General features: G+C 36.3%; 40 protein-coding genes (2 of these 40 running past the window's edge). 16 read left to right on the top strand and 24 right to left on the bottom strand.

Features of this window, described 5'->3' with window-relative positions; translation table 11 throughout:
* Together B8967_RS09090 and guaB are read left to right on the top strand one after the other, a co-directional pair.
* Nucleotides 1–488: the 3' portion of a hypothetical protein gene (locus tag B8967_RS09090; protein ID WP_228406094.1), read on the top strand. The gene continues 238 nt to the left of window position 1, outside the view; only the last 488 of its 726 coding nucleotides appear in the window; the start codon falls outside the window, past its left edge; its stop codon occupies nucleotides 486–488.
* 193 nt (nucleotides 489–681) lie between these two features.
* Nucleotides 682–2,142, top strand: coding sequence for an IMP dehydrogenase (guaB, locus tag B8967_RS09085; protein WP_047488614.1), 1,461 nt, complete (start codon nucleotides 682–684; stop codon nucleotides 2,140–2,142).
* 66 nt (nucleotides 2,143–2,208) lie between these two features.
* Here the strand turns inward: guaB and B8967_RS09080 are convergent, their stop codons facing one another.
* The 3 genes from B8967_RS09080 to B8967_RS09070 all read right to left on the bottom strand — a co-directional run bounded on the left by B8967_RS09080 (nucleotide 2,209) and on the right by B8967_RS09070 (nucleotide 5,441).
* Nucleotides 2,209–2,406, bottom strand: coding sequence for a KTSC domain-containing protein (locus B8967_RS09080; RefSeq protein ID WP_084085818.1), 198 nt, complete (start codon nucleotides 2,404–2,406; stop codon nucleotides 2,209–2,211).
* A gap of 87 nt (nucleotides 2,407–2,493) precedes the next feature.
* A complete protein-coding gene (locus B8967_RS09075) occupies nucleotides 2,494–4,356 on the bottom strand; it encodes an AAA family ATPase (protein ID WP_084085886.1) in 1,863 nt (620 codons plus the stop codon).
* Nucleotides 4,357–4,370: 14 nt separating this feature from the next.
* On the bottom strand, nucleotides 4,371–5,441 hold the full coding sequence (locus B8967_RS09070; RefSeq protein ID WP_047488620.1) for a DUF4407 domain-containing protein: 1,071 nt from the start codon (nucleotides 5,439–5,441) through the stop codon (nucleotides 4,371–4,373).
* 369 nt (nucleotides 5,442–5,810) lie between these two features.
* Between B8967_RS09070 and B8967_RS09065 the strand changes: the two genes are divergently transcribed.
* Genes B8967_RS09065 through B8967_RS09050 form a run of 4 tightly spaced genes read left to right on the top strand, consistent with a single transcriptional unit; the run spans nucleotide 5,811 to nucleotide 15,139 of the window.
* On the top strand, nucleotides 5,811–7,442 hold the full coding sequence (locus B8967_RS09065) for a T9SS type A sorting domain-containing protein (RefSeq protein WP_084085816.1): 1,632 nt from the start codon (nucleotides 5,811–5,813) through the stop codon (nucleotides 7,440–7,442).
* A complete protein-coding gene (locus B8967_RS09060) occupies nucleotides 7,439–10,828 on the top strand; it encodes an RHS repeat domain-containing protein (RefSeq protein WP_084085814.1) in 3,390 nt (1,129 codons plus the stop codon). Before B8967_RS09065 ends, B8967_RS09060 begins: the two co-directional genes overlap by 4 nt.
* 5 nt (nucleotides 10,829–10,833) lie before the next feature.
* Complete coding sequence (locus B8967_RS09055) at nucleotides 10,834–14,352, top strand: DUF6443 domain-containing protein (protein ID WP_179140048.1); 3,519 nt, start codon at nucleotides 10,834–10,836, stop codon at nucleotides 14,350–14,352.
* A 1-nt stretch (nucleotide 14,353) separates the two neighbouring features.
* Nucleotides 14,354–15,139 (top strand): ankyrin repeat domain-containing protein, encoded by a 786-nt coding sequence (locus B8967_RS09050; protein WP_084085810.1) that lies wholly within the window; start codon nucleotides 14,354–14,356, stop codon nucleotides 15,137–15,139.
* Between the two features lie 818 nt (nucleotides 15,140–15,957).
* On the opposite strand, the gene ruvC is transcribed toward B8967_RS09050, so the two are convergent.
* Entirely contained in the window at nucleotides 15,958–16,512 is a 555-nt protein-coding gene (gene ruvC / locus B8967_RS09045) for a crossover junction endodeoxyribonuclease RuvC (protein WP_047488636.1), read from the bottom strand.
* A 102-nt stretch (nucleotides 16,513–16,614) separates the two neighbouring features.
* Between ruvC and B8967_RS09040 the strand changes: the two genes are divergently transcribed.
* The gene (locus tag B8967_RS09040) at nucleotides 16,615–17,106 is read left to right on the top strand and encodes a hypothetical protein (RefSeq protein WP_084085808.1); all 492 of its coding nucleotides are present in this window, start codon (nucleotides 16,615–16,617) and stop codon (nucleotides 17,104–17,106) included.
* 2 nt (nucleotides 17,107–17,108) lie between these two features.
* Nucleotides 17,109–18,470, top strand: coding sequence for a T9SS type A sorting domain-containing protein (locus B8967_RS09035; protein WP_084085806.1), 1,362 nt, complete (start codon nucleotides 17,109–17,111; stop codon nucleotides 18,468–18,470).
* A gap of 39 nt (nucleotides 18,471–18,509) precedes the next feature.
* On the opposite strand, the gene B8967_RS09030 is transcribed toward B8967_RS09035, so the two are convergent.
* A complete protein-coding gene (locus B8967_RS09030) occupies nucleotides 18,510–19,037 on the bottom strand; it encodes a 2'-5' RNA ligase family protein (protein WP_084085804.1) in 528 nt (175 codons plus the stop codon).
* Between the two features lie 20 nt (nucleotides 19,038–19,057).
* Nucleotides 19,058–20,173 carry a serine hydrolase domain-containing protein gene (locus tag B8967_RS09025; RefSeq protein ID WP_084085802.1) on the bottom strand — a complete coding sequence of 372 codons (1,116 nt, stop codon included), beginning with the start codon at nucleotides 20,171–20,173 and terminating at the stop codon, nucleotides 19,058–19,060.
* Between the two features lie 264 nt (nucleotides 20,174–20,437).
* Here B8967_RS09025 and B8967_RS09020 point away from each other — a divergent pair, with 264 nt between their 5' ends.
* A complete protein-coding gene (locus tag B8967_RS09020; RefSeq protein ID WP_084085800.1) occupies nucleotides 20,438–21,847 on the top strand; it encodes a pyridoxal phosphate-dependent decarboxylase family protein in 1,410 nt (469 codons plus the stop codon).
* Nucleotides 21,848–21,882: 35 nt separating this feature from the next.
* On the opposite strand, the gene B8967_RS09015 is transcribed toward B8967_RS09020, so the two are convergent.
* The 3 genes from B8967_RS09015 to B8967_RS09005 all read right to left on the bottom strand — a co-directional run bounded on the left by B8967_RS09015 (nucleotide 21,883) and on the right by B8967_RS09005 (nucleotide 27,125).
* On the bottom strand, nucleotides 21,883–22,593 hold the full coding sequence (locus tag B8967_RS09015; RefSeq protein WP_084085798.1) for a Dph6-related ATP pyrophosphatase: 711 nt from the start codon (nucleotides 22,591–22,593) through the stop codon (nucleotides 21,883–21,885).
* Between the two features lie 41 nt (nucleotides 22,594–22,634).
* The gene (locus B8967_RS09010) at nucleotides 22,635–23,693 is read right to left on the bottom strand and encodes a hypothetical protein (RefSeq protein ID WP_143330491.1); all 1,059 of its coding nucleotides are present in this window, start codon (nucleotides 23,691–23,693) and stop codon (nucleotides 22,635–22,637) included.
* Nucleotides 23,694–23,777: 84 nt separating this feature from the next.
* Nucleotides 23,778–27,125 carry a methylmalonyl-CoA mutase family protein gene (locus B8967_RS09005; RefSeq protein ID WP_047488660.1) on the bottom strand — a complete coding sequence of 1,116 codons (3,348 nt, stop codon included), beginning with the start codon at nucleotides 27,123–27,125 and terminating at the stop codon, nucleotides 23,778–23,780.
* Nucleotides 27,126–27,374: 249 nt separating this feature from the next.
* On the opposite strand from B8967_RS09005, the gene B8967_RS09000 reads away from it, so the two are divergent.
* Nucleotides 27,375–27,707 carry a hypothetical protein gene (locus tag B8967_RS09000; RefSeq protein ID WP_084085794.1) on the top strand — a complete coding sequence of 111 codons (333 nt, stop codon included), beginning with the start codon at nucleotides 27,375–27,377 and terminating at the stop codon, nucleotides 27,705–27,707.
* 17 nt (nucleotides 27,708–27,724) lie between these two features.
* Here B8967_RS09000 and B8967_RS08995 read toward each other — a convergent pair whose 3' ends face one another.
* Nucleotides 27,725–28,831 (bottom strand): DUF3667 domain-containing protein, encoded by a 1,107-nt coding sequence (locus B8967_RS08995; protein ID WP_084085792.1) that lies wholly within the window; start codon nucleotides 28,829–28,831, stop codon nucleotides 27,725–27,727.
* A 344-nt stretch (nucleotides 28,832–29,175) separates the two neighbouring features.
* Between B8967_RS08995 and rplM the strand changes: the two genes are divergently transcribed.
* From rplM to rpsB, 3 genes are all read left to right on the top strand, one after another.
* Nucleotides 29,176–29,631, top strand: a complete 456-nt coding sequence (gene rplM / locus B8967_RS08990; RefSeq protein WP_047488670.1) for a 50S ribosomal protein L13 — start codon at nucleotides 29,176–29,178, stop codon at nucleotides 29,629–29,631.
* A gap of 6 nt (nucleotides 29,632–29,637) precedes the next feature.
* Nucleotides 29,638–30,024: a 30S ribosomal protein S9 gene (gene rpsI, locus B8967_RS08985; protein ID WP_034746528.1), complete on the top strand. Its 387-nt coding sequence runs from the start codon at nucleotides 29,638–29,640 to the stop codon at nucleotides 30,022–30,024.
* A 208-nt stretch (nucleotides 30,025–30,232) separates the two neighbouring features.
* Entirely contained in the window at nucleotides 30,233–30,994 is a 762-nt protein-coding gene (rpsB, locus tag B8967_RS08980) for a 30S ribosomal protein S2 (RefSeq protein ID WP_047488674.1), read from the top strand.
* 394 nt (nucleotides 30,995–31,388) lie between these two features.
* On the opposite strand, the gene B8967_RS08975 is transcribed toward rpsB, so the two are convergent.
* The 10 genes from B8967_RS08975 to tsf form a co-directional block, all read right to left on the bottom strand.
* The gene (locus B8967_RS08975; RefSeq protein WP_047488677.1) at nucleotides 31,389–31,823 is read right to left on the bottom strand and encodes a DUF6759 domain-containing protein; all 435 of its coding nucleotides are present in this window, start codon (nucleotides 31,821–31,823) and stop codon (nucleotides 31,389–31,391) included.
* A 6-nt stretch (nucleotides 31,824–31,829) separates the two neighbouring features.
* Nucleotides 31,830–32,531, bottom strand: coding sequence for a DUF6759 domain-containing protein (locus tag B8967_RS08970; RefSeq protein ID WP_084085790.1), 702 nt, complete (start codon nucleotides 32,529–32,531; stop codon nucleotides 31,830–31,832).
* A 17-nt stretch (nucleotides 32,532–32,548) separates the two neighbouring features.
* Nucleotides 32,549–33,226 carry a tRNA (guanosine(46)-N7)-methyltransferase TrmB gene (trmB, locus tag B8967_RS08965; RefSeq protein ID WP_047488683.1) on the bottom strand — a complete coding sequence of 226 codons (678 nt, stop codon included), beginning with the start codon at nucleotides 33,224–33,226 and terminating at the stop codon, nucleotides 32,549–32,551.
* A 251-nt stretch (nucleotides 33,227–33,477) separates the two neighbouring features.
* Nucleotides 33,478–34,239, bottom strand: a complete 762-nt coding sequence (locus tag B8967_RS08960) for a DUF6759 domain-containing protein (protein WP_047488686.1) — start codon at nucleotides 34,237–34,239, stop codon at nucleotides 33,478–33,480.
* 296 nt (nucleotides 34,240–34,535) lie between these two features.
* Complete coding sequence (locus B8967_RS08955; RefSeq protein ID WP_047488689.1) at nucleotides 34,536–35,327, bottom strand: hypothetical protein; 792 nt, start codon at nucleotides 35,325–35,327, stop codon at nucleotides 34,536–34,538.
* A 170-nt stretch (nucleotides 35,328–35,497) separates the two neighbouring features.
* Nucleotides 35,498–38,896 carry a T9SS type B sorting domain-containing protein gene (locus B8967_RS08950; protein ID WP_179140047.1) on the bottom strand — a complete coding sequence of 1,133 codons (3,399 nt, stop codon included), beginning with the start codon at nucleotides 38,894–38,896 and terminating at the stop codon, nucleotides 35,498–35,500.
* A gap of 113 nt (nucleotides 38,897–39,009) precedes the next feature.
* Complete coding sequence (locus B8967_RS08945) at nucleotides 39,010–41,862, bottom strand: T9SS type B sorting domain-containing protein (RefSeq protein WP_084085788.1); 2,853 nt, start codon at nucleotides 41,860–41,862, stop codon at nucleotides 39,010–39,012.
* A 282-nt stretch (nucleotides 41,863–42,144) separates the two neighbouring features.
* Nucleotides 42,145–44,982: a T9SS type B sorting domain-containing protein gene (locus B8967_RS08940; protein WP_084085786.1), complete on the bottom strand. Its 2,838-nt coding sequence runs from the start codon at nucleotides 44,980–44,982 to the stop codon at nucleotides 42,145–42,147.
* A gap of 78 nt (nucleotides 44,983–45,060) precedes the next feature.
* A complete protein-coding gene (locus B8967_RS08935) occupies nucleotides 45,061–48,408 on the bottom strand; it encodes a T9SS type B sorting domain-containing protein (RefSeq protein ID WP_084085784.1) in 3,348 nt (1,115 codons plus the stop codon).
* Between the two features lie 194 nt (nucleotides 48,409–48,602).
* Nucleotides 48,603–49,430, bottom strand: coding sequence for a translation elongation factor Ts (tsf, locus tag B8967_RS08930; protein WP_047488703.1), 828 nt, complete (start codon nucleotides 49,428–49,430; stop codon nucleotides 48,603–48,605).
* 143 nt (nucleotides 49,431–49,573) lie between these two features.
* Between tsf and B8967_RS08925 the strand changes: the two genes are divergently transcribed.
* Nucleotides 49,574–50,341: a DUF6759 domain-containing protein gene (locus B8967_RS08925; protein ID WP_084085782.1), complete on the top strand. Its 768-nt coding sequence runs from the start codon at nucleotides 49,574–49,576 to the stop codon at nucleotides 50,339–50,341.
* Between the two features lie 55 nt (nucleotides 50,342–50,396).
* Here the strand turns inward: B8967_RS08925 and B8967_RS08920 are convergent, their stop codons facing one another.
* From B8967_RS08920 to B8967_RS08910, 3 genes are all read right to left on the bottom strand, one after another.
* The gene (locus tag B8967_RS08920) at nucleotides 50,397–51,353 is read right to left on the bottom strand and encodes an acetyl-CoA carboxylase carboxyltransferase subunit alpha (RefSeq protein WP_047488710.1); all 957 of its coding nucleotides are present in this window, start codon (nucleotides 51,351–51,353) and stop codon (nucleotides 50,397–50,399) included.
* A 49-nt stretch (nucleotides 51,354–51,402) separates the two neighbouring features.
* A complete protein-coding gene (gltX, locus tag B8967_RS08915) occupies nucleotides 51,403–52,911 on the bottom strand; it encodes a glutamate--tRNA ligase (RefSeq protein WP_084085780.1) in 1,509 nt (502 codons plus the stop codon).
* Between the two features lie 147 nt (nucleotides 52,912–53,058).
* Nucleotides 53,059–53,946, bottom strand: a complete 888-nt coding sequence (locus B8967_RS08910; protein ID WP_084085778.1) for a hypothetical protein — start codon at nucleotides 53,944–53,946, stop codon at nucleotides 53,059–53,061.
* Between the two features lie 66 nt (nucleotides 53,947–54,012).
* Here B8967_RS08910 and B8967_RS08905 point away from each other — a divergent pair, with 66 nt between their 5' ends.
* Both B8967_RS08905 and B8967_RS08900 read left to right on the top strand, forming a co-directional pair.
* Nucleotides 54,013–56,088 (top strand): glycosyltransferase, encoded by a 2,076-nt coding sequence (locus tag B8967_RS08905; RefSeq protein ID WP_179140046.1) that lies wholly within the window; start codon nucleotides 54,013–54,015, stop codon nucleotides 56,086–56,088.
* 27 nt (nucleotides 56,089–56,115) lie between these two features.
* On the top strand, nucleotides 56,116–56,892 hold the full coding sequence (locus tag B8967_RS08900; RefSeq protein ID WP_084085773.1) for a class I SAM-dependent methyltransferase: 777 nt from the start codon (nucleotides 56,116–56,118) through the stop codon (nucleotides 56,890–56,892).
* A 16-nt stretch (nucleotides 56,893–56,908) separates the two neighbouring features.
* Here the strand turns inward: B8967_RS08900 and B8967_RS08895 are convergent, their stop codons facing one another.
* Nucleotides 56,909–57,671 carry the 3' portion of a glycosyltransferase family 2 protein gene (locus B8967_RS08895; protein ID WP_084085771.1) on the bottom strand. 191 nt of this gene lie beyond the right edge of the window, so 763 of the gene's 954 nt are visible here — the last part of the coding sequence; its start codon lies beyond the right edge, outside the window — the gene reads right to left on this strand; the stop codon is at nucleotides 56,909–56,911.

The following is a 57,671-nucleotide window of genomic DNA, read 5'->3' as shown; positions in this document are numbered from 1 at the left end:
ACAAAGAAATGAAACCGAGAGAAAGAGAAGCGGGTATGATCTTCTTTAATTCTTTAGGTGATGAATGTGGAGGGCTTGTATATGACGGTAATGAAAAAGGGTCGGGAATGGTGTATTCTGTGGATCAGAGAAGTACAGATCAGGTGATGCAGCTGCAATACTCTGAAGGCACAGGAAGCGATAAAAAAAGAGTATATGGTTTAAAACTTTGGGACAGACCGGACGACTTTCCGTTGGAAGCGGTTATGAAATTCGATGATTCCCTGAAAAAATTAAATGATCCTGTCGCAAGTAAAAAAGCATATGCAAAGCTCCGTGAAGAAGGGAAATTTGGTAGCGAGCGCTTTTTTGCAGGAAAAACATCCAACGGAGATGTAGGTGTTTTTATCCGTGATACAAAAGGAAAGGTTCGGCTTAGGCTTTATGTCGATAAAAATAACCAGACTCATATTGAAAATCTGGATGAAAATGGCAATCCGGTTAAATAACAGAAGTTGTGGTAACGTAAAAATAATTTGTAACAAGTAGTTTCAAACATACTAGATTTATTTTGTGATCAAACCATTCTTATTAAAGGATGGTTTTTTTGATTTAAGTTATAGATTATTAATTTTTATGTAAACTATTAAAAATGATTTTCATATCTCACTAAAATAACCTAATTTTGCAAAGAAAGTAAAGATGTCTATTCATAACAAAATTGTAGAGACAGCCATCACTTTCGATGACGTTCTTCTAGTCCCTTCTTATTCAGAAGTTTTACCTAACCAGGTATCATTAAAATCAAGACTTACCGACAAAATCACGCTGAATGTTCCGATAGTATCTGCTGCGATGGACACTGTTACTGAAGGTGATCTGGCGATTGCTTTGGCAAGAGTTGGAGGCTTAGGTTTTATTCACAAAAATATGACCATTGCTGAGCAGGCTGCACAGGTGAATCGTGTGAAACGTTCCGAAAACGGAATGATTTCGGATCCGGTAACCCTGTCTAAAGATTATACTTTAGGACAGGCCAAAGAAATGATGTCGAAATACAAAATTTCCGGGCTTCCTGTAGTAGATGCTGATAATGTTCTGATAGGAATCATTACCAACAGAGATGTGAAATATCAGGAAAATCTTGATATGAAAGTGGAAGAGATCATGACAAAAGAAAATCTGATCACTTCCGATAAAGATACCAACCTTGAAAAAGCTAAAGAAATTCTTCTTAAAAGCAGAGTAGAGAAACTTCCGATTGTAGATAAAGATAATAAGCTTGTAGGATTAATTACCATCAAGGATATCGATAATCAATTAGAATACCCTAATGCTAATAAAGATCAGGGAGGGCGTCTTATTGTAGGTGCAGGAGTTGGCGTTGGAGAAGATACATTAGATAGAATCGAGGCTTTGGTAAAAGCTGGTGTTGATATCATAGCGATTGACTCTGCACACGGACACTCGAAAGGGGTACTGGACAAGATCTCAGAAATCAGAAAAGCATATCCGGATTTAGATATCGTAGGAGGAAATATTGTAACGGCTGACGCTGCTAAAGACTTAATTGAAGCAGGAGCTAACGTTCTTAAAGTAGGAGTAGGTCCTGGATCTATCTGTACAACGAGAGTGGTTGCCGGAGTAGGTGTACCTCAGTTATCAGCTATTTATAATGTATATGAATACGCTAAATCTAAAAATGTTACTGTCATTGCAGATGGAGGGATTAAACTTTCCGGAGATATTGTAAAAGCAATTGCAAGCGGAGCAGGAGCAGTGATGCTAGGATCTCTTTTAGCAGGAACAGATGAAGCACCGGGTGAAGAGATTATCTTCCAGGGAAGAAAATTCAAATCTTACCAGGGGATGGGAAGTCTTTCTGCAATGAAGAGAGGAGGAAAAGAAAGATATTTCCAAAGTGAAGCTAAAAAATTCGTTCCGGAAGGAATTGAAGGAAGAGTACCTCACAAAGGGAAACTAGAAGATGTGATCTTCCAGTTAACCGGAGGTTTAAGAGCAGGTATGGGATATTGTGGAGCTAAAGATATTGAAGTTTTACAAAAAGATTCCAAATTAGTGATGATCACAGGAAGCGGATTAAAAGAATCCCACCCACATGATGTCATCATTACTCAGGAAGCTCCGAACTACTCTTTATAAAAAAGAAGTTAATATTGTTTAAATAGAAAGCCTTTAAAAGTGAAATACTTTTGAAGGCTTTTTTATTCAGTCTATTCTGGAATAGGTAAATCTGGGTTTAATCACTTTATTTAAGAAAATACCTTTCGACCTGGCTTTTCCAAACTTTTCAACAATATCTGGTGGTACATTAAGATAGTCATAAACAGCTCCTGACTGATATATAACGCGTAATATTTCAGTTTCAGGAAAGTAAATAAAGCTGTTGACAACACTTGATGGCATGCTATACCAGAGCAAAAAATGTTCCCGGATAAAACAGAAAAGCTTCCGGGGAGTCCGAAAGCTTTAGGTATAATGATGTAAGTCTTTTTAAAGATGGAGAAGGTTATGATAGTCTGCAATATGCAGGTAGCCTTCCTCTTTGATATTTACCTTTACATGATGTTTAATAGCAATATCATAAATTTCTTTTGGAAGCATGCTTCCTTTTTCACTCAGTATTTTGCTTATATCTTTCAACAGGTCCAGGTGGAGAATAAGATCTTCTCTGGTTATTTTGGCAAGATCCTGTATCAGTTTTTCTACCCTCTCATCAGTAATATGCTGCTGCATACGGTGAGGATAGTCTTCCAGATTATAGGTGGCCTGGAAATCCTCCTCAAAACCATATTTTCGGATATAATCTATAGCAAGAGTAGTGGCCTGTTCTCTGTCGTGGCTCCTTCCAATACTGGCATTCTTCTCACCAAAAACAATTTCTTCAGCAATACCTCCTGCAAGATAAATTTTAATTCTGTCCAGAATACTTTCCCTTGTATCATGTATCTGATGAGGGAAGGTAAAACCCGCAGCGTAGCTGCTTGCTACCTTGCTTTTCAACTGTAACGGGGCAAATCCGGTATAAAGCATATAACAAACGGCATGACCGCATTCATGGACGCTGATATTAGCTACTGCATCCTGCTCGTTAGCCTGGCGTATGCTGTCTATTCTTCCCGTATAAGGAATTTCAACCATTCTGCTGCCTATTTTTCCGGTAATGATCTTCCGGTCCATCAAATAATCAATTTCTATGGTTTTGTCCTCATTCATGATCGCTTCAAAAAGAAACTTGCTGAGGTTGGTATCCAAAATATCCACTACACTGCTGAATACGGGACGAACACCCTGTACAGGAAATACTCCGTTTCTATAAATAAGCTCGTTGATATTTTTATTAATTTTCAGGGCAACACCAAATTTTGTTTTGGTCTTATGTCTCAGGTTATTGATCTCCCGCTGAATAAGCTTATAAAAATCTTCTGTTTTTAGTGAAAAATAAATAAGATGGATATTACCAAATCGGGCAACCTGCTCAGGGCGGAATTTTCTGGCTAATGCATTCTTTATATCCACCATTGTAATTTTCTTGGTAAATGCATGGTAGATATTGGCATCTATATCAGCTTCACTGGTTTCGCGGGACATTTGAAAAGCTTCATCCAGGTTTCCACTGATAATGATCAGCATTTTGCTGTAATCCACAGGTTCATAGATTTTCTTTTCCTTTTGTTTCTTACGGATCAGCTTGATCATATCTTCCTCTTTCATATCAATGATGCTCATGACATCATCTTCCATGCTGAGGTATTTCTTAAGCTCTTTTGCATCCCAGAGATTGAGATAGGGGTTTTCTTCCAGATCTGTTTCACCGCCTTTTTTTCGTCTTTCATTTTCCTTTTTCCTCAAAAGATAGGAGAACAGATAATGTTCCAGATCTTCACGTTCCCTTTTACTAAGGCGCCCGTCGCTTAAAAGCTCCCAGAAATCTGTGTATTTAGTTTGGGATACTGGGGTTCCGTCTGGTTCAAGGGTGTTAAAGCGCTGGATCTCGTCAAAAAGAGCAATACTCGGTTTCTCATCACCGAGACCGTTCGTTTGAAATATATCTGCAACGCTTTTGCTCCATGAGGTTTCATCACTATTGCTGAGCTCTATTTCCACGAAACGGTTTTGAAAATCCAGAAACCGGACCATCTTTCTTACCAGATCTGTTTTTCCTACCCCAGTCATCCCCCAAAGGCTGATCACCACAGGGCGGGTGAGAATCTCAGGCATCAGATACCATACCTGAATGTATTCCATCAGGTTATCAATAATTTTATCTATTCCAATGAATTCTTTTTTGAGAAAAGCTTTACAGTCATCCAGCTTTTTCTTTTTTTTCCGGATCTCTTCTTTATCAATAATCATATTTGAAAAATACATTATTTTTTTAAATTATCCTTAAAATCATCAATCCGAAAATCGGTCAGCGCATTTCCTTTTTCAATTTTTTCCTTGGAATACAGTCTGAAGTCATTTTCTGTTTTTTCTAAAAGATAATCATAAGGTCCTACATGGGATATTAATTTCACCAAAACAGGAGAGATTTCAAGACAGATAAAAAGCCCCATTATGAAAGTTGCTGCCAGCCCGATGATGGCTGAATTTTTGCCAAGTTCATCCAAAGCCTGCAGTCTTGCTGCAAAACCGTTGAATTTGTCTTCAAAGGTTTCTGAAGATTTTCTTTCCGTTTCCAGGTTAGTATATACTTTGGATATTTCTTTATCCAGATATTCCAGTCTGGGAGCAGATTGTTTCTGAAAATTTTCAAGATCCAGCCTGCGCTGTTCTTTTAACTGCTGTTTACGTTTGGCATTAGGCCCGAAACCTTCTTTTCCACTGGTCAGTCCGGACTGTTTTCCCAAAATTTCTTTTTCCAGTTCTACAGACGCTGAATCATAGGATTTTTGATATTGGGCTATCTTTTCTGAAATCTGCTGCTTCTCGGTTTCAAAGGGTCCGCTTTGCTGAAGGATTCTTCCGCTCATTTCCCCCTGAAGCTGCTTTTTATTTCTTTGTATAATGGTATTCAGCTGTTTGTTGACTTCTTTTTCGAAGATTTTAAGCTCTAAAGGCTTCGAAATGATAATTCCTAAAAAGGTGGCCAAAATCAAACGCGGAATAGACATCAGGATCTGGTTCCACCATGTTCCGGTTTTCTTAATGGATGAAACAATATAACGGTCCAGGTTGAAGATCATTAATCCCCATAGAATTCCAAATCCTACAGAAGCCCAGATATTATCAAATACCGTATACATGGCATACCCTGCAGATAAAGTAGCAAATACTGCAGTGAAAAGAACGATCCCTCCAATTCCTGAAAATTTATTCCATTCACTTGGGGTTTTTCTCAAAATATGGATGTTTCCGCCGGAACATACCATCAGAAACTGCTGGAACCAATTTATTTTATGATTCCCTTGATTTATAGTTTGTTGGTTTGTTTTCATAACTGAAAATTTATACAAATGTAATACTAAAAATCATACCAATGTAAAAGATAGTATTATGTTTTACCAAGTAACCGTATTTTTATTCGTAATTTTTTGTAAAACAAACTATTATATGAATATGTTAAATTGAATGTAATTTAAAAAAATATGAAAAGTCCTTTTTTGAATTAATTACTTTTTTTGAATGATTATACGACAAGTTTTGTGGCTGTTGAGCAATATTTTTGAACGAACATAACGTAAACCTATAAAGAAGTTAATGGATGATGAATTTGTAATCGTTCATGCTAATAAATCTTTCGATAGTGAGGTAAAAAGGGTATTTTTGCAACCGAATTAATTGACAATAACTTAAAAAAACAGAGAATGAAAAAACTTTATCTCGGTGCATGGTCTCTATGCGCAGCTCTGAGTCTTTCTGCCCAGGAAGTCATCTGGCAGAAAGACATCAAATCTTCCACCCAGGATTTTCTCAATCAGGTGATCACAACCATTGACCAGCAATATCTTATCACAGGAAGCAGTATTCAGACTAAAAGCCAGTCGTTAGCTGCCAATAACCAAAAGCTCAATAACGGTTACGATTTTCATTTGGTAAAACTCAACCAGCAGGGAGAACAGGTTTGGGAGAAATATTTTGCCGGACACAACCACGACTATTTATCAGGAACTGTGACCACCCAGGACGGTGGATTTCTGGTTTCCGGTACTTCTTATTCCGGAAAAGGACTGGATAAAAAAGATGATTCCAAAGGGGGATCGGATATCTGGCTGATCAGACTGAATGAATTTGGGGATGAACTGTGGCAGAAAACCTTGGGAACTTCCTCAGATGAAGAAGCTAAAGCCGTGATTCAAACCACCGACTTAGGCTTTTTTGTGGCTGGAAATATTCAAAACTCATCCAAAGGTTACGGTTCAAAAGATGTCTGGATCACCAGACTGGATAAAGACGGAAAAGAGCTTTCTCAGCTTATTCTGGGGGGTAGAGGGTTGGACGAAGTGGAAAAAATGATACCCACGAAAGATGGCGGAGCATTGTTAGGAATCTATTCAAGGAGTTCCGGGGTTGGAAATTCTGAGACTAAACCTTCGACTGAAAGACCCGCTTCCTCAATAGCCATTAGCCAAATGCCAAAAGCCAGCAGCAATTTCGGTGAAGGCGACTACTGGATTGTAAAGCTGGATAAAACTGGAAAAGTAGAATGGGAAAAGAACTTTGGCGGAAAAGGCGATGACCATATCAGAACCCTTGCTATAACTTCAAACGGTTTTATCATCGGAGGAGAATCCAGATCCGACAGATCAGGAAACAAATCAGTAGGAATTGAAGAAGGCACAGACCTTTGGCTGATCTCACTGAATGAAAGAGGAGATGAACAATGGCAGAAATCCTACAATTTCAAGAACAGGGATGTTTTGATGGGAATGAATGTGATTCAGAGCCAAGAATCAGGATCCAGGAATCAAGATGCCACGAAAGGAATATTGCTGGGAGGGTATACCCAGGCGGAAGGACGAATAGAGAAGGACGACGAGACTTTCTGGATGTTGTATCTGGATGGCAACGGCAATGAACAGTGGAGAAAACATGTGAATGGAGATTCTAGAAAAAGAGAGGAGAGACTTTCGGATTTGAAACTTAACAGGGATGGTTCTATTATTCTGGCAGGAACCAGTGCTGAGGAATTAGGAAAAGAGAACTGGAAGATCGTTAAGCTGGGAGACAAACAGGTGGATCAGTTAATAGAAAAGCATGATATCAAGATTTATCCGAATCCTGTATCCGATTATGCTTATGTGGAAATCGGCTTTAATTTTAAAGAAGCTGATATTATGCTGTACGATATGAGCGGAAGACAGCTTCAGAGTATAAAAACTAAAAACAATGTTACCAAGTTGAGTACACAGGCTCTTGTACAAGGCGCTTACCTGGTGACCATCAAAACGGATACGAATAAAACAGCAAATGCTAAACTGATTAAAAAATCATTATGAAGAAGATTTTAATATGGGTTGGAATATCTATTTCCCAAATACTATATAGCCAGAGTAATAATATTGGAAACAAATTGTCAAATATTATTCCTCCATCCATAGATAATTATAATTTTGTTAAATATGGTAAACTCTCTGTTAGTAATAATAGTGGAGGATTTAATCATACAATCCCTTTATATACATTGAATGATGGAACGCTAAATACTAATTTATCTTTATCATATTACAATGATGGGGTTAAGGTCAACGATATAGCGGGTGTTGTTGGAATGAATTGGAATTTAAGTACAGGAGGTATGATTACTAGGATTGTCAGAGATCAGCCTGACGAATATAGCCAGGGGTATACATTTAGACCTGAATCTAATGAGATTGTAGATATTCTGAATGGTAATTACGATGATACTTATTATTTGCAAAATGTAAAAGAAAAAGCACTTTTATTATATAAGTCTGGGGTTAAAACCGATGAGATGGGGGATTATTCAAAGGTTGATAATGAGCAAGATTGGTTCAGTTTTAATTTTGATGGCTATTCGGGTACTTTTTTTATTGATAACGACAAGGTATATATTAATTCAAATGTAGAAGGAATAAAAGCAAAAGTAGAAAAAGATATTGTTTACGGGCCTAAAGTATTAAAATTCATTTTTACTATGCCAGATGGAAAAACATATAGATTTGGTGGGCACAGTGATTTTATTGAAACATCAGAAACAATTACAGCGTGTTCCAAAAATTATGGTCTACCTGTTGCCAGTACATGGTTTTTACAAGAAATTAATTATAATAATAGTTCTATTTTTTTTAAATACAAAAACCATTGGAAAGAGTATCCATATGACTATTCTGAGAGTGTTACAATTGGTAATATAATACCAATAAATACAGGTTGCCCTTCTTACCCAAAATTTAATGAATGTTTAACTTCGTTTAAATCCAGTACAGCAAAGGCCATCAGTGAAATTTACTCGGAATCTTCAAAAATACTATTTAATTATCAGGAAAATAGAGAGGATTATAATCAGGGTATATTCTTGAAAAAAATAGAGGTTTATAACTTAAATAATAAAGTGAAAACAATTAATTTTAATTATTTTTACTCTTCAAGCCCTGCTAGTCAACTTCCTGCAAAAATAGCAAACCAAGGGAATGTAAAAAAAAGATTGTTTCTCGAAGAAATAGATTTTGGAAATAATGAAAAGTATAAATTTGAGTATAACAAACCCAATTTATTACCCGCTAGACTATCTTATCAACAAGATAATTTTGGATATGCCAATGGAAACAATTTTGCCAGCCTTTTAAATATAAATGACTTTGATAATGATAATTATTTTAAAACTGTTATTAAAAACTCTTTTTCAAATGTAGATAAAGCAAATCGTTCAATAAATCCAACGATTTCCAAATACGGAAGTTTAGTGAAAATCATCTACCCTACCAAGGGATATACCCTAATCAATTATGAAAACAATATTACAACAAGAAGAGTTGAAAAAACATCATTTAGTTCAGAAGGGTTAAGTAATGAATTCCGTTGTACCGGAGTTGGAACTAATACTTCATATACCTCAGATTTTAGTTTTGTTGCAAATGGGTCTAAAATATATATAGACAATTTTTTGTCAGAAAGTGTATGTGAAGGGGTGTATGTAGATCCTAAAAGTTCTCATAACCTTAGAATTGAGAATATTTCAAAAGGGAAAGTGCTTTATACCGGAACAACAAATCAGGATACAACTTTTGAATCTAAAGAATCAACAGTTGCATGGCCCGGCACTCCAACAAAATTTGTTCCTATCAAAACCATTAATGGAGATACTTACAAAATAACATATAAATCTACTGTCAAGTATTCTGAAGGAGCACATACCTTGGGAATTGAATATAATTTCATTACTACCCCAGTAGATGAGGAGGTTAATTATAGTGGCTTGAGGGTTGCGTCTTTAGAAGATTTTGATGGAGTAAAGAGTGAGGTTAGAAATTTCAAATATAATGATCTTCCAAACATTACAGATGTTAAAACATCACTGAATCATGTATTTGAATTTAATCCGTGGGATTTTTCCTGTGTATTTTATAATTGTGGAAGTGGGGGTTCAACAAGTGTTGAGAACAACTGCAGAAATACAATTTCTTTTTCATCAACAAATTATCAAAATTCTTTAAATAGTCGTTCAAATAGAATTAGCTATGAGTATTTAACTGAACTGAGACCTTTGGGAGGAGCTATTGTTAATAAATATTGGATAGATAATGTTGATAATGCACCATTAGGAATTGTGAATGCATCTCCTAAAGGCACTGTTAATTCTAATATGGGAGCGAGTATGAGAGGAAGATTATTGGAAAGCAATTATTATGATAATAATGGTAATATTTTGAAAAAAATCGTCAATTCATATTTGTCCCAGATTAAAAATGTATTTTATAATTATAATTTTGATTTTAATATTTCGCCCTATCCTAATTTACTTAATTTGGATCTTGACCATGTATACAATAACACTACGGTTGCAAATGGCTGTACTACCCTTATATGTAACTTACAGGGTAAACTTAATGGAGACATGTATAGGAATGTTATTGAAAGCTACTTGTTGAAGAACCAACAAGAAATAAGTTATTTAAACAATATTCCCATAAAAACAGAAACCGAGTATTTTTACAATAATCCTTTGCATTATCAGGTAACTTTATCAAAAAACCTTTTCCCTGATAATACAATTCAGGAAACTGCGTATAGTTATGCTCATGAAAAAGGAAATCAGAAGCTGATCGCTGCTAATATGATCGGTATTCCATTAGAAACTATTGTCACAAAAAGGAAGAATGCAAATGACTCTACCGGTAAAATGCTTTCAAAAACAGAGACCAAATATGATGACCCTGCAACTTTATTTCCTACTTCAGTCATTTCTTATGGAATTAATACCGGGGTACAATCAACAGAAATCACTTATGACAAATATGATTCAAAAGGTAATTTACTGCAGTACACCACAAAAGATGGTGTTCCAACAGTCATTATCTGGGGCTATAATAATACCAGACCTATCGCTAAAGTAGAAGGACTAACCTATGCTCAGATTTCATCCAATATCAGTGTTATTGTAAACGCTTCTGACGTGGATGGAGCTGCAGGTTCCAATAATGATGAAACTGCTTTATTAGATGCTTTCAAAGCATTCAGAGCTCAGTTTCCTAATTCCCCGGTGACTACTTACACATATGATCCACTGATAGGGGTCAGAAGTATCACTCCGCCAACAGGGATCACAGAATTTTATACCTATGATGCAGCAGGTAGACTTGAAAAAGTAGCTGATGCGAATGGAAAGGTATTGAAAGAAATGAAGTACAACTATAAAAACTAATAATGATGAAAAAGATAATAATCCCTATAGGAGTACTGCTAACAGGGAGTTTACAGGCACAGCTAGCTCCGTTACCTAATACAGAAAACTATATCCAGGCTAAAACCTATCTCGATTACAATGGAGCTACGGCTACAAAATCTGCTGAAATGGTTCAGTATTTTGACGGATTGGGAAGACCTAAACAGGTCGTTAATGTGAAAGCTTCACCACAAGGAAAAGATGTGGTAACTCCTGTTCTCTATGATGGTTTTGGAAGACAGACAAGAGACTATCTTCCTGTACCCCAATCCGGAACTCAAAATGGAGCAATTTACCCTCAAACTTCAACATTTCAGCATTTTCCGGTAGGAGATCCGCAAGGTCTTTATACTAATGAAAAACCGTTTTCAGAGAAAATACTGGAGAACTCACCATTAGACAGAATCCAGCAGCAGATCCAGGTGGGAAATGACTGGTCCGGTAAACCTGTAAAATTTGATTATGGGGTGAATATAACAGGAGAAGTTATAAAATATACCACTACAACTGTGTGGGAGAACAATGCGACCAAATCAACCATCGAATACGGGGGATCTTATGACGCAGCACAGCTCTACAAAAATACAGTGACCGATGAAGACGGCAACCCAACCATTGAATTCAAAAATGGGAAAGGTCAGACGTTGATGGTAAGAAAAGTAATGAGTACTACAGAAAATGCGGATACTTACTATGTTTATAACGAATATGACCAGCTAGCATGGGTAATTCCCCCTAAGCTTTCCAAAATGCAAACATGGGGCATTGCCGAGCAGGATGCTTTGGCTTATGAATATCGTTATGATGAAAAAAGTCGCTTGGTAGAAAAGAAACTTCCTGGAAAAGGCTGGGAATTTATGGGATATGACAAAGCTGACAGGTTGATTATAACCCAAGATGCTAATATGAGACAACACAATAAATGGCTGATTACCAAATATGACAGGTTCGGAAGAACTGCTTATACTGGATCCCGGGCTGGTGGTGGGAGAACCGAAATGCAGAATGAAATTGCAGACGTTGTAGTTGTTGAAAACAGAGAGCCCCAAGGGTTTATAAGAAGTGGAATGACTATCTATTATTCCAATACCTATTTTCATAACTTAGAAAATGTTTTGACTGTTAATTACTATGATACTTATCCTGCAGGATCTCCACCTGTTACCAATGCTTTTTCCCAGTCTCTTCTAACGGATAATGCTACTCAGGAACGCTCCACCCAGGGACTTCCTTTAGCGAGCTATGTCAAGAATATAGAGGATGATCAATGGACTAAAAACTTTACGTGGTACGATACCAAAGGAAGAGTAATAGGAACAAGAAGTAACAACCATCTTGGAGGGTATACGGTATTAAACCATAAGCTGGATTTTGGAGGAACAGTACTTCAAACCAATACGTATCATAGAAGAATACCAGCTGATACAGAGAAAATTACACGGGAGGTATTTACATATGACCCTCAAAACAGAGTGCTAAAACTGACCCATCAGGTCAATGGTAACCCTATAGAGATTCTGGCACAGAATACATACAATGAATTGTCTCAGTTAGAAAGTAAAAAAGTAGGAGGAGTGGTTGCTACAGCACCTCTTCAGCAGATTGATTATAAATATAACATAAGAGGCTGGATGACTAAGATCAATGATCCTGCTGATTTGAATGGAAAGTTGTTTGGTTATACCATCCGATACAACAATCCTATTAATACTTCATATGCGCCTGCAAGATATAACGGAAATATTGCAGAGGTTGACTGGCGAACACCTAATGATAATACACTGAAAAGATACTCATACAGTTATTATACTCAGAATAGGTTGATGTTTGGTCATTATTCAGAACCTCTGGCTACTGTTCCTGAGAATAGCCTTTATGATGAATATCTTGAATATGACCTGAATGGTAATATTACTGTACTATCCCGGAATTCTAAAAATCCAAGTTCGGGCGCTGCGATGAATATCGATGCTCTGAGCTACACTTATACAGGAAACAGGCTTTTGAAAGTAAAAGATGCAACTCAAAACAATGATGGTTATCCAATTGGAGGAAACACAATTGAATATGATGCTAATGGAAATATGACATCAAATACTGATAAAGGAATTTCTTCGATTGAATATAATTATTTAAATTTACCTAAACAGATTGTTCAAAGCTCAAATATTACCAAATATATTTATCAAGCGAATGGGACAAAAGTGAAGAAGTTTTTTGGAAATAAGATTGAAGTGGATTATCTGGATGGATTCCAGTACAAGTCTACCTTTGATATAGAATCATGGAATGGAGAAGGAAGCTATATTCAGGATCCTAATGAAATACCTGTGGTAAAGTTGAGAATTATTCCTACATCGGAGGGATATTATGATGCATTGAAGCAGCAATATATATACAATTTTACAGATCATCTTGGGAATGTAAGATTAAGTTATTCCGACACTAACAAAGATGGAATTATTCAACCCATAGACTATGAAGTTAATGAATGTATTCCCAAAATGGGCTGTGTCAATAAATGGAAGTCAGGTGAAATTATAGATGTTAATAATTATTATCCTTTTGGGTTGCTTCATAATTATACTGAAACATCTACACAGGTATATCAATATAAATACAATGGAAAGGAGCTACAGGAGACAGGGATGTATGATTATGGAGCGAGATTCTATATGCCTGATATTGGTAGATGGGGTGTTATGGATCCGCTGGCGGAAAAGATGACGAGATTTAGCCCTTATAATTATACATTTGATAATCCAATAATGTTTATTGATCCAGATGGTAGACAGGCAATGAAGCCTACACCCAAAGAAGCAGCTGCAATGGCAGCGCATGTATATGGTGACAAATCGGATAGAATACTTATTGGTGGATGGAAAGTTTCTCAAAAAGATTTTGGCAAAAATGTAATTCTCAATGATGAATCATCAGGCTTTAAGTCTCAAATTTATGAGAGAACTGTTGATGGTAAAACAGAGTTTACTTATGCAACAGCAGGAACAGAAGATATTGCTAAGGATGGTCTCGCAGATGCAGCACAACCTTTAGGAGAATCTGCTCAATACTCTATATCGGCAAAAAATGCAGTTGCTATTTCTAATCAAGTGGGTGATGCTGAGCTTACTTTTACAGGCCATTCTTTAGGTGGTGGGCTTGCTGCTCTCAATTCAAATCTTACTAGAAATGAAGCTATTACCTTTAATGCAGCGGGAGTTGGACTTAGAACTAAATATTTGAATGGGAGAGATAATTCCAACGTTAAAGGTTGGTTTAGTGGTGTAACTGCAGCTCTTAGAACGGAAGGATTAATAAATGCTTATATAATGAATACCGACCCACTTAATAAATTACAGAATAATAGTGAATTAATGCCAGATGTTAATGGTAAAAGACATTATATTAAAGCGAGATCATCAAGTTCTGTATATAATGGACATAGCATAGACAATATATTAAGAGAGTTTGGAATTGATACTCGTTATTTTAAAAAAAAGTAAAATGAAAAAAATAGGATTATATATTTTATTACTTGCCATAATATCATGCAATAAAATCGACAAGGATAAAAAGGTCGATAAGAATAAACTTTTAGGTGCTGATTATAGATTATTCCAAGATACTCCTGCTTGGGGATTAGCAAAAGCAGTTTGGGATAATGATGTTGAAAAAATAGATGAAGAAGTAAAAAAGAACCCTAAAGTATTAGACTACCAGGAACGTAAATATGGCAAAACTCTTTTACATTTAAGCTCTTACAATGATAATTATAAAGCATTCAAAGAGTTATTAAGGTTAGGAGCAAATCCAAATATTGCTGATTCTTCTCATTGTACCTCTCCTTTAATTGAGGTAGTAGAGTCTTCTAAGGATAAAACCCAATATGTTGAACAGTTGATTAAATACAAAGCAAATGTTAATTATGTAGAATGTATCAAAGGGAAAGAAAAGCAAAAAACCAAGAGAACAGCTCTTATTACAGCTTCTGGAAGTGGATATTTGACTATAGTGAAGCTTTTAGTTCAGAATGGTGCTGATATTAATTATAACGATGGTAGTCAGTCAGGATCAGCTTTAGGTTCGGCAACTTTATCCCGTAATTACGATATAGTTTTGTATCTTTTGCAGAAAGGAGCAGACTGTAATCTTTTTTTATATAAAAAATACAACTCTGATAATAGTGAGACTCCTATCTACATGAAAGACTGGATTAATCATGAAGCTGATCATTCAGCAAAAGAATATCCTGAAATTATAAATATTCTGAAAAAGAACAGTTGTTTGTAGAAATAATAAATATAGCCAATAGCTGTTTGATAAAATCTTTAACTTTTATTTAAGTGGTCCTAAATAACGTTATATGAAAAGAATGCTAAAAGTCATTGTTACATTCATTGGAATATTATTTCTTTGGTAAGATAAGATCAAAGCCGTTCTTTTTCAGAGTCACTAATAGAGAATATATTACCATGTGGAAAAGCTGGAGAGGAAAACTTTATTTGATACCTGATAAATATTACGGGATAATAACACCGAAAGATGACTATATTGAAACAAGAAGTAAAAATGAATATGTGGTTTTTTAACGGGGAAATAATAATGCTAATGATTTATTGTACTTTGGAAATACTGAGGATAAAATTATTAATAAAGATAAAACCAATTTTAACATAATCAATTACTTGGACAATAAGCAAAAAAATGATAGTCTATATAGAGAAACATGGGCATTATGGTCGTTATAAAAAAGAAGTGATGTTTTAAGTTAGGTATTAATATACTAGATGGTTACACTGGTTAGGAAACAAGAAAGAGCCAAAGATAGAAGATAAATAAAGCCACTCGATAAGTGGCTTTATTATTTATAAAATGCTTTGCAATTTAGTTTGTTTCAGGAATACACCTAGGAGAGCGAAGACATGTTGTCTGTCTTTAGCTTTTAGCTATCAAAAATTTTTGCAACAATATTTTTATCCAATATAATATCTGTAGATCTACAGGTAATCTAAAGATACTTCCAGAGATTGTGTCAGTTGCGTGGTTATCTCAATAGATGGTTTTATTTCTCCACAATCTAGAAAAAAACCGAAGTATTTTTGCTTTTTCTATTTCAACCGATCCGGGTTCTGTTTCAAAAAACTATCCCAACCGGAGTATGATTTTGTGTCTGTAATGGTTCCGGAATTGAAGTGATGGCATACCGCAACGGCAAGGCCATCGGAGGCATCCAGGTATTTTGTGGGGAATTCTTTTAGGTTAAGAAGGTTCTGAAGCATTCCTGCTACCTGTTCTTTACTGGCATTTCCGTTTCCGGTAATGGCCATTTTAATTTTTTTAGGAGAATATTCTGTGATGGGAATATTTCTGTGGAGGCTGGCAGCCATGGCTACCCCCTGAGCACGTCCCAATTTTAACATACTCTGTACATTTTTTCCAAAGAAAGGGGCTTCAAGAGCTACTTCGTCAGGATGGAATTCATCAATGAGCGCTAACGTCTTATCAAAAATATATTTAAGCTTCGTTTCGTGATTAGGATATTTTTTTAAGATCAGTTCATGAATGGAGATCATTTCCATTTTACCTTTTTTAACGGAAATAAGACCAAACCCCATGATGGCTGTCCCGGGATCAATACCTAAAATTATTTTCTCTGAAATCATTGGTTCAAAGATAAGGACTTTCTGCCATTTTTTCAGTCATCAAAAAAAATCAAATAGGAGTGATTTGTATTTAAAAGTTTATTAACTTTAAAAAAAATAGACATGAAAAATTTGATCAATTTATTAATCGTTCCCTCTTTTCTGTTTTGTAGTTTTCAGAAAGAGAGTGGGTTAGCTTCGTACAGGAGCGTGGCCGTAGAAAATACGGTAGAAAAAGGTGAACGGATTATTTATTTGTTTTTTAAAGCAGATAAAGACAGATCCGGAAGTGAAAAAATTATCCTTCAGGAAAGCAAAATCTCAGAAGGTAAGATGAAGTCAATGCCTTCTTTTGACCGAAAAGAAGTTCAAAATGGAGATTTTATTATTACGCTTGTAGAAACGGGAGGCAAAGAAATTGCCAAACAGCATGTAAAAGATCCTCTGAATCCGGAACTTGAAGTCTACGAAAAAAAAGGGATGTCCCGGCATAAAGCTTCACTTCAAAATGCAGAGTTCAGTGTGAGGTTTCCCTATTCTGAAAATATGGGTCTTGTAAAAATTGAAAAAGCCACAGACAATGGTGTACAGCTATTATTCACTCAAAAACTATAATCATGAAAAAATTATTATTATCTCTTCTTGTGGGAAGCAGCTGTTTTGGACAGGTATTTGAAAAAGTGCCCCTTTTACAGAATGGCAGCAATGATAAACGTATTGTTATTGCAGTTTTAGGGGATGGTTTTACTTCTGCCCAGCAGACCTCTTTTGTGTCATCTGCTCAGTCAACCATTAATTATCTTTTCACCAAAAGTCCTTATACAGAATACAAAAATTACTTCAATGCGTATGCGGTGAAAGTAGTCTCTGCTGAAACAGGAGTAAAGCATCCGGGAACAGCTACAGACGTTACAGAACCCGTTATACCGGTTTCAAATCCCAATAATTATCTGGGGTCTACCTTTGATGTTGGGGTTCACAGATGTATTTACAGCAATACCACCAATAAAGTTGGGCAGGTTCTGGCTGCTAATATCCCGGATTATGATATCACCTATGTGTTGGGTAATTCTACAGAATATGGAGGTTGTGGAGGAACCTATGCCTTCGCTTCTTTGAATGGTTCTGCCAGTGAAATTGTAGTCCATGAGCTGGGGCATTCTTTTGGAAAATTGGCAGATGAATATTGGTTTGCCGGTTCTCTGGAGTCACCCAACAAAACCCAAAACTCTAATCCGGCTACTATAAAATGGAAAAACTGGGTGGGATTAAACAGTGTGGGAGTCTATCCGTATACGGAGAGCCCAAGCTGGTTCAGACCGCACCAGAGCTGTGAGATGAGGTACCTTAACCAGCAGTTTTGCTCCGTTTGTAAAGAAGCAATTATTGAAAAAATCCACTCTTTAGTTTCCCCTGTAGATTCTTATACTCCGGCTAATAATACAACAGTGAGTGTTACTTCCAATATGACGTTTACGGTGAATGAAGTCCTTCCGATTCCCAATACTTTAGTGAACACCTGGAAATTGAACGGTACTGCTCTAAGTGCAACAGGAAATACTTTAACACTTAGTCCGGCTCAGCTGAACAATGGAAACAATACTCTGCTATTTTCGGTAACAGATAATAGTCCGCTGTTAAAAGTAGATAGCCATAGTACACTTCATCTTACCAATATTACATGGACCTTAAGTAAGTCGACGCTTAGAGTTGCAGATGTAAGGGCAATAGAAAGAAAGTTCAGTATATATCCGAATCCTGGTGATGGTGAATTTTCTATCCGTGGAAAACAGGATTTTTCCAAAAATACTACAGTTGAAATCTATGACGCCTCTGGAAAACTGATTTCCACAAGATTTGAATTAAAAGATTCATCAACGATCTATGTTGATATCAGAAATGTTCCTTCAGGTTCTTACCTGCTCAATGTGACAGAAGATGGGCAGCCCGTTATTTCTCAGAAAATAATAAAAGAATAATTAAAATTTAAAACCGGCTATAATTGCCGGTTTTCTTTTTTATGCTTCTCTCAGATTCTTCTCTGCAATGGGGATCCATTTATAATCATGGCGGAGAAGTAAAATTTTATCAACTAGAAATTTAGTTTTATATTCTTTTGATTGATATTTCTCCCAGGCTTTAAGATAGTTTTCCCAGGTCAGATTTCTGTATCCAACGGTCATATGGGGATGGAAAGAATATTTCGCAAAATTAAACTGTTGCTTTACCTTGTTGTGAAGCTCATCTAAATGAGGATTGTTTTCCGGATGAATAAAGATCACCGGATTGTTAGGATTGGGAAAACTCCCAAAACCATTGAGCTCAATTTCAAAAGGAGACATTTGGGTGTCAATTTTCTGAAATGCTGTGAAAATATCACTTTCCAGCTCCGTTTCTCTGGAGAACGGAGGAAAAAGAGTAATATGGGCATCATTTTTCAATGCCTTAGAATTGTCATAAACCAGAGCAAAATCACTCTTGAAAACCTTAACCTCTTCTATGATTTCCTTTGGAGGATAGACGGCTATGAAATACATCTTCTTCATACCATTGAAATGAATGAAAGCTAAAGTACTTCTTTTTTTTGCTTTAGCTGCATTAATGTATTCTCAAGATTATCTGTAATCTTTTTTATTTCAATATGTGGTTTGAACACCAGGCCTTTTCCTTTTGCTTCATCCGCAATATTGGAGAGGATGATCACAGAGGTCTTTGTTGCCGGGTAATAGATATTCAGAGAAGGGGAACCTTTTATATATCCGCTGTGAAAATAGGAGTTGGGCTTTCCGATATTCAGCATGATTCCGTAGGCATAGCCCATTTTTCCAAAGATGGCATGATGTCTTTCTGCACTTTTTGCCATAAATTGTTTTAAGGTTTCCGGCTTCAATATTTTACCTCCATAAAGAGCATTGTTCCAACGGTGAAGATCCTGAACGGTAGAAAGTATTCCTCCGGCAGGAGTTCCTATCTCTTTTCCGTCTAATCTTTTCGGCATATTCGGAACTTCTTCACAGAGTGTTCCGTTTCCAACATACGCACTGGCAAAATTATTTCCTTTAAAGGTATTTCCTGTGGAAGAATTTGTCATTCCTGCTTTTTTAAAAAGCTCCTGTACATTTTCATCATAAGACTTACCGGAAACTTTTTCTACAATTTTCCCCAACGTATTAAACCCGTCATTGGAGTAATGAAAGCCTGAACCGCTTTTAAACATCAGTTTTCCACCAAGAAGATTCAGCCCGGAAGTATGGTTGAGAAGCTGGTGGATGGTAATATGTTCATAGTCTTTATTCTGAAATTCCTTTACATATTTAGAGGCCTTATCGGTTACATTCAGTTTTCCCTGTTCCATTTGAAGCAGAACCAGAGCTGCAGTAAATTGCTTACTTACGGAACCAATGGCAAAAATGGTATTGCTGTCAATTTTTGTTTTTTTCTTAAAATTTGAATACCCGTTTTCTTTTCTGTAAAGCTGCAGAGAATCCTTAAAGACAGCCACACTTCCATTGAAATGGTACTTTTTAAAGACAGAATCAATCTGCTGTTCCAAAAGAGTGGTTTGAAAAGCGGTAATGGTAGAGTCAATGACGGCATTTTTATCAATGGGAGCTTTAGAAATTTCAGTTTTACATGAGAGTAAAGAACAGAATAATACCAGGAGTGCTAAATTTTTTATCACGGGTGTTTGTGTTATATGTTATAAATTATTTCAATATGTTTTGAGACCACAGATCATTGATGGGAATATATTCTTGTGAGCAAAGATCAGGTGTTTTTATTTTTAAAATTCAATAGGGTATTCTAAAGATAGTGAAATCTTTAAAAGTTTCAAAAGGATGCAAAATGCGTGCTAGGAATGAATTTAACGGTATTTTTATAGGAACTTAATCTAAACTTAAAGAGTATTTAATACATTTGAAAGGATTATAAGCAATCTACCATCATGAAAGGACATTTGAAAAGTGATTCAGAACAAATTGATTACCTGTTGGATATCATAAAAAGACAGGGAACAGAATATCTGAATAATATTACAGACCGACCGACTTCTATAGATCATACTTTTATACCAGAGCTACAGAGCTTGCCGGAGACGGGCTATGGAGCGGAAAAAGCGCTACAGATTTTCAATGAAAAATTCGAGCCGATAATGGTTGGATCTGGAGGCCCCAGGTATTGGGGCTTTGTAACAGGAGGAGCTACTCCGGCATCCATTGTGGGTGATTGGCTGGCTACTATTTATGATCAGAATACTCAAACTGTATCAGGACAAGGAGATATTTCAGCGAATATAGAGATCGAAACAATACAGCTTTTGCTTACACTTCTTCAGCTTCCGGAAAGCTTTCTCGGAGGTTTTGTATCAGGAGCCACCATGTCGAATTTTACCTGCCTGGCTGTGGGCCGTCAATGGTTAGGAAAAGAACAGGGAAGAGATATTGCGAAAGAAGGGGTTTCCGGAACAGTAAAAATACTGACTGCAACTCCACACTCATCTTCCATAAAATCATTGTCATTACTAGGGCTGGGAAGTGATAATATTGTTAAAATTAAAACAGAAGAAGGAAACCGTGAGGCTATCAATATCAAAGATCTTGAAGAACATATTCTGAGACTTACGGGTGAGCCGTTTATCCTGATTTCAAGTGGGGGAACTGTAAATACAGTGGATTTTGATGATTTTAAGGCTATCAGTGAATTAAAAGAGAAATATAATTTCTGGTGGCATATTGATGCGGCTTTTGGAGGATTTGCAGCGTGTTCAGAGTCATATAAACACCTTGTGGAAGGTTGGGAATATGCTGACAGTATTACGGTAGACTGTCATAAATGGTTGAATGTTCCTTATGAAAGTGCTGTGTTTTTAATCAGGGAACAACATAAAATTTTGCAGGTAGAAACCTTTCAGAATTCAAATGCACCTTATCTGGGAGATCCGTTGGAAAATTTCAGTTATTTAAATTTTCTTCCTGAAAACTCAAGAAGATTAAAGGCGCTTCCGGCCTGGTTCTCTATCATGGCTTACGGTAGAAAAGGGTATCAGGAGATTGTAGATAAGAATATATCATGGGCAAAACAGTTTGGAGAGTTAATTGAAAACAGTAATGATTTTAAATTGCTGGCCCCGGTACGATTGAATACGGTTTGTTTTACATTAAAGGATGAGGTAAAGGAGGATGAGGTAGGGCGCTTTCTTGAAAAGCTTAATGATACAGGGAAAGTCTTTATGACACCTACTTTTTATAACCAGCATAACGGAATAAGAGCTGCATTTGTCAACTGGATGACCAGCGAAAAGGATATTCAGCTAGTATTTGATCTTATGAATGAAATTATTACTGAAATAAAATAATATGTTGAAAAGCCTGCTGATAAATATTCACAGGCTTATTTTAATAGCAGATCACAGAACCAGAAAATATATTCTCCGTCCTCTTCTTCAGGATTTGCTTTAGGCTTGGGGTATGTTTTCTTTACTGTTTCACCTATTGTAAACTGAATCGGGTTTTTAAAAATTGGACCATCAAACGTAAAGGTATGAAATTCCCCATTTTCGCCGCAAGGGTCTACATTTTTAGGAAGGTCATTGATGAAATTTTGATCAATAATCCGACCTGCAAAGCTTTTATCCAGATAATTCCCGTTCACACAGGTTACAATGGTTTTGAAACCCAGATCTAAAAATTCATGGATGAGGTCTGATGTATTTTGCTTCCAAAGAGGAAAAACGGCTTTCATGCCGATACTGTTTAACTGTTCTTCTCTGTATTGACGAAGATCTTCGAGGAAAATATCTCCAAAAACAGAATGGGTAACCCCCTGAGCCTGTATTTCAGACATTGTTTTATTCATGATTTCCCGGTATTCTTCCATAGAAGGTTCTTTCGGAAGTTCCATTTTTATCAGGGGTATTCCTATATTGGCAGCCTGCTGCTCCAAAAGAGATACATGAACTCCGTGCATGGAAATTCGCTGAAACTCCTTATTGATACTGGTAAGCAGGGTCGTGACCTCATACCGGTTTTCCTGTAGTGTTTTGTAAAGAGCCAGGGCAGAATCTTTCCCGCTGCTCCAGTTGAATAATGCTTTCGGTTTCATTGTAAAATAAAAATCTCCCAAAAATAGGGAGATTTTAGCTATTAGTATCTTTTGTTCTGAATTTCTTTCACAGGAATGAATCCTCCATTAAAGTAATTGATTTTCATTTCAAAAGGGTATGCAGGATTGGTCATAATCAAGACTCCGATGGCTCCAAAAAATGCTGCACCGGTGACCATCATGCTTCCTCTATTGGGATCTGATCTTATTTTTCCAATGAAATAATAATCATTGTCTCTTTTCTCTGCTCTGGTAAACAGATTTTCTATAGAAAGATAGAGGTAAGGTTCACCTTTATATACTACTGCATAGATATCCTCTTTTTTAATCTCTTTTTCTTTTCCGTCTGCAGTTTCATAGATTCTTACGATTTTGGGAGCATTACCATAAAATTTTACGTTAGAAATCTCCTGATCAGGTTGTTGATTTTTTAAAGAATTATAGTCTTTATAAACTCCGTCCTTCAATGGAGATGAACTATAAAAAGGGATCGATTCTTTTGCTGTATCATCAAAGTTTTTAACCTGTTCGTAGGTGTAGTGATGAGTGGTTTCAGGTTTTTTAGCAGCATTAGTACTAATAAAGTCAATAAGCATTTCGCTTCCTTTCTGGAGGGTTTCTTTTGTGACATCAGTTGCCCTGTGATCAATCACCTTATCCGACTGATCAATCAAAGAATAAGTTCCATCGTCATTTTTTGAAAATAAAAATGCCTGAAAATAACAATAGCCATGCTCACTTAGCTTAGCCGTAAGCTCTGCAAAATAGAGCTGTTTAAGATATAAAACTAAAGTCCCATCCTCTGTATTTTCTCCATTGATGCCGTTCAGTACATTCTGAAACTGGCTGGAAAGACTTGAAGCAGAAACAACTCTTGCTTTAGCATTTAAAAGCCCCTGCTGAACAATGCCTAATGAAGTGGTGTCCGTTCTGCGGTCAATCAGTTTGATTGTTTTATAATAGCTTTTATCTACTTTTTTAGTGGGAAGACTGATGGTAAAATCTTCAGTTCGCTTTTGGGCAGATAGAATTGAGGTCAGGAAGAGCGTGACTACCATTAAGGCTCTGCTAAAATAATTTTTCATGATTAATCTCTTCATTGGTAAAAGTTTTGGATTAAAAATACAAAAAAACCTCAAAGAAATTCCTTGAGGTTTTAATTTTATAATCTCCTGTTCAGGGTATTACATATTTCTTCTGTACTTGCCACCCACTTCAAATAAAGCATTGGTGATTTGTCCAAGAGAACAGTATTTCACAGCATCCATCATAATCCCAAAAAGGTTTTGCTGATTGATGGCTGCATATTGTAATTTTTTAAGAGCTTCCTCAGATTTATCTTCATTTGATTTTTGGAAATTATGAAGTGTTTCGATCTGAACCTGCTTTTCTTCTTCCGTAGAACGGATTACCTCTCCCGGACGAACCGTAGGTGAACCGTCTTTTCCAAGGAAAGTATTTACTCCAATAATTGGATATTCTCCGGTATGTTTCAGCCACTCATAATGCATAGATTCTTCCTGAATTTTTGAACGTTGGTACATCGTTTCCATAGCACCAAGAACACCGCCTCTTTCCGTAATTCTGTCAAATTCTGCATATACTGCTTCTTCCACAAGATCTGTCAGTTCTTCAATAATAAATGATCCCTGCAGTGGATTTTCATTTTTAGCTAACCCTAATTCTTTATTAATGATCAGCTGAATAGCCATTGCTCTTCTTACAGACTGCTCTGTAGGCGTTGTAATAGCCTCGTCATAAGCGTTGGTGTGTAATGAATTACAGTTGTCATAGATGGCATAAAGTGCCTGCAGCGTAGTTCTGATATCATTGAAATCAATTTCCTGAGCGTGAAGTGAACGTCCTGAAGTCTGGATGTGGTATTTCAGCATCTGGCTTCTTTCGTCAGCTCCATATTTCAGTTTCATAGCTTTTGCCCAGATTCTTCTTGCTACACGTCCGATTACTGAATATTCAGGGTCGATACCGTTGGAGAAGAAGAAAGATAAATTCGGAGCAAAATCGTTGATGTCCATTCCACGGCTTAGGTAATATTCTACATACGTAAATCCGTTAGCCAATGTAAATGCCAGCTGCGAAACCGGATTGGCACCAGCTTCAGCAATGTGATATCCTGAAATAGAGACGGAGTAGAAGTTTCTTACTTTTTCTGTGATAAAATATTCCTGAACATCTCCCATCAGTCTTAAAGCAAATTCAGTAGAGAAAATACAGGTGTTCTGAGCCTGATCTTCTTTTAAAATATCAGCCTGAACCGTTCCACGAACGGTGGCGATTGTTTTGGCTTTAATTTCAGCATAAGCTTCTGCAGGAATTACTTCATCTCCTGTAATCCCTAAAAGTTTTAATCCTAAACCATTGTTGGATGGAGGAAGTTCTCCGTTATATTTTGGTCTTTCTAACCCTTTATCGTCAAATTTTGCTTTTAATACAGCTTCAACCTTAGCTTCCAGTTTATGTTCAGCGATGTATTTTTCAACGTTCTGGTCGATGGCAGCATTCATAAAGAAAGCCAGCAGCATTGGAGCCGGACCGTTAATCGTCATTGAAACGGAAGTCATTGCATTCACCAGGTCAAATCCTGAATACAGTTTCTTGGCATCATCCAGAGTGGCGATAGAAACTCCTGCATTTCCGATTTTACCGTAAATATCCGGTGGTAAAGCAGGATCCTGACCGTATAAAGTTACAGAGTCAAAAGCTGTTGATAAACGTTTAGCAGGCATTTCTGCAGAAACGTAATGGAATCTTCTGTTGGTTCTTTCCGGACCTCCTTCCCCTGCAAACATTCTGGTTGGATCTTCTCCTGTTCTTTTAAAAGGATAAATTCCTGCCGTGTAAGGGAATCCTCCCGGAAGATTTTCCTGGCCTTTCCACTTGATCAGATCCCCCCAATCGTTGTATTTTGGTAATGCAATTTTTGGAATTCTCAAATGAGACAGAGATTCTGTAGAAGTCTCAACTTTAATTTCTTTTCCACGTACGAAATAGGAATAAAACTCCTCATGGAAAGCTTTTTTCGTATCTTCCCAAGACTTCAGGAAGTCGATGTTTTCCTGTTGAAGTTCCTTTTCAGCTTTTTGATATTCCGCATCTAATGCCTCATTGGAAATAATTTTTTTAACCCCTTCAATATGATACATTGTTCTGGCTAATTCAGCCTGTTTTTCAATGTTTTCATCATATATTCTGTTGTTTTCAACAATTTCAGACAGGTAACGAACTCTTTTTGGAGGGATAATCGTTACTTCTTCTGTAATTTCCTGTTCAGCGAAAGTATTTAAATGTAAATCGGAAAATTTATCGTTTACTTTGGAAACAAGCCTGTTGTATAATTCTGTTGTTCCATGGTCATTGAACTGAGATGCTTTTGTAGCGTATACAGGCATTTCATCCAATGGACTTTCCCAAAGTAAATGGTTTCTCTGGAACTGTTTTCTTACCGCCTGAAGTGCATCAAGAGCACCTCGTTTATCAGATTTATTTAAAGCCACTAAATCGGCATAATCTAACATGTCAATTTTCTCAAGCTGAGTGGAGGCTCCATATTCGGGAGTCATCACATACATGGAAACATCTGCAAAATCAGAAACTTCCGAACCGGACTGGCCAATACCTGAAGTTTCCAAAATGATCACATCCGGATGTGCCAGTTTCAATACATTTAAAGCAGAATGAATGAACGGTGATACTGAAACGTTATTTTCTCTTGTGGCCATTGAACGCATATAAACTCTGGGATCATTGATCGCATTCATACGGATTCTGTCTCCTAAAAGCGCTCCTCCTGTTTTCTTTTTAGAAGGGTCTATAGAAATAATGGCAATTTTTTTATCCGGATTTGAACGGATGAAACGTCTTACCAATTCATCTGTCAATGAAGATTTTCCTGCTCCACCTGTACCCGTGATCCCAATGATTGGAATATGTAAATCTTTTGATTTTTCGTCAATAGCTTTTACAAGTTCAGGTTTTTCTTCAGAAAAGTTTTCTACAGCAGAAATGATCTTGGCAATACTTGTCGAGTTTTCAAAACTGATGGCATCTAAGTCATCTTCAGTAATTTCTTTACCTGTAGCAAAGTCTGCTCTGTTTACCAGATCATCAATCATTCCCTGTAATCCCAGTTCCCGGCCGTCGTCCGGAGAATAAATTCTGTCGATTCCATAGTCCATCAGATCTTTGATTTCTTCAGGAAGGATAACACCGCCACCGCCACCAAAGATTTTAATCTGTGGTGAGTTTTTCTCTCTTAGCAGGTCATAGATATATTTGAAATATTCATTATGACCTCCCTGATAGGATGTCAGGGCAATAGCATTGGCATCTTCCTGGATAGCTGTGTTGACAACTTCCTCAGCTGATTTATCATGTCCCAGGTGAATCACTTCACATCCGGTTCCCTGAATGACACGACGCATAATATTGATCGCAGCATCATGCCCGTCAAATAAAGAGGCAGCTGTTACGATTCTTACTTTGTTGGTTGGAGTATATTTTTGGGTTTCCATAAAAATTCTAGAAAGTTTCTAAGTTTTCAAATATAACAATAAAAAAAGAACCTTGTGTTTGATTTTATAGTATTGATTTCCATTATATTGCAAGTCGTTATTTAATTAAAACTCCCCGATTTTAGGTCGGGGAGTTTGAGGGTTTGAGAGTTTAAGGCTTCAGGAGTACTACAGAAAGGGAGAATTGGGTGTTTTCATTTCCAAATTCTCAAATTAAATTCTCTACTTTTGCAAAATATTTTTACAGGTATGCAAAAAGCTTTGATGTATTTCGCGTTGGGAACGGTAGTAAGCTTCCTTATAAATTATTTCTTTCTGAGTTCAGAAAATCTAGGTCTGGATATCTATTATGCCATTGCCTTTGGTTTAGCCTGGGGGATTGCCTATTATCTCGATACCCCGAACTTTACATTGCCCCAAAAAATGGGATTGTCTTTTGTAGCCATGGGAATTCTGGTTCTTGTGGGAACTTTGATTTTTAAACTTGAACTGGCTATTCCGTCTATTCTTAAATTTTCTACAGTTTTTGTTGCTTATTATTTATTTGCAAGCTTCAGAGGTAGCAAGTCATTAAGAAAATAAAAGGTTTCCTTATTGTACTAGTGAATCATCAGGAAGCTCACTAAGGCAAGACCGGTCACCAAAAACATAAACGCAAAGAAATTAACGGTTAATAATGTAAGTCCGATTATAAAACTTACCATTCCATGGGCATGATAAGCCCGGCGGTGAGCGATGAAGAAATATCCAATATTGTAAAATAGCAGGACGCTCATTGTTAAATACAACAATAGGTTAATGGGCCTGAAACTTATTACCCCCACCAATTTGGAGAGTAAGAATATAAATAAGATATTCAATAAAAGGAATGAGAAGTAATGCAGGGTGAAAATTCCGTGATCGAAATACCACCATTTTTTCTTACTGTGAAAAATCCATAAAAAGAAAGCAAAAAGAGGAAGGTAAATGAAAAGAGCCTTTGGGAGATTATGGAATGATTTTTCTATCATATTGACAACGATCTCCTGTTTGGTTACTCCTTTTTCTTTAAGTTCAAAGAATTTATGAGCTAACGGTATTTGAATAAAATCAAGAAAAGAAGGATTTTTAGCGGCAGCCGAGTCATAAGATTTCTTTGTTTTGTAACCTCCGTACTCAACATCTCTATCTATTTTTTTGTTCATCTTCAAGACTTCCTTTATTTCATTCACTGTGACGGTATCCGGTAATACATTTAGGTTTTGTATGGATAAGGAATCTTTTCTGGTCAGCGTTCGCTCAGCTTTTATACTGTCGAACATTTTCTGAACCTCGGGTGATTTTATTTTTTCAAAAAAACTTATTTTGGGTGTATTTTTGGAATTGTTGTTGCCGTCAAAATTGAGCTTAACCATCGGGAAAAGGGCAAATACGAAGAAAGTAATAAAACTGACAAAAATATACAATTTTACAGGAGGTACAAATTTTTGTCTCTTACCTTCCAGATAAGTATTGGTAAGCATTCCTGGTTTGAAGATGAGATTTTTCAGTGTTCCCCAAAACTGACCATCATAATGGGTGAAATCTTCAATAAAGTGGGTGAAAAGAAAATAAAAAGGCTGGCGTCTTTCAATATTCTCTTGTCCGCAATGGGGACAAAATCTTTCTTCGACCTGATGCCCGCAGTTTAAGCAGGTTTTATCTTCTCTGATTTTTCCGTGGCTCATAGTTCTGGGTTTGGCGCAAATATAATTATTTCGTGAAATAAAATAATGATATTAATAAGTTTTTACGGAAATCATTAAGAAAAATAAAAAAAAGAAAGAGTTTTGGGAATAAACTCTTTTCTTTATCATTTGTGTCTTTAGAATCTTCTAAAATTTTTTTTCATCGCAAAAATTTTTTACAAGATTTATGCCAAAGTTTAACATCGTGTTAAAATCTATTAACGTTCCCTCACGAAAGCAATATTCTATAGATTAAATAAAATATGTTTTTCAGTTACAAAAATAATTTGTACCTTTGCACACCCTTTTAGGGGAAAATTATGTTTAATCTTTAACTAAAACGTGTGAATACATTAAGTTACAAAACTGTTTCAGCGAACAAAGCTACTGCTAATAAAGAATGGGTTGTGGTAGACGCTGAAGGACAGCCGTTAGGTAGACTAGCTTCTACGGTTGCAAAGATTTTGAGAGGTAAGCACAAAACGAATTTTACACCTCACGTAGATTGTGGTGATAACGTAATCGTTTTGAATGCTGGGAAAATTACACTTTCCGGAAACAAGTGGGCTGATAAGACTTATATCTGGCATACAGGATATCCTGGTGGACAGAAGTCTATGACTGCGGCTGAACTTCAAAAGAAAGATTCTTTAAAGGTATTAGAGAAGTCTGTAAAAGGTATGTTGCCTAAAAACAAACTAGGATCTGCTATCCTTAAAAATCTTTATTTATATGAAGGTACTGAGCACAAGCATGAAGCTCAACAGCCTAAAACAATTAATGTTAACGAATTTAAATAATTAATTATGTCTATAGTTCACAAAATCGGAAGAAGAAAAACTTCTGTAGCAAGAGTTTATGTAAGACCAGGTTCTGGAATCATTACAGTAAACGGTAAAGACGCTGCAACTTATTTCTCTACAGACGTGATGGTTTACAAATTAAACCAACCGTTTATCCTTTCTGAGACTGTTGGTCAGTATGACGTTACCGTAAACGTATTCGGTGGTGGAAATACAGGTCAGGCAGAAGCTATCAGATTAGGTATTTCAAGAGCTTTATGCGAAATTAATGCTGAATTCAGATTAGCATTAAAGCCTGCTGGTTTACTTACAAGAGACGCAAGAATGGTGGAAAGAAAGAAGCCAGGTCAGAAAAAAGCAAGAAAGAGATTCCAATTCTCAAAACGTTAAGATTTCATGTTGGCGAATGGCTACTGGCTATTGGCTACAGAAATGTATTAAATTTTTTTTAAACTTAATCTCGGCGAAATGCCCATTGCTAAAAGCAAAAAGCCTTACGCCACATTGCCCGTTACGTTTAGCATCCAAACGCTTCTCCCATCTAAAGAAGTTGTTGATTGTTTAAAAGACGGAAAGTAAACTAACAAAAACAGAAAACATGGCAAAAGCAAATGTAAAAGACCTTTTAGAGGCTGGTGTACACTTCGGTCACATGACTAGAAAGTGGAATCCAAATATGGCTCCATACATTTTTATGGAGAAGAACGGTATTCACATTGTAGACTTACATAAAACAGCAGTTAAATTAGATGAAGCTTGCAGCGCTTTAGAAAAATTAACTTCTGCAGGTAAAAAAGTTCTATTCGTTGCAACTAAAAAGCAAGCGAAAGAAGTTGTTGCAAAACACGCTTCAGAACTTAATATGCCTTATATCACAGAAAGATGGCCAGGTGGTATGTTAACGAACTTCGTTACTATCAGAAAGGCTGTAAAGAAGATGAACTCTATCGACAAAATGAAAAAAGACGGTACGTTCGAAACTTTATCTAAAAAAGAAAGATTACAAGTTGACAGACAAAGAGCTAACTTAGAGAAAAACTTAGGTTCTATCTCTGACATGGTTAGACTTCCTTCTGCTGTATTTGTAGTTGATATCTTAAGAGAACACATCGCGGTAACTGAAGCTAAGAAATTAGGTATTCCAGTTTTCGGTATCGTTGATACAAACTCTGACCCTAGAAAAGTAGACTTCGTTATCCCAGGAAACGATGATGCTTCTAAATCTATTGATATGATCCTTAGCGTAGTTTCTGAATCTATCAAAGAAGGTCAGTCTCAAAGAAAAGCTGATAAAGAAAAATCTAAAGAAGAAGGAGAAAAAGTATCTGCTGATACAGATGCTGATTTCGATGCTGAATAATTAAAGAAATTTCTTTACTATAAAAAAAACGCTGGATTTTATCCGGCGTTTTTTTATTTTAAGAACCTGTTTACATTGTATTCAGGAATTTTATATGTTTGGTTATGAGAAGATGTATGCTTATCCATAGGCTTCGACGAATTCTATCCTTTGCTCCCTGAAACTATGGATAATGAAGCTAAAGCTTTGCGTTAGAAAAACACATCATCGGTACATCATCTTTTTAATCAAAAAATCCTTAAAGAATGTGATTGGGATAAAGATTTGAATGTTAGATAAAAAATCAAATTTAGAAATTTAAACAGTCTCTAAATTTTTGGTAATGATACTGAATTTGTTTTGCTTACTGAAAATAAAGAAAAAACTAAACCCACAGCATGCTGTGGGTTTTTATTTATCTTGAAAGCTTTACAGAATAGGAGGTTGTGATATACTTGGTCGATTGATAGGAAGAATTGCATACCATACCGGATAATCTGTAATTCTGATTTTTAGGGACCATAGTATAGCCTATTTTTCCAGAAGCTATGGGTATTTTTTTAAAGAAATTATTTCCGCTTACTGTAAGGACCATATTACAAGAGGATTGATTTTCTATGGAAAGAGAGGTCCTTGGATTGCCCGGATCATCATTATTAAGAAGATCACTAAGAACATCAGCGGTTTCAGGTTTATAGGTCTTGATCAGTTCGCTATATTCTCTTTCTGTGCTGGCAGCACTACCGGAATTACCGGAAGGGTAAGGGTTTCTTATGGGGTAATTTCCATAATTAACATTACAGCTGGTAAGGATAATGGATGTGCCCATAAAGAACAATAGCTTTTTCATTCAGTTTTATTTTTTGCTTTTTTTTGTTTTTGAAGACTTTTTCGGTGTCATTTTTTTTAGATCCGTTTCCGTATTATTATCTGTTTCTGCCGGGGACTGACCCGGATTGCCAATCGTTATAAATATACTTTTCTTAATCTCTTTTTGAGAGAAGTATTTCAGGTCGCAAACATTGCTGCTTAGGGTATAAGAACCCTTATTAATGACAACAACATTTTCTCCATGGGCAGGAACAGCTAAGTTATAATAGTCTTTTCCTTCAATCCTTAGAACGATATTACAATCCGAATTATTTTTAAACAGCAGGATAGCTTCTTTTCGGGTAATATCCTCGCTTAGCATTGCGTTCAGAAGCCTTACTGTCTTTTCTTTGTGCTCTTCAGATGTTTCAGCAATCAGTTTCTTAAATTCTTCAGCTTCACTGGAATTTGGGCTTCTTAAGACGCTTTTGGGAATATCGGAGATAACAGGCCTTGCCTCCATAGGTTTGGCAGTATGGGCTCCTTTTGTCCACTCAGCATTTTTTAAAGCAATGAGTTTGGGTTTAAGAACACTCCTTTTGGGATCATCGGGATGGGCGTTCTTTAAATATTCTTCAATTTCCTTGATTTTTGTGCTTTTAAGAATGTCTTTACTGCCTTTTTGAGCATCAGTAAAGATGGGGGTAAGGAAGGTGAAAAATAAAATCGTCAAAAATTTTTTTTTCATCAATTTAAGTTATTTCATCAGCTTATCCGGAATTTAATATAGGTTATCGTTTTTCCTTTAGCTGAAAACAGTTCTTCATAATGTGTTTTAATATCTCTCAAATGTTCCGTATTCGGATCATATTCTGGTGCACCATAAATGTCATGGTGAGCGCTAATGATTTCGTAGCCTGCTCCCTGTAAATAACCCAGTGTATATCCGTGTAAAAATTCTGAATCTGTTTTTAAATGAATAATACCACCTGGCTTCAGGAACTTTTTATATCGGTCTAAAAAGTCAGGATGTGTCAGTCTGTGTTTGGTTCTTTTATATTTGATCTGAGGATCAGGAAACGTAATCCAGATCTCATCTACTTCGTTTTCAGCAAAAAAATGATCCACAAGCTCAATCTGGCTTCTTAAAAAAGCTACATTATTCATATTGCTTTCTACAGCTTCCTTTGCACCAAACCAAAATCTTGCTCCTTTAATATCAATTCCTATAAAGTTTTTTTCAGGAAACGTTTTTGCAAGTCCCACAGAATATTCACCTTTTCCACATCCTAATTCCAATACAATCGGATGATCATTTTTAAAGAAATCTTTTCTCCAGTTCCCTTTCAGTTCAAAGCCTTTCAGCGCATCTTCTCTTGTAGGTTGGATTACATTTGGTAATGTTTTGTTTTCTGCAAATCTTGCTAATTTATTCTTGCCCATTGAATTTATAAAATGACTGCAAAAATATGAAAAAATTAACGATATTGATCAGATCTGTTTACTTTTAACTACAATGAGTGATATTACAAAAAAGAAGCGAGAAACGATTGGGGATAGCGAAAATATCATCACCGTAATGTATAGTGAATGAATGTATTTAATATATAAAATTTATGATTCTAATTTAAATTATAATACCTATCAGGCTTTTTTGGTCATTTTTTAAGCCTGTTCTTTTTCTAAGAAAGAAGCTAGTTTCCTAACGCTACCATGATTGGACGCTGGACTGTTTTTTGAGAGGCATACTGCGCACCGCATACCAGGCTGGTAAAAAGGTATTGTCCTTTTTCTATCACCACAGAGCTTTCACCTTTTGAAGGAACGGCAAGCCTGTATTTAGTAGTTCCCACTCCCTCCATTCTTACAATAATATTACAGTCTGATTTATTTTGGATCAGGACGATACATTCTTTGGCATTGGGATCATTATCAAACAACGAATTAAGTATTTTGACCGTTCTGTTTTGATGTTCAGTAGGGGATACTGCCATCAGCATATTGAACTCTTCAGCCTCTGCATCCGGAATAGCTGCATTAGTAGTTGTATTGGCGACAAATGTATTCGCACTGGTACTCGGAGTATATACGGTGGTAGGCTGTTTTGCAGCAAGTTCTGCCTTGTATTTTGCAATCTGTTTCTGCTTGATAATGGCATTCATTTCATCAAAACTGATCTTGGTAGAAGGTCTTCTTCTCAGTAAGGCAAGCATTTCCTGCATATCTTTGACCTTTTGATCCTCAGGATGGGCATTTTTGATATATTCCCTCATCAATTCCATGACCCGGGGTTTTAAAACAGATCTTCGCGGATCATCAGGATGAGCGTCTCTTAAGAAAGCATTGATCTCGTAGATGTTGTTACTTTTTATAACATTAGTATAGTCTTTTCCCTTTTTTTGGGCAGACATATTAAAGAACAGCACGGAAACAAGAAGTAAAAGTAATTTTTTCATTAATAATATTAAGCTAAAAATGGATACTTTCTCTTAATTTGGTTTGGTGGTAATTAGTGTTTACTATAACGAAATAGTATTGTTTTTATTTTAAACACAAAATTGTGACCTAAAAATACATATATTTTTGAATAGTAAAGAATTTTCTTTGTTGAAATTTGAATTTTCTATATTTGAAATTGAAGGTTATAACATACCAATACATACAGCCTTGTAGAAAAAAACGAATCCATGAAAATATTCTCATGGATCAGTCTGTATGATTTCCGAATAGCTTTCAGCTAAGATGTCAGGTGTTACTTACCAACAACTTCCTGAAGATGGGAGTTTCTCAATCTTTTCTGATAAATCGGGATATATTTTTCAATCGGGATTTTAATGGCTTCAAAATTTCCGGCCAGTACGTAAGGCTGAATATTTTCAGACGTATACACAAACTGCAGGAAGTTATCTATCAGGTTTTCCGGGATTTTAAACCTCAGGAAATAATCCTTTCCTAAATAATTTTTGATTTGGCTTACCGAACCATTCATTCTTTCGTAGGCAAGATAACGCTGTTTTTTCTTCCTTTCTCCGGAGAGCATATCATAAATACTTTCCAGGCTTAATGTAAGTCCACCATCTCTCAATCCTGCAACAGGAAGTTCAGGCGGCGTACCGTCACCCTTAGGCTGTGGCAGGCCGATTACTTTTTTAAGGGCAAGGCTCTTATCTTCTTTTCTAATAGAGTTTACGTCATACCGAAGGTTTCCGGTAGGCTTGAACCGGGTGAGTACAATTTCCTGTATTTCATAATACGCTATCTTGAGCTCAATTAAGTTTTTCTGTTCTATTAACTGTGGGGTGAGTTTGACATCCTTTCTCTCTGTAACAATAGAGGTAAAACGGATAACATCCCCCGGATTGGCAGGAATGTTAAAATTACCATTGTAGTCTGTGAGTACAGTCTTCTGTGTATTAAGGTTGGTAACATAAACCTGGTTAAGGTATAAAATAGAATTATCTCTTAGAAATACCTCTCCAGAATATATTTGAGCATTGATTTTTGCAAGGAAAACCAATAATAATAGAGTAAACAGTTTCTTCATATAATGAGGCAAAATTACATAGAAATACAGCAATTTGTTCCTATTAAGATCGCGAATAGTGGTTAAAGTTATATTAAACTTTAGTATTAAATTGTTAATGAGTGTTATAAACTTGGTTTTAATGGTGTTTAAGATGACAGAAGGAACCTTTTATACATTGATAATCGACTTTATCTGTGTTTTACCAAAAGCCAGCTCGAATACTTTATCTCGAGTCCGGTTCCATGTTCTGTCCAGCTGATAAAATACCAATAGGTAGCAGTAGGTACATATCTTCCACCCAGTCTTCCGTCCCAGGTATATTTGTTTTCAGGAGTTCCTCTGAAGACTTCTGCTCCATATCTGTCAAAAATTCTGAATATCAGGTTGTCATTAGCCATTAAAGCTGAATAGCTTATTCCTTCATTATATCCGTCACCATTTGGAGTAATGGTATTGATAAGATTAATGATCGCAAATGATTTTTTGACCTCTTCACACAATTTGGAATCTCTTACAAATGCAGTGTGAGCCCCTCTCGGTACATTTTGAAAAATATTTGAACTTTGCCATACCACTCCATCCAGAGAATACTCATAAGGTGGGGTGCCACCACTTGCTCCTATCTTTACGGTGGTTCCGTCAATCTCAATGGAAGTGATGATGGGAAGTGGTAACTCTGTGACGTTGACGTGCTGTCTGTACACACAACCGTTCGAGGTAAGATCTACCCAGTAGCTTCCCACGGGGACATTGGTGATGGAGGGGGTTGAAGCTCCTGTACTCCACAAATATTTGTCGAATCCCGGACCTGCATTTAAGGTGGTGGTCATTTTAGGACAGATCGCCTGATCCTTCAGCAAGTCTGATTTTTTAGGAATTTTAATGGTGATTTTAATAGAAGCCACTTCCGGGCATACTCCATTTTTTTCAAAACGGATATAATAAGTCTGAGACATATTAATATTTACAGCCGGAGAAATAGGATTGATGTTATTCTGCGCCTCAGCCAAACTTCCATGAAAAGTAAAGGTAACTGCAGGGTCTGTTGTGAACTGAGCCATGTACTGTGTGAGATTAACTGATTTTATTCCGTCTAAATCATCATCACATATATCCTGGTTAGCAGAGGTTTTTAATAATTGTATCCTGGCCCCGATACTGAATTGTAAAGGTTTAATCACCGTAGCACATCCATCCGGAGAATCTACCCTGATATAGATCGTAACAGGACCGGTATAGCTCCAGGTATTGGAAAGTGTGTTGGCATTTCCTGCGGTAGCATCTGTAAGGTTGGCATAATACCTTACATTCGTAAAATACGTCGGATTGTTAAGGACGATGGTCGTGATATTGGGTAAGATAATATTGACGGTTCCATCCAGGTTATCATCACAGAAGACCCCATTATAGTTGTCCAGTACGATGGCTTTATTATACAGATTTAGGGTTATTTTTGCTATGCTTTTACAGCCCAGGTTATTTTTTACTACAGCATATACAATTGTTCCATTCGGTGCAGAATATGAATCCGGAGTTACTATCAGGGCCGCAGGATTTTCTGTCTGGGCATCCGCTAGGGTAGGGTAATACGTAATGGTAACTGGGGTGTTGTTTGTGACATTTGCCGTGGTTAAATTAAATACACCAAGTCCATTAATATCACACGCACTCAATGTTCTGTCTGTTACAGTAAGGGCAAGAATATTGATGGTGACAGTTATCGTTTCGCAATCTGGAAAATCAGGATCATTCCCACAGAAAGTATAGGTAAAAGTATCAGTTCCTGCAGTTCCGGGAGTATTAACGGTATAGGTAATGATTCCGGTAACAGGGTTTATAACTGCTGTGCCTAGAGTAGGAGCTGTGGTAATGGCTACCGTAGCAGGTACGGGAGTCTGTGTTGAGCTGCTAAAGGCAGGTGTTATCGTTTGGGTAGTACATACGTCATAGGTTGCTGTATTGAGCTTTGTACAGTTCAGGACTTTATATTGTCCGGTAACTAAAGGTGCGCAGCGTCCCATGGTTACAGTACAGGTATAGTAGCCTGATTGAGTGGGGGTAATGGAAGATCCCGTAGCTCCGGTGATTAAAATTCCGTTCCTATACCACTGGTAAGTGTCATAAATAATAGGATCTACAGTAAGAATAATTCCGGGAGCACAGTCTCCTCCGGATTTTATAATGACAGGCTGTGTGGGGAATCCCGCAAAAAAACCTCCATAACCTACCGCATCACTTCCTGCATTAATTCCAGCAGTGATTGCTTTATCTGAAACGATAGTTATTGTTCCTGTTACATTTGGAATTCCATAGGTGACCCAATTGGTGGTACCGGTCATATCATATGGCCCTGTACTCGCTAGCGGGGTTGCCCCATTCACTGTTACATTGGCTCCTCTTTCTGTAATGAGATTCAATTTTGTAGGAATATTGAGGATCCCTGAAGGATTTCCATTGGAGTAAACAAAATTTTCGTTAATAAAACCAAGTTCATTAATCTGCTTTGGCAAATAACAGTTCAGGGCAGGTATAAAGTTGAATCCACCGGTTGCTACCTGATTTAACGCATTATCGCTTCCTGCTAATATCTGATATACATATGCATTTTTAGATGTTTTAACGTATAGATTGTAATGTCCTCCACCCTGTAAGCTATATTTTGTGTCGGGAATTACAAAATATTTTCCGGTATTGATGGTCGCTATAGGTGCAATTTCATTATTTACATAGATCTGAGTATTATCTTCGGTGGCAATCACTACGGCACCCTCCATATGAGTTCCTATGCTTCCGTTGCCTTTTACAAGGGCAAATTCATTACCAAGTCTTTCTACCGGTACCGCCTGATCCATTAAAATATCGGAACTTGAAGGGTAGTCGCCGGCATATTGACCGTTAAAATTTCCATTGGTGATATTTACCGGTTTGTTTGCCGTGATTTTTGACCCTATAAACCCGTCAAAATTTCCAATACTGTTCCCAATACCATCAATAATGTAAGACTGTCCCTTGTTCAGGGTAAAAGTCATCGTGGGATTGGTTGCTCCTGTAGTTCCATTTGAAAACTGTACGAGTGGGTTGTATCCTGTAATGGTAACCGACGTGTTATCTTCTGTCGCTAAAACACTGGTCATGAAATTCAGAATCGTATTACTTACAGAGAGTGGGGCAGACGCTGCATAGAAATTCTTTCCTGTAGAAGGAATTCCTTTGGAGGTAATAATTTCTGCATGGTTATATACCGAGAATCTTAAGTTAGCATAGAAAGGAAACTCTGCTTTTAAATATAACCCTTTTGTGGTAGGAGTAAATAAGTCTGCCTGCTGAGTTGTAATAATATATTCTCTCAGTACATCAAACTTTTGAGGATTGTTTTTACTGATATTCACCGTTCCGATCAGAATATTGTTATTATAAATATTAACTGGAAAAGGAGTGGTTCTATTGGTCGATAAATAGATTTTCTGATAAGGATTGGGGCTGCCTGTTCTGTCGATCATCGGAGCAAACCAATGTTCTCTGTCTAATTGGGCAAAGGTAAAGGTGAAAATAGAAAATATAAATAGAAAAGATAGAATTTTCTTCATTCAGTATTAGTATTTATCACAAATTTAATAATAAATGATATTAAAACCTTGAAAAACTAATAAAAAAACCACGACTTTAAAATCGTGGTTTTGAAAATTTTATGTATAATTTTTTACTCTCTGTTTTTTACTAAAATCCAGCCAGAGAATTTAATGGCAGTTTGCTTGCCGGTTGGTTCGGTCCAGCCTATTTCATACCAGTAATTTCCTGTAGAGATTTTCTTATTTCCATCCAGTGTTCCATTCCATTTGTAGCCGTTGGATTTATCTGCCTGATAGACTTTAGTTCCATATCTGTCAAAAATATTAATAACGAGATTGTTTTTATTGGCTAATGCAGAATAATCAATGGCATCATTTACACCATCATTATTAGGCGTAATTACGTTAATCAGGTTAGGAATTGTAATGTCTACCTGCAATGGCGTACAATTATAGTCATCCTTTACATATACGCTTGCATTACCTCTAGGCATGTTGGTAAATACATTAGAATCCTGCCAGTTAAGGTTATCAATAGAATATTTATAAGGAGGAGTTCCACCTATCACATATACTGTGATTGAATTGTTTGAAATATCAATATTAGAAATTACAGGTTGTTCAGAAGCGTATACTTTTACTGTTTGTAAGGTAACACAGTCTCCTGTTTTAAGTTTTACCCAATAAGTTCCTACCCCTACATTTTGTATAGACTGAGTTGTTGCTCCTGTGCTCCATTCGTAGCTTTTAAATCCAGGTCCTGCATCAAGTGTTGTTTTATTTTCCATACAAATGATCTTGTCAGCTAACAAGTCAGATTTAACTGGGGGCAATACCGTTAAAGTTACCTCTGCTACTCTGTAACATCCATTTGCATTAGATACTTTTACATAGACAACACCCGTTGGAGCCACATAATCTGTTGGAGTCAGAATTTCGTTGGTTCCTGCATGGGCATCAGCAAGAGACGGGTAGTATTTCTTGGTGTAATTACCCGGATCGTGAACCAAGGCATTGGTGAGATTGAACAGACCTGTTGCCGGGTTTGATTCAATGAAGCAAGTTCTTAATGAAGCATTCTTTACTACAGGGCTTTCAGATATTGTTAAGTTTAATGTTATTTCTTCACAATCTGTAAACTCAGGATCGTTTCCACAGAACTGATATACGATGGTATCTGGTCCTATATAACCGAAAGAAGGCGCATAGCTTATCACTCCCGTAACAGGATCAATGATGGCATTACCATGTGTCGGAGGAGTAAGAATCGTTACTGTTCCCGGAACTACTGTTTGGGTAGAGTTGGTGAATGTTGGAACAATCTGTTTTACAACATCACATACGGTATCGGTTAAAGTAGTTTTCTTAAGACAAGTGAAAACTTTATATTCCGGGGTAATTACTGCAGGACATGTTCCAACGGTAATTTTTACCGTATAGCGTCCCGACTGTGTAGGAGTATAAGAGTTTGTTGTTGCACCAGGAATAGGTGTTCCGTTTCTGAACCATTGATAGGTATCAAAACTGTCACCTACTTCCAATACTAATCCTGGGATACAGTCTCCTGTTTGTTTTGCAATTACAGGAATGGAAGAGAATCCGGCAAAATATCCTCCATATCCGACTACACCACTTCCTCCTGAAATACCTGCTGTAACAGCTTTTGTAGAGGTTATGGTAACGTTGCCCGTAATGTCCGGCACTGAATAGGATACCCAGTTGGTCGTTCCACTTACGGGAAATGGTCCCTGGGTTGCTGGTAGTGCAGCTCCATTAACGGTAACAGCAGCTCCATTTTCAGTCAGGATGTTTAATTTTACAATATGACTGGTTAGAGTAGTATAATAAGGAAGGTCTTTGATTTTTCCTATTTCGTCAATCTTTCTGGGAAGATAACAGTTCAATGGCGGGATATAATTGAATCCAAGAGTAGCATTGCTATCTGCGATACCTGCCATTAATTGATACACATATACATTCTTTGTCGTTCTTATGTACATGTTGTAATGATTGTTACCTTGGTTGATATAATTGGTATTGCTTACTTTATTTACTCTGTAGCTTTCTCCTTCGGCAAGAGTAGCGACAGGAGTAGTTCCATTGTTGATGTATACCTGGGTTCCTCCTTCAGTAGCAATGATTAAAGCATCTTCCATCCTTTTACTGATGTTCCCATTTCCCTTTACAACCACAAATTCATTTCCTAATCTGTCCACTGGTACAGACTGGTCCATAATAATATCGGAACCATCCCAGTATCCTGTTGAAGGTATAGCAAACTGCCCATTAAAATTTCCATTGGTAACAGAAATAGGTTTGTCTGATTCTATTTTGGCTCCAATGAATGCTTCTTTATTCAAAGCTTTGTCCCCTGTTCCTTCAATAATGTAAGATTGCCCTTTATTAAGGGTGAAAGTAATAGTGGGGTTGGTAGCTCCTGTCCAGCCATTAGTAAATATAATATTAGCACTATAATTGGAAACAGTAACTTTTGTATTGTCTTCTGTTGCTAAAATACCGGTGGTGAAATTATATAAGCTCCCTAATTCTTCAAGAGGAGCTGTAGCGGCATAGAATTTTGTGCCGATTCCTGCTTTACCTTTTGATGTTAAGATCTCACCATGACTGGATACTGAAAATCTATAGGTAACGAAATAGGGTTTTGTTCCTTTTGTATATAAGCCTTTATTCCCTGGAGTAAAAAGTTCACCATTGGTACTGGCAACCATTCTGTTTAAGGGTACGTCATATGTTTGAGGAGAACCTTTACTGATGGTAACAGTAGCCAATAAAGCACCATTACTGTAAATTTCTACAGGAAAGGGTGTGACAGAATCTGTAGAAAAATACAAAGCCTGCTTGGGATTGCTGAGTACTGTTGATCTGGCTGCCATCGGGGCAAACCAATGTTCTGTATCTCTTTGGGCAAAGAGCATTTGGACTGCCGCAAAGAATAACAGAAAAATGGATAAAATTTTCTTCATAGATATAAAATTAGATTTTTACAAAAATAATAGAATAATTGGTTAGTATTGAAAATATTTTTAATATTAGTTGCTGAATTGGCAAAAAAATACGCGCTACCCAATTGTGATTGATAAACTATAGCTCAAAACCAAGATTCAATTTTCTTTATTAAATGATTGTGTTTTATTGAAGTTTTGATTTTGTGGAACTTCTTTCACTTGATGTGGTTGGGCAAAACAATAGTATATAAATGAAAAAACCACGATAATCATCGTGGTTTTTAAATAGTATTTAAAGATCTATTCTATATTCTTTACTAAGATCCAGCCTGAGTATTTTATTGGAGTTTTCTCTTTATTAGGCTCATTCCAGTTGATATGATACCAATAGGTTCCGGTTCCCAGTTTTTTATCAAAATGTCTTCCGTCCCATTTGTAGTTATTAAATTTATTTCCGGTAAAGACCATGTTTCCATATCTGTCGTATACCACAAAAGAAAGATTTTCTTTATAAGCCAGTTCACTGTAGTCTATATAATCATTTACATTATCTCCGTTAGGAGTAATTGCGTTTAATAAATTAGGGACAGTGATCTCAACAGAAACCGGAGTACAGTCATAAGCATCTTTCACATAGAATGTATGCTGTCCTCTTGATAATCCTGCGAAAGAATTAGAGTCCTGCCAGTTTACCGTTCCGTCAACTGCAAATTTGTAAGGAGCTTTACCTCCGGTTACAATAACTGTTGCATTGTTGTTGTTAATCTCAATTTGTTGGATAACCGGATCTTCGGCTTTTCTTATTCTTACAATTTGAATAAGGAAACATCCGTTTTTACCAAGCTTTACAGAGTATTCACCCACTCCTACATCTCTGATCCCTGAAGTAGTAGCTCCTGTGTTCCATTCATAAGAATCATATCCAGGTCCTGCATCAATGTTGGTTTTAGCATCCATACAGATATACTGGTCTACAAGAAGAGGGGATTTTTTGATAGGCAATGCAATAAGCTCAATTTTTGCATTGGCAGTACAACCTTCAGCGGTTGTTATTTTTACATATACAATACCTCCTGTAGCAGGAAAGTTTTCTGGAGTTGTAATTTCATTGATACCCGCATTAAGATCAGCGAGTGTACGGTAATATTTTTTTACAACCGCGTTGTAGTCGGTTACTTTAGCTTTAGTAAGGTCAAAATAGGCATAAGGAGCTACATCATACCAACATGCCGAAATGCTTGCATCCTGTACGATGAAAGGAACTACCGTAAGTTTTAACGTAATTTCTTCACAGTCGATAAACTCGGTAGCTGCTCCACAGAATTTATATACAATCACATCCGGACCCAGATAATTGGCATTGGGAGTATAAGTGATTTGGCCCGTTGCCGGGTTGATAACGGCTGTACCTTTATTGGGTGGAGTAATAATCATTACTGTACCTGGTGCCGGTGTTTGGGTTGAGGAGGTAAATGCCGGTGTAATAACTTTAGTAGAACATGCATTGAGGGTCTGCGTAGTATGCTTTAAGCATGTTTCCACTTTATAGATAGGCGTAGTAACGGGTGGGCAGGTTCCCATGGTTACTTTTACAGTATAGTTTCCTGATTGGGTAGGGGTGTAAGTAAATGAAGTAGCACCTGCTACTGCAGTTCCGTTGCGGAACCACTGATAGGTTTCATACCCATCATCTACTTCCAGTATTAATCCCGGAACACATTCTCCTGTTACTTTTGCAATAACGGGGATTGATGAAAACCCTGCAAAATATCCTCCATATCCTGCAGTACTGTATCCACCATTAATACCTGCGGTTACCGCTTTGGTAGAAGTAATGGTTACATTTCCTAGTATATCATTGATAGCATAGGTTACCCATTGTGAGTTTCCTGTAAGGGGATAAGGGCCTTCAGCAGCTGTAGGAGTAGCATTGTTTACGGTTACTACAGCTCCGGTTTCAGTCAAAATATTTAATTTTACATGCAAATCACTAGGTGTAGTACTTGCACCTAATGGTCCTAATGGCATTTCGTTGATCTTTCCAATTTCGTCAATCTTTCTTGGAAGAAAACAGTTTAATGGTGGGATATAATTAAATCCATTGGTTGCATCACTATTATCTATTCCAATAAACTGGTAGAGATAAACATTCCTTGAAGTTGAAATAAACATATTGGAATGAGCTCCTGCTCCGGTTTGAGTAACATAGTTCGTCTCATTGATTCTATACCACCCTCCAGCATTGATCGTCTGAACAGGCGTGGTAGATCCATTTAAATATATTTCTGTGTTGTCTTCTGTAGCTACAATAAGCCCACCTTCCATATTAAGATTGGGAGAAGTGGATCTTGTTTTTACCATAGCAAAGGTATTTCCAAGTCTGTCGGTAGGAACAGACTGGTCCAGGATAGGATCTGACCCACTTGGTGCAGAAGAGAAGTTTCCGTTACAGCTTCCGTTGGTAAGGGTTACAGGCTTATCAGATACAACTTTAGCACCAATGAAGCCACTAAGGTTTGCTGTATTCGTTCCAGTACCGGCAAAAATAAAAGACTTTCCTTTGTTCAGTGTAAAGGTCTGGGTGTTTCCTGTAGGTGTACCATTATAAAACTGAACTCCAGCTCCATTCCAGGTTACCGTTACTGTTGTGTTATCTTCAGTAGCCATAATTCCCGCTGTGAAATTATTAATGCTGTTAGAAGTGTTTGTATTTGGAGGTGTGGCAACATAAAACTGTTTTCCAATACCTGCTTTTCCTTTGCTGGTGATAATTTCTCCATGGGCAGATTGAGCAAGTCGTAAACTACAGTAGAAAGGTTTATCGCCTTTCAGGTACAATCCTTTTCCAATAGATTTGAAAGCATCGGTAGTGGTGGAAGTCGATATCAAGCTGGGATCAATAAATTCCGACTGAGGATTACCTTTACTGATTGTAACAGTAGCAACAGGAACAGGATTATTATTGTTGTATATTTTTACATCAAAAGGAGTTACAGAATCCGTAGACAAATATATCCTGTTGGAATAGTTGCCTGCATTACTGAAGTATGGTGCTATCCAGTGTTCTGTATCCCTTTGGGCAAAGACTGTATTAATTGTAAAAAAAAACAATACTATGCTAAGTAAAAATTTTTTCATGTGTATGGAGTTAGGATTTCTACAAAATTAAAATAAAATTTCAAATATTGTTAAAAAAATACTAATAAATACGTTGAATTATTCTCGATTTTTGATTAAAAGCCAGCCCGAATGTGAAACTGGTAATTGTGTGTCCGGTTCTGTCCACTGTAAAATATACCAATAGGTTCCCGTAGGAAGATTCCTTCCGTTTACTTTGCCATCCCAAACATAATTTTTATCAGAAGACTTATAAACAGTAGCTCCATATCGGTCTGCTATTTCAATGCTAACGTCTTTTTTTATTCTTAAATCAGTATAATTCAATACATCATTGATCCCGTCACCATTCGGAGTAATGGCATTAACAAGATTAAGGACCAAAAACTCTTTCACTACAGGACTGCATCCGTCTGAACCTAAAACATATACTGTATGAATTCCCCGGGATAATCCGGTGAAAACATTGGAAGTCTGATAATTTAATCCGTTTAATGAATATTGGTAAGGGGCCGTTCCACCGGTAACATAAATGGTGGCGGTGGAATTTACAACCTCTATCCTTGTAATGATAGGTGCCTGGGCTACTCCTACATTCACCGTCTGACGGTACACACATCCATTAAATCCAAGATCTACATAATAACTTCCTGCGCCTACAGTAATGGTTTGACTGGTTGCTCCCGTACTCCATACATAGGAGGAAAATCCCGGTCCGGCATCTAAAATGACTTTCTCGCTTGAACAGACAACCTGATTTCGGAGTCTTTCAGATTTTTTCGGAGCTTTTAAAGTAAGGGTTAACGTAGCGGTGTTAGGACATGCTGTATTATGTTGGAATCTTATATAGAAAACACTTGCAGAAGTAAGGTTTTGTGAAGCTGAAATAGGATTAACTCCTGCCTGAGCATTCGCTAATGATGTGTAGAATGATAGCACTACAGAAGGATCTGCCGTGAATAATACTTTATAATCAGTAAGGTTTACAGTCTCTGAGCCGTTAAGATCATTATCACAGATATCCACTTTTGCAGTCTCTGTTAGTAGAGGAATTTTATTTCCAATACTGAAGTTTATTTGCCCTAAGGCAGGAGGACATTCACCGGAAATAGAAGAAACCCTTACGTATACTGTTGTAGCGGCTGTGTATGTCCAGTTAACAGGAAGGATGTTTCCATTTCCTGCAGTAGCATCAGACTGGTTGAGATAGTACCTTACTGTAAAATTCTGAGAATTAGTTACGATTTGTGGGGTTATATTGGCGAAGTTGACACTAACCATTCCATCAAAATTATCATCACAAATAGCAGCATTGAAGGTACTGGTATTAATATTAGGTGAAGGATAGGCTGCTAATGTAATAATGGCTTGTTTAGAACAGCCAAATGCTGAGGTTACATTAGCATAAACAGCTCCTACAGGTCCTGTATAAGAAGTTGGGGTAGTGATCGCGCCGGTTAAATTAGCATTTGTGAAATAAGTAACAGAGGTCCCCGAATCCGGAGTGACATTGGCTGCGGTCAGGTCGAATGTTCCGTTTCCATTACCTGCAGTACATGAGGTTAAAGACGTATTGCTTGTTTGAAGGACATCGGTGTTAATTATAATTTTGAAATATTCAAATGAAGCAGGATTTCCACTTCCCTGAATATAATAGGTGAAGGTGTCCGTAGTGTCGGTGGTAAGTCCTGCATTAGGAGTATATGTAACCTGACCCGTCACAGGGTTGATAGAAGCCGTTCCATTGGCAGGTTGTACGATAATGCTTGTATGGGAAGGATCAACGCTCTGATTAGAATTGGTAAATACTGGCGTTATTACTTTGGTGTTACATGATCCGATCGTATAGGTTGTGGTGGATATGGGTGGGCAGACTGTATATTCGTATTCATATGTAAGTCTGGACTCACAATTATTCTTGGTGATGTAGCAGGTATAAGTTCCGGTACCATATAATTCCGGATTAATGAAATAGGAAGTTTCTCCGGGAATTACATTTCCATTAAAATACCATTGGTATGCATCATAACTACTGTCTACTTCAAGACGGGTGCCGGCATAGCAATCTCCTGTTTTTGTAATTGCGGGTACGGAAGAGAATCCCGCAAAATAACCACCATATCCAACGGCTCCGTTTCCGGCCGCTATTCCTGCTGTTACAGGTTTTGTAGAGTTTACAGTGGCATTTCCTGAAACATTAGGGATAGAGTAGGTGACCCAATTAGGGTTTCCGGTGACAGGGTAAGGTCCGTTGGCTGCAATGATAGGATTTCCATTGTATGTTACTGCTGCCCCCGTTTGGGTAATAATATTAAGTTTAGTATTAAAACTGTCATTCCCAATTTTATTAATGAATCCAATTTCATTAATTTCTTTGGGTAAAAAGCAGCTTAACGGTGGGATAAAATTCATTCCTCCGGTTGCATAAACCGTATTTCCGGAAGTCCCGGCGAGAAGCTGATAGACATAAACATTGTTGTTAGCGGAAATACTCATGTTGAAATTTCCATTACCCTGGTTTAGATAATTAGTACCCTGCACAATATAATATTTTCCGGTAGTAAGGGTGATATTATTTACCAGGTTTCCATTGACGGTAAGTTTAGTATTGTCTGCTGTTGCTATCACCAAGGCTGCTTCCATTCCTGAGTTGGCGGGACCATTTCCTTTGACCAGTACAAAATCTTTACCCAATCTTTCTACAGGAACAGCCTGGTCCATCAGCACATCCACATTGCTGCTGTTTTGGGTAGTATAAATACTGTTGAAATTTCCATTGGTGACAGATACAGGTTTCGTAGCTGTAATTTTTGCCCCTACTAATCCCACCAGATTTGCTGAGGCGAGTGTGCTTTGAGCCTCAATAATATATGATTTGCCTTTATTAAGAGTAAATGTTCTTGATGCAGCTGAAATACCATCAGAAAAAACAACGTTTGGATTATATCCGGATAAAGTTACCGTGGTATTGTCTTCCGTAGCAGTAACACCAATGGTGGAGTTGACGTAAGTTTTTGCCGATGTAATAGGAGCTACCCCTACAAAAAAGTTTTTCCCGATGCCGGCTAATCCTTTTGAAGTAATAATCTCAGCCTGGTTGGGGACTGAAAATCTGAAACTGGCAAAGAATTTTTTGCTTCCTTTTGCATATAATCCCATTGAAGTAGATCTGAAGAGACTGTTCACCGAAGAAGCGATCATAAAACTGTTGGGTACCGTTACCCGAATCGGGTTATTTTTACTTACCTGTACCGTTGAAAATACAGTGTTGTTATTGTAAACCTGTACTGAAAATGGGATTGTTTCATTAGTGGAAAGATAGAGATACCCTTCAGGGGTTCCCAGAAGATCACTTGCAGACATGGGAGCAAACCAATGCTCTGTGTCTAACTGGGCATTAACAAACAAACAAATAGAGGTGAAAATAGCCAGTAGAATTTTTTTCATATATTATTATAAGGGCCGCAAATCTAATTATTAATAATTGATTTTTAGCATGAAAAAATTCTGTCAATGCTGGTTTATAGCGTAATTATTGAATATTTAAAATTCGTGTTATATTGCGTTCATATTAGCTGAAATACTGCATAAAAAATCCCGATGAAATTCATCGGGATCAAATATTTTTTTTGAAAGCTTGATTACACTAAGCTTACTCTTACAAATCCTGTTACTTTTAGGTCTCCGTTTACAGATTTTACATAGTCAGCAACTGAGATACTTCCGTCCTTAATGAAGTCCTGGTGTACCAAAGTGTTGTCTTTGTAGAATCTCTGCATTTTACCTTTAAGGATATTATCGATAATGTTTGCAGGCTTACCTTCTTCAGTAAGTTTGTGTCTTTCGATCTCTAATTCTTTATCGATAGTTTCCTGAGAAACTCTAGTTTCGTCCAAAGCAATTGGGTTCATAGCAGCAACCTGCATAGAAACAGCTTTAGCAGCTTCGTCAGCTCCGTCTACTTTAGCAGAAAGAGAAGTGATTGCAGCAATTTTGTTTCCAGCGTGGATATAAGCTCCTAAGAAATCTCCCTGAATTCTTTCGAAAGATCCAATCTCGATTTTTTCACCGATAACTCCTGTTTGCTCAATTAATTTTTCAGCAACAGTCATTCCGTGGAAGTCAGTAGCTAAAAGCTCTTCTTTAGTAGCAGCGAAGATTGCCATTTCAGCTAATTCGTAAGCTAATTCAATGAAAGCTTCGTTTTTAGCCACAAAGTCAGTCTCACAATTTAAAGAAATAACAACACCTAAAGTATTGTCTTCGTTTACTCTTGCGATTACAGCTCCTTCAGCAGATTCTCTGTCAGCTCTGTTAGCAGCAACTTTTTGTCCTTTTTTTCTAAGGATATCTACCGCTTTTTCGAAGTCTCCTTCAGCTTCAACTAGAGCTTTCTTGCAGTCCATCATACCTGCACCTGTTTGGTTTCTTAATTTCGCTACGTCAGCAGCAACTGGTGTATAAGACATAATATGTATTATTTTTTATTTAAGATTAGTATTAATTTTTAGCTTAATTTTAAAGCAGTGCAAAGATAATGATTTTAATGATAAACTAAAAAATGACTTTTCACGTTATTAATATATTTAATACTATTTTAAAGTTTTGATTAATGAAAAAATTCTTCTTCCTTCTATTTATATGCATTTTTTCTCTTGGTTTTTCCCAAAAAAAGAAAAGATCGAAATCTAAAGCTGTTGTAGAAAAAGAAACAGTGATCATCTATACGGAGCAGGAAGCAGAGGTTTCTAAAGAAGCAAGAATAGTGGCAGGTTTCCTGAAACAAAATCCCGGGCACGCAAAAACAGACTATTTTAAAAGAAAGCTGATGGAAATTATCATGGCCGATAACTCTCCTGAAGCAAAACCTACAATCAAACCGATTAGTAAAGAGAAGATTGAAAAAATAGTAAAAAACAATGAGCTGAATAGTGGCAAAATACTGGTTGCCAATAAAGCTTCTGCTTCTAATAATAAGACAACCACTGTGGCTAATAATACCGCTGCAGCTATTGATGCATTAAAAGAAGAAAGAAGTGTAAGCTATGCTTCGGTAGGTTCAGCAAAAAGTGTAGGTTCCTCCAAATCAGAGGCCAGTGAAGAAAATAAAAGAAGAGCAGCCATGCTTACCCATCTTTTTAGTAATGACATCAATAAAAATGAAGCCTACGTCAATATTAAAAACAGATCCAGCTGTAACCTGATCGTGAAAATAAATGGCAAAAAATATTACAATCTGAGTGTTCCTGCCAAAGGAGAAAACTTTATTCTCATAGATAAAGGAGAATATATACTGACCACTATGGTCTGTGATGCAAAATATTCTTCATTGAAGAAAATTAACCAGGACATTGAAATTGCTCTCAATGTTGCGGATTAGAAGAAGACTAGAGCTAAAAAAGGGTTAAGAAATATTTTCTTAACCCTTTTGTTTTTTATCCTTTAAACTGACCCATCGCAATGAATTTATCTTGTCTCTGGGTTTCAAGCTCTTGTCCTGTAAACTTGGAAAAAGCTTTTATATTCTGTAAAATAGAACTCTTTAAATTTAAATAAGTGGTTTCCGGATCATACTGAGCGCCTCCAAGAGGTTCCTCAATGATTCCGTCAATGAACTTTTCTCTTAAAGCATCCTGTGGAGTAAGGTTTAATGCATTGGCAGCATCTTCTTTGTGATCCCAGTTTCTCCATAAGATGGATGAACAGCTCTCCGGTGCAATTACGGTATACCACGTATTTTCTAACATATATACCTTATTTCCTACACCTATTCCTAATGCTCCACCACTGGCTCCTTCTCCAATAATATAAGTGAAAATAGGAGTTTTAAGCTGAACCATTTCAAAAATATTTCTTGCAATAGCTTCACCTTGCCCTCTTTCTTCAGCTTCTAATCCTGGATAAGCTCCCGGGGTATCTACTAAAGTGACAACAGGAATGTTGAATTTTTCAGCTAGCTTCATTAGTCTTAAAGCTTTTCTGTATCCTTCAGGATTCGGCATTCCAAATCTTCTGTACTGTCTTTCTTTAGTTGTTCTTCCTTTTTGAGTTCCTATGATCATCACTCTTTGACCATCCAGGGTAATCAATCCTCCAATCATTGCCGGATCATCAGCGAAGTTTCTGTCTCCGTGAAGTTCCAGGAAACTGCCTTTGTCTGCCATTCCGTTGATATAGTCTATGGTATATGGACGATCTGGATGACGGGACAGTTGTACTCTTTGCCAAGGTGTAAGATTTTCGTAGATTTCTTTTTTCTTTTCTAAAATCTTATCCTCAATCTGGCTGCATGCTAATTTTACATCAACACCACTTTCTTCTCCTACTAAAGAACAGGTCTGGTATTGATCCATTAATTCTTTGATAGGAAGTTCGAAACTTAAATATTCCATTTCTTGAAGTAAATTAAATCTTTCAAATGTATGAAAAATTATGGTTATTCTATTTAAAATTATTTATGGCATTGCCTATTCTGGAGATACTTTCCTCTTTTCCAAGGATTTCCAAAATATCAGGAACGTCTGGTCCTTTCAATTCTCCTACTAAAGACAAACGCAAAGGCATCATTACTTTACCCATTCCCAAACCTTTAGTTTCGGCAAAATCGTGAACTGTCTGTTTAAGTGCTTCAGCAGTAAAGTCTGAAGACTCAAGGGTAGATGCTAATTCCCCTAAAATAGCAGAAGTTTCTTCGTTCCATGCTTTTTTTGATGCTTTTTCATCATAGGAAGTTGGAGTTTCGAAGAAAAATTTCCCGTTTTCATAAATGTCTTTTGGGAAAGTAGCTCTTTCTTTCATCAGCTGAATCACTTTTAACAGTTTTTCATCGGAAGAACCGGAAAGATCAAGATCTGTATTTTTAAGAAGCTGAAGAAGTTCTTCATCAGACTTCATCTGAATATACTGGTGGTTGAACCATTCTGATTTTTCTTTACTGAATCTTGCCCCAGCCTTATGCACTTTATGAAGATCAAATTCTTTGATCATATCCTCCAATGGAAGAATTTCCTTATCATCGGCAGGAGACCATCCTAATAAAGCAACCATATTGATGAATGCATCAGGAAGGTAACCATTCTCTCTATATCCCTTGGAAACAACTCCGGTTGCAGGATCTTTAAAATCAAGCGGGAATACAGGGAATCCGAATTTATCACCATCCCTTTTGCTTAATTTTCCTTTACCTTCAGGTTTTAAAATCAAAGAAAGGTGAGCAAATTCTGGAGCTTTCCAACCCATTGCTTCGTATAATAAAGTGTGAAGTCCTAAAGAAGGCAGCCACTCTTCACCACGGATTACATGAGAAATTTCCATCTCATGGTCATCGATAATGTTGGCAAAATGATAAGTAGGCATCCCGTCATTTTTTACAAGAACCTTATCGTCTAATGTATTGGTATTTACAGACGATTTTCCACGGATAATGTCTTCAAGATTCAATACTCTGTCAACAGGCATTTTAAATCGTACTACATAAGGTGTTTTTTCGTCCAGTAATCTTTGAACTTCTTCCTGAGAAAGAGCCAGAGTATTTCTTAAACGGTTTCTTGTTTTGTTATCATAAGAGAACACTTCACCTCTTGCTTCAAATTCTGCACGCATAGCATCCAGTTCCTCTGGAGTGTCAAAAGCCAGATAAGCATAATCTGTTTTTAAGATCTGCTCAGTATATCGGTCATAGATATCTCTTCTTTCAGATTGTCTGTAAGGGGCAAATTTCCCTCCTTTCTTAGGACTTTCATCAGGAATGATTCCGCACCACTCTAAAGCTTCTTCAATATATTCTTCAGCTCCTTCTACATATCGTGCAGTATCTGTATCTTCAATTCTCAATACAAATTCTCCACCCTGATTTTTAGCAAAAAGATAATCATATAATGCGGTTCTTACGCCTCCCAAATGCAAAGGTCCTGTAGGACTTGGAGCAAAACGTACTCTTACTTTCTCCATTTCAATTTTAATTTTTGCAAATTTACTTAATTTATAGATTTTAAATGGGTTGAAGCACTTAATTTAGTGAGATAATTTTTTTTTATAAATTTTGATATAAAAAAAGCAAGCCGGAGAGACTCGCTTTTTTATATCAGTACTTATATATTAGAATAAACTTCTGATTTTAAGTTTCAATTTTTTTGTGAAAGATAAATCAAGATTGAGTTCATTTTGAGGATATTTCTTTGAAAAAGAGGCGATAAATTCATCAATATTTTTTGCTGGAAAGAATGAAAGTTCTTTCCACTGGCTTTTGTCTAAAGGGTGGAAGTTTTTATATTCTTTATAATTACTGGAGTTTAATATTTTCCAAGATTCCAGAAATTCTGAAGTGTCAAAATCATTTTTATGTCCCCAATTGTTAATCTTTTCAATAATTTCCGCTTCATCTCTTGCCCAAGATTGATGAATCAAATAATAATTCAGGGCATAAACTCTTTCTGTATTATAATTGAGTCTTGCATATTTGTACTGAGGGGCATTGGTGATCAGCATACACTTTTCATCAAAAGGAGTGATTACAAAATATCCTTCTGCATTGTGTTTAAATAAGGTAACGAAAGTAACCTGAAAATTAAAAGACTTCTTTTCAGGATTTTTCAACAGATAGCGGTGACTTCTTAAAAACTGAGATAACTTTTTAAAATCATAAGCATATTCGTCACCATCGATCTGAATATGCCAGCCACCTTTCCCTAGCTTTTCAGCCATCATATTCCTTTGCCTCGTTTCCAGCTCCATAGGTTGCATTCCGGAAATAAAGAAAGTATCCTTGTAAAATATGATTTTATTTTGAGCATCTATTTTTTTGATCTCAGTAAAAAATGAATCCGGGATATGAACATCATTTCCAGCCCAGGTTTTATTATTGGCATCGTAGCTGATTACTATTCTGTCCACTTCATCATAAATTTGTTTAATAGAAGTGAAAATATAAGAGTAATCATAAGACAACAGATATCCGACTTTGATAATGTCCTTTTTGTTTCCCATAATTTGTAATAAATGCTTAATTTCGTTTCCTTAATTACTAAGGTCCGACAAAATAATAAATTTAAAATGGGAATTAAAAGATTTTTTAAAAATAAAATAAGGGATAATAAATTCATCAAAAACAAAAGAAAAATTGGAATCAATCATTTAGACCTTGACTTTTTTAGAAATTATGAATTTAATTTAAACAGTAGTTCCCATAATCCTGAAGTTTCTATTATTATTCCTGTCTATAATCAAATCAGATATACCCTCAACTGTCTTTATACGATTGAGCAGTATGATAAAAATATTTCCAAAGAAATTATTATTATTAACGATAACAGTTCAGATGAAACGTTGGAATTCTTAAATAAAATCCAAGGAATTACGGTTATAAATAATATAGAAAACCTGGGTTTCCTTAGAAATGTAAATAAAGGAATTCAAGCGTCAAACGGGGAATATATCTATTTATTAAATAATGATACTGAGGTTCAGGAAAATTATTTAAGCTCACTGATTGATGTTTTTGATACCAAAGAAAATGTAGGAGCGGTAGGGTCAAAAATGATTTTTGCGGATAATACTTTACAGGAAGCAGGCTGTCTGATATTCAAAGATTGTGAAATTGTAAATCTGGGAAGATTTAATTCGATTGACCATCCTTCGTTTAACTTTTTAAGAAAAGTTGATTATTGTTCCGGATGCAGTTTATTGTTTAAAAGAATTGATGTAACAGGAAATTTAAATCTTCTGGATGAAGAATTTTTACCTGCCTATTATGAAGAAACAGACTTTTGCCAGCGCTTGAAATATGTACAGGGGCTGGATATTTACTACCAGCCAAAATCTGAAATTTTACATTTTGAAAATATAAGTTACACCGGAAAAGACAGTAACAAAGAGATATTGCTTGAAAAAAATGCTAAGAAATTTAAAGAAAGATGGAACTCAAGATTCGAGGGAGATAAGTTTTTAGAAATTAATAATAAAAAGCATTTAAATGTCTACAAAAATTATCAGAAACCAACGATTCTATTTCTGGAGGAGTCTATGCCTAAATATGACCAGGATAGCGGTTCGAGGAGACTGGACGAAATTTTTAAAATCCTGATAGCCCAGAATCATAAGATCTTATTGGGAATTCCGGAATTTAATGATACGGATAAAAAATATATAGAATATTGTGAATCTCTTGGAATAGAAGTATTTCAGGATTACGTCACACCCAAAAATAAGATCGTTAAAATTAATAACCAAATCATTGAAAAATTACCTCTCATTGATTTGATATGGGTTTTCAGACCACATGGTTTTAAAAACTGGCATAAGATTCTTAAAAAACATATCACAAAACAGAAATTTATTTACGATATGGTGGATCTGCATTACTTACGCGTTGAAAGGGAGAAAGAGTATATGCCGACTACTCCGAAAATGGATAAGAAAAACCAAAAGACTAAAGAGCTGGAATATTCTGCGATGCGAAACTCTGATGCAGTGGCAGCGATTAGTGATGTGGAGAAAGGGATCGTCTCTCAAAATGGAATTGATATCCATAAAGTACATGTGGTAAGTAATTTTCATACAGTAGAGCAGGTTAATAAAAACGGATTTACAGATAGAAAGGGATTATTATTTATTGGAGGGTTCAGACATCTTCCTAATATTGATGCTTTGAAATTTCTGGTTGAGGATATAATGCCTTTGGTATGGAAAAAAGATGATACTATCTTTGTAAATGTTATTGGACCTGAATTATCTGAAGAGCTTACAAGCAAGTATAATTCAGATAAAATCAGGATATTGGGTTATCAGGAAACTGTTGATGAATGGTTTGATTCATCCAGGGTATTTGTAGCTCCTTTACGATATGGAGCTGGAGTTAAAGGTAAAATAGGTCAGGCTCTGGAATATGAACTCCCAATTGTAACAACACCAATAGGAGTAGAGGGTATGAATCTTCAGCATAATACACACGCGTTGGTAAGTGGTATTAATGATGCAGAAACCTTTGCCAATAATATTCTGGAACTTTATTCTAATGAAGGGCTTTGGAATACACTTAAAAATAATTCTAAGGAAGCTTTATACCCTTTTTCAAGAGAAGTACAAGGGAAGAATGTTCTTAATTTAATAGCAAGTTTATATAAAAAATAAGCTTCTGTAATTTTTCTTTTTAAATTTATGAGTGATATAATAGAAAGACAATTAGTTAAAATTGGTTTTAGTTTTATATTTTGTAATGTTTGTGGAAGCATTAGAAAGATAAAAATAAAAACAGAGAATCTGAGAGAGGATGCAACATGTAAAAAATGTAATTCAAACTCCAGAAAAAGACATTTGACTGAGGGAATTTTAGAGCTGATCAATAAAAAGAATAAAACCTCTTATAATAGTTTGAGGAAAATAAAGAAAGATTCCGGGCTGAAGATTTATAATGTAGAATCTAACGGAGCTCTTCATCATTATTTAAAACACATCAACAACTATGTGTGTAGTGAATATTTCGGTCCATATGAAACGTATGGTAAAGAACAGAATGGAGTTCTTAATGTTGATTTAATGAATATTCCATTTGATGACAATACCTTTGATTTAGTTGTTTCAACAGAAGTCTTTGAACATATCCCGAATCCTTATAAAGCATTTAGCGAAGTCCATAGAATACTTAAAAAAGGAGGAGCACATGTATTTACAGTCCCTTATTATGAAGATAAAGAAAATGATGAGGTTAGAGCATTCTTAGATGATAATAATGAGATTGTTCATCTGATGAAGCCGGAATATCATGGAGATCCCATAAGAAGTGATGAAGGTATTCTGGTGTATACGGTTTTTGCAAAAGAAATGCATAAGAAATTAGAAGCTATTGGATTTGAAGTAGAAGTAAATAAAAAAAGAAGTATTATTGACGGAATTTTAGGAGATAATAATATTGTCTTTACTACAACGAAAGTATAAAAATGACAAGGAGATTTTAAAATCTCCTTTTGTTTTTGAAAATATCCAGAATAAATAAAATTTGGGATCTTACAGGATACTCTGCCTTGATCAGTTTTACTTTTTCAGCATATATTTTTTCAATTTCTTTCATGTTGGTTTTTATAATTTCATGATGATGAGGTTGAGATTCCAGATAAAGCTGATTCTTTTTATAACTGCTGGTAAGGCGTTTTATATATTTTGATAACCCTTTAAAATCCTGAATTAGCCCAAATGTACGTTTAAGAAATAATAAGGATCGTTCATTTTTATCAAAAAATACACCTCCAATTTGTTGATGTTTATGAATCCTGTAATAGAAGAGCTTTTCATCAAGCATTACGAAAGAATCTTTTTGAGCAGCAATAAAAGCGATCCATTCATCATGATGTAGGCCTTCAGAGTCCGGAATGGGTATGATTTCCTTTAAAAAAGACTTTCTTAATGACATTGATGCTCCTGTTGCAATATTGGTAACTTTAGAAAGAGTTTCCTTGATACTGAAGTTTTTATCAGTTGATTTTGCAATAGCAGGAAGATCCCAGAAAGAATACATTTCTTTTCTTTCCCCACTATCGGTGATGCAATAGCCATTTGTAGCTATTACGTTAATATTCTGATGATTTTCAAAGTAATCCAAATGTACCTTCACTTTATGATCAACCCATATATCATCCTGATCACTTAGGAAAATAAACTCATTGTTACACAGAGAAATTGCTTTTTCGAAATTTTTTACACTCCGAAGATTATTTTCA

The sequence above is a fragment of the Chryseobacterium sp. YR221 genome, assembly GCF_900176315.1.
Taxonomy (GTDB): domain Bacteria; phylum Bacteroidota; class Bacteroidia; order Flavobacteriales; family Weeksellaceae; genus Chryseobacterium; species Chryseobacterium rhizosphaerae.
The sequence above is the reverse complement of the archived record's forward strand: the minus strand, read 5'-3'. Positions and strand labels throughout refer to the sequence as shown.

Bases quoted from the DNA above. Each gene is read 5' to 3' on its own strand.
- guaB (WP_047488614.1), top strand. From the start codon at position 682: ATGTCTATTCATAACAAAATTGTAGAGACAGCCATCACTTTCGATGAC.
- B8967_RS09080 (WP_084085818.1), bottom strand. From the start codon at position 2,406: ATGCCATCAAGTGTTGTCAACAGCTTTATTTACTTTCCTGAAACTGAA.
- B8967_RS09075 (WP_084085886.1), bottom strand. From the start codon at position 4,356: ATGATTATTGATAAAGAAGAGATCCGGAAAAAAAAGAAAAAGCTGGAT.
- B8967_RS09070 (WP_047488620.1), bottom strand. From the start codon at position 5,441: ATGAAAACAAACCAACAAACTATAAATCAAGGGAATCATAAAATAAAT.
- B8967_RS09065 (WP_084085816.1), top strand. From the start codon at position 5,811: ATGAAAAAACTTTATCTCGGTGCATGGTCTCTATGCGCAGCTCTGAGT.
- B8967_RS09060 (WP_084085814.1), top strand. From the start codon at position 7,439: ATGAAGAAGATTTTAATATGGGTTGGAATATCTATTTCCCAAATACTA.
- B8967_RS09055 (WP_179140048.1), top strand. From the start codon at position 10,834: ATGAAAAAGATAATAATCCCTATAGGAGTACTGCTAACAGGGAGTTTA.
- B8967_RS09050 (WP_084085810.1), top strand. From the start codon at position 14,354: ATGAAAAAAATAGGATTATATATTTTATTACTTGCCATAATATCATGC.
- ruvC (WP_047488636.1), bottom strand. From the start codon at position 16,512: ATGATTTCAGAGAAAATAATTTTAGGTATTGATCCCGGGACAGCCATC.
- B8967_RS09040 (WP_084085808.1), top strand. From the start codon at position 16,615: ATGAAAAATTTGATCAATTTATTAATCGTTCCCTCTTTTCTGTTTTGT.
- B8967_RS09035 (WP_084085806.1), top strand. From the start codon at position 17,109: ATGAAAAAATTATTATTATCTCTTCTTGTGGGAAGCAGCTGTTTTGGA.
- B8967_RS09030 (WP_084085804.1), bottom strand. From the start codon at position 19,037: ATGAAGAAGATGTATTTCATAGCCGTCTATCCTCCAAAGGAAATCATA.
- B8967_RS09020 (WP_084085800.1), top strand. From the start codon at position 20,438: ATGAAAGGACATTTGAAAAGTGATTCAGAACAAATTGATTACCTGTTG.
- B8967_RS09015 (WP_084085798.1), bottom strand. From the start codon at position 22,593: ATGAAACCGAAAGCATTATTCAACTGGAGCAGCGGGAAAGATTCTGCC.
- B8967_RS09010 (WP_143330491.1), bottom strand. From the start codon at position 23,693: ATGAAGAGATTAATCATGAAAAATTATTTTAGCAGAGCCTTAATGGTA.
- B8967_RS09005 (WP_047488660.1), bottom strand. From the start codon at position 27,125: ATGGAAACCCAAAAATATACTCCAACCAACAAAGTAAGAATCGTAACA.
- B8967_RS09000 (WP_084085794.1), top strand. From the start codon at position 27,375: ATGCAAAAAGCTTTGATGTATTTCGCGTTGGGAACGGTAGTAAGCTTC.
- B8967_RS08995 (WP_084085792.1), bottom strand. From the start codon at position 28,831: ATGAGCCACGGAAAAATCAGAGAAGATAAAACCTGCTTAAACTGCGGG.
- rpsI (WP_034746528.1), top strand. From the start codon at position 29,638: ATGTCTATAGTTCACAAAATCGGAAGAAGAAAAACTTCTGTAGCAAGA.
- rpsB (WP_047488674.1), top strand. From the start codon at position 30,233: ATGGCAAAAGCAAATGTAAAAGACCTTTTAGAGGCTGGTGTACACTTC.
- B8967_RS08975 (WP_047488677.1), bottom strand. From the start codon at position 31,823: ATGAAAAAGCTATTGTTCTTTATGGGCACATCCATTATCCTTACCAGC.
- B8967_RS08970 (WP_084085790.1), bottom strand. From the start codon at position 32,531: ATGAAAAAAAAATTTTTGACGATTTTATTTTTCACCTTCCTTACCCCC.
- trmB (WP_047488683.1), bottom strand. From the start codon at position 33,226: ATGGGCAAGAATAAATTAGCAAGATTTGCAGAAAACAAAACATTACCA.
- B8967_RS08960 (WP_047488686.1), bottom strand. From the start codon at position 34,239: ATGAAAAAATTACTTTTACTTCTTGTTTCCGTGCTGTTCTTTAATATG.
- B8967_RS08955 (WP_047488689.1), bottom strand. From the start codon at position 35,327: ATGAAGAAACTGTTTACTCTATTATTATTGGTTTTCCTTGCAAAAATC.
- B8967_RS08950 (WP_179140047.1), bottom strand. From the start codon at position 38,896: ATGAAGAAAATTCTATCTTTTCTATTTATATTTTCTATTTTCACCTTT.
- B8967_RS08945 (WP_084085788.1), bottom strand. From the start codon at position 41,862: ATGAAGAAAATTTTATCCATTTTTCTGTTATTCTTTGCGGCAGTCCAA.
- B8967_RS08940 (WP_084085786.1), bottom strand. From the start codon at position 44,982: ATGAAAAAATTTTTACTTAGCATAGTATTGTTTTTTTTTACAATTAAT.
- B8967_RS08935 (WP_084085784.1), bottom strand. From the start codon at position 48,408: ATGAAAAAAATTCTACTGGCTATTTTCACCTCTATTTGTTTGTTTGTT.
- tsf (WP_047488703.1), bottom strand. From the start codon at position 49,430: ATGTCTTATACACCAGTTGCTGCTGACGTAGCGAAATTAAGAAACCAA.
- B8967_RS08925 (WP_084085782.1), top strand. From the start codon at position 49,574: ATGAAAAAATTCTTCTTCCTTCTATTTATATGCATTTTTTCTCTTGGT.
- B8967_RS08920 (WP_047488710.1), bottom strand. From the start codon at position 51,353: ATGGAATATTTAAGTTTCGAACTTCCTATCAAAGAATTAATGGATCAA.
- gltX (WP_084085780.1), bottom strand. From the start codon at position 52,911: ATGGAGAAAGTAAGAGTACGTTTTGCTCCAAGTCCTACAGGACCTTTG.
- B8967_RS08910 (WP_084085778.1), bottom strand. From the start codon at position 53,946: ATGGGAAACAAAAAGGACATTATCAAAGTCGGATATCTGTTGTCTTAT.
- B8967_RS08905 (WP_179140046.1), top strand. From the start codon at position 54,013: ATGGGAATTAAAAGATTTTTTAAAAATAAAATAAGGGATAATAAATTC.
- B8967_RS08900 (WP_084085773.1), top strand. From the start codon at position 56,116: ATGAGTGATATAATAGAAAGACAATTAGTTAAAATTGGTTTTAGTTTT.